This window comes from Pseudomonas sp. IPO3774, assembly GCF_013386835.1.
GTDB lineage: Bacteria > Pseudomonadota > Gammaproteobacteria > Pseudomonadales > Pseudomonadaceae > Aquipseudomonas.
Map to the genome: position 1 here is coordinate 108,769 of NZ_JACAQY010000005.1, position 56,521 is coordinate 165,289.

Genomic DNA, 56,521 nt, shown 5'->3' on the forward strand with positions numbered 1-56,521 from the left:
GCGCCTGGTTAAGGGCGTAGCCCACAAGCACGGGATGACCGCGTGTTTCATGGCCAAGCCGTTCGACGATCTGGCCGGCACCGGCATGCACATGCACGTCAGCCTGGCGGACCGCGACGGCAATAACCTGTTTGCCAGCGAAGCGCCCGACGGCACGCCGCTGTTGCGCCACGCGGTGGGCGGCATGCTCAGCACCTTGCTCGACTCGTTGCTGATGTTCTGCCCCAACGCCAACTCCTATCGACGCTTCCAGACCAACAGCTACGCGCCGCTGGCCGCGACCTGGGGCGTGGACAACCGCACCGTCACACTGCGGGTGCCCGGCGGGCCGGCGTTTTCCCGGCATATCGAACACCGTATCTGCGGCGCCGACGCCAACCCGTACCTCGCGGCGGCCGCGATTCTGGCCGGTATCCACCGGGGCATCCGCGAACAGCGCGACCCCGGCGCGCCGGTGGAGGGCAACGGTTATGCCCAGGCCAAGGAGTTGCTGCCCACCGATTGGCTGACCACCTTGCGTGCGCTTGAAGGCTCGGTTTGGGCGCGTGAGGCGTTCGGCGGCGAATTCCTCGGCGTGTACCTGGCGGTCAAGCGGGCCGAATACCGTCAGTTCATGGGCGAGGTGGGCGAGCAGGATTGGCGCTGGTATCTGCACCAGGCCTGAAGATGAAGGCGCTGATCACAGACAGTTAACAGACAGGCAGCGGGCTGGATACTGGTTCTGCATTAACGGCGAACAATCCTTCGACCTTTTTTTCACGAGACGGTGGTTAAGCTGCGAATGTCTGATCCATTAACAGAGTCGTGTGATGCCGTCGCAACCGCCGTCTTCCATCGAGATTGAATTTGCCGAACGAGCTGGCCAGCAGCATGCCCTGGTCTGCGCCGACACGCGTCCGCCGGGGCTGTTGCGGCGCCTGGGGTTGTGGCGCGATGAGCAATTGGTGCGCCGTGCACTGAAGATCGCCGGCGAGCCAGGGCTGATTCTCGACCTGGCGTGCGGCTCCGGGCGCTTTTGGCCGGTGCTGGCCGAGCACAGCAACCGGGTGATCCTGGCGTCGGACAATTCCCAGGACATGCTCGACCACGCCCGTACCCACCACGCGCCGGGCTTGCTCAAGCGGATCAAGACCTTCCAGGGCTCGGCATTTTCCATCGGCCTTTCGGCCAACGCGGTGGACTGCATTTTTTGCCTGGAGTTGTTTCGCCATGTGCCAACGGCAGAAGGGCGCCTGGCCCTGCTCGGTGAGTTTCATCGGGTAAGCCGCGACACGGTAATTGTTTCGGTCAACAGCGACAGCGGCTACCGGGCGTTGCAGCCTGGCCCGGCGGCAGTTGCCAGCCACCGGGCGCAAGTGGAGGCGGAGTTTCGCCTGGCGGGTTTCAAGGTCCTCGGTCAACAGGAGTTCATGCCCGGCTCAGCCATGTGGCGGGTGTATGTCCTGCGTAAGAGAGGATAAGTACCGACTGTCGGACTATTCTTCAGCTCCTATAAGAGTTTTCATGGCGGATGCTGTACTGCGAATGCTCGCAACTCCCTTTCGCGATATATACTGCGCGCCATTCTTCAAGGGAGAGCCGTGTGGCCATCGATATTCACTGGATCTGCGACAACGATAGCCTCGGCCAGCACTGCGCCGAATGGCAGCAGTTGCCATTCGTCGCCCTCGACACCGAATTCATGCGGGTCGACACCTTTTATCCCATAGCCGGGCTGATCCAGATCGGTGATGGCGCGCGCGCTTACCTGATCGACCCCCTGACCATCGACAACTGGCAACCCCTGGCCGCCTTGCTGGAGAACCCGGCGGTGATCAAGGTGGTACACGCGTGCAGCGAAGACCTGGAAGTGTTGCTGCGCCTGACCGGCAGCCTGCCGGTGCCGTTGTTCGACACGCAACTGGCGGCGGCCTACCTGAACCTCGGTTTCTCCATGGGCTATTCGCGGTTGGTGCAAGCCGTCCTCGATATCGAGTTGCCCAAGGGCGAGACCCGCTCCGACTGGTTGCAGCGGCCATTGTCCGAGACGCAAATCAGCTACGCCGCCGAAGACGCGGTGCACCTAGCAGAAGTCTACACACGCCTGCGCCCGAAGCTTTCCGACGACAAATACGCCTGGGTCCTGGAAGACGGTGCCGAACTGGTGGCCAACCTGCGCCGCGAAGTGGACCCGTACGAGGTTTACCGTGACGCCAAGCTCGCCTGGAAACTCTCCCGTGCCCAGCTCGCCGTATTGCGCGAACTGTGCGCCTGGCGCGAACAGCAAGCCCGTGCCCGTGACCTGCCGCGCAACCGGATCATCCGTGAGCACTCGTTATGGCCCCTGGCCAAATCCCAGCCGGATAACCTCGCCGCGCTGGGCAAGATCGAAGACATGCACCCGCGCACCGTGCGCCAGGACGGCGAGTTCCTGCTGGGCCTGATCAAGCGCGCCGGCAGCGTGCCCATGGACCAGTGGCCACCGGCGGTTGCCGAGCCATTGCCGGTGGACGCCGCCACGCTGATCAAGCAACTGCGCGCCCTGGGCCAGGCCGAGGCCGAACGCCTGGACATGGCGCCGGAACTGATGCTGCGCAAGAAAACCCTTGAAGCCCTGGTCAAGAGCGGCTACCCCGAGGGGCCTTACCAATTGCCAGATTCGCTGCGTGGCTGGCGCCGCGAACTGATGGGCCAGGCGCTGCTGGACAGCCTGGCCACTGCCGGAGAACAGCCTTGAAACGTATCTGCTCCATCTATCGCAGCCTCAAACGAAACGAGATGTACCTCTACGTGCTGAAAAGCGATGCACTGGAGCGCGTGCCGGAAAGTCTGCTGGCCGCCTTCGGCAAGCCGCACCACGCCTTCGACCTGGTGCTGAGCCCGGAGCGCAAGCTGTCCCGCGAGGACATCACCGTGGTTCTGGAGAACCTCGAAAAGCAGGGTTACCACCTGCAAATGCCGCCGGCCGAGGACGAGTACATCGAACACTTGCCCGAAGAGCTGCTGCGACGCAATGACCCGATGTGATCGGTCAGTGCCCCGTCCGGGGCACATCATCTATGGAATTCAATTTTTGGCGGCGGCCGCACGGTACAGTGAACTGGACCGGCGGCCGCCTGCAGTGTTTTTGAAAGGTTTGAACCATGCGCGTTCTGATTGCTGAACACGATCACCCGCTGTACGCCCGGCTGCTGCGCGAAGCGGCGCCGGACCTTGAGGTCATGACCAGCGGCGACTCCGCCGAATTGTCGCGCCTGGCGGCCGATTGCCCGGTGTGGCTGGGCCAGCCGGATCTTCTGGCCACCTTGCTGCGCCAGGGGCACCAGCCACAATGGCTGCAATCCACCTGGGCCGGCATCACGCCGCTGCTGGCCGACGGCCTGCCGCGGGATTACCGCCTGACCCGCGCCGTGGGCATTTTTGGCCAGGTGATGGCCGAATACGTGCTGACTTACATGCTTGGCCATGAGCGTGAAGTGCTGGCGCGGCTGGTCAGCCAGGTCGAGCGCAAGTGGGATAACCGCATGGGCCAGAGCCTGGCGGGGCGCAAAGTGCTGATCGTCGGTACCGGTGATATCGGCCGCAGCGTTGCGCAATTCCTGCAGCCGTTTGGCGTTGAGCTGTACGGCATTGCCAGTGAGGCCCGTGAGCAGACGCCGTTTGTCGAAGTTGCCGGGCTCGACGCGTTGCCGCGCCTGGTGGGTGAGGTGGACTACGTGGTCAACCTGCTGCCTAACACACCGAACACCCACGATTTGTACAATGCGGCGCTGTTCAAGCAATTCAAGCCGACCGGGTTGTTCATCAACGTCGGGCGCGGCGTGGCGGTGGTCGATGCAGACCTGGTGGAAGCGTTGAAGGAAGGTCATCTGGCCGGCGCGGTGATCGACGTTTGCCGTCAGGAGCCATTGCCCCAGCGCCATCCGTTCTGGACTGCCTGGGGCTTGCTGTTGACCGGCCACAGCTCGGCGCCGACTTCGCCGGGGATGATGGTGCAATTATTTGTCGAGAATTTGCGCGCGTACCAGGCGCAGGAAACGTTGCGCGGCGAAGTGAGTTTCGAGCGCGGTTACTGACAGCGCGAAGGCTCGGCAACGCGTGTTGCCGGGCGCTTACAAATTTCTGCAAACACTAATCAGATGTTCGTTTCGCAGGCCGTATGTGAGGCTCGTACCCCTCTCCAGATGGGTACATTCTCATGTTGAATGCTGGCACTGTGTCTCTCCCTCCACGGGTAACTCCGCAACTTTCCCTGCTTTCTACCGAGCCGGCGGCGCTCCCTCTATTGCCCTCTGCTCTGGGTGCTACGGCCGATCGCGATACGCAGGCCCTCGCCCCAGTCCCCCGGCAATCCGGTCTCACCGCGGCGTTGGGCGACCGCGAGAATCTGCGGACACTGGGCCAGAAGCTCAACGAAATCGCCAGCCGTCTTGGCGTGAATGCCAGCCCTCAAGCGGTGCTGGCCGCGCTGCAAACGACACCGATGCAAATACACCCCGACTCGTCCTACCCGACCCAGGCGGGTAAAGCGGCGACGGTAGAGACCTTTCTCGGAAGTATCGGCTTGGGGTTGCCCACCAATCATTTTCAGCTGACCGGTCATGCCCATGCGGTGATTGACAGGGCACTGGAGCATCCGCTCGGCAATTTTGGCGGCGGGTTGTCCTGGCCTGTTCCCATGAGCGCCGCTGAACAGCGCAGGGTACTGGCGGCGGCTACCGACCATGGCAGCCAGAACCCCAATGCACCGCACATCGGCGCAAGCGTGGGTGTACTGGAATATCTGAACGCGAACCAGCCGTTGTCGGGCGAGGCATTGGCTGATCCTGCCAAGGCACTCGAAACCCTCGTCAGCTCCACCCGCGGGCAGGCACTGGGGCAAGCCATCCGGGATCAGCTCGGGGGCGTCGCCACCGATGCCAGCGTGAACGAATACGTACTGAGCGCAATCCACCTGCTGCTGGATCCCGAGTCCATTACGGCGCCGCACCGTAACCGTGTGGCAGGTTTCGACCTCGCGCAACACGCCCACTGGGGCAGGCCGGCTTCGGCAGTGCTCGAGCGCCTGAGCACTTTCCTGCACGAAAATCACCAGACCAGTCCCGAGATGGCCAAGGCCGGCGCCTATTTGTTACTGGCACGAAAGGCGCCCGAGTTTTTGATCAAGGACATCCCCGACCGCGTGACCTACGGCAGCCCGGCCTGGGTAAGTCTCGCGGTCGCAGCGGCGGCCATAGAGGCGCAGTTCCCCGGAAAGGTGGCGCACATGACCTTTGCCCAAGTCATGTCCAGCGCGGAAAACGCGATCCTGACGAATCGAGCCGCCGCCGAACATGCACAAAAGGCGGCATTGGTGGACTGGGCCGTGGTCAACGGGATCGTCACATGCCAGCCAGGTGATCATTACAGCGACGATGAGATAGACCGTGCAAGGACGGCATTCAACGCACAACTGAAGTCGACGCTTGCGGCTACCGGTTTGTTGGAAGCCGAAATTCCAAGCCGTAAAGACATTGCGTTGGCCCATTTGAAGGAGCGGTTTGGCGAACACGTACCTTTTGAAGAGAAACGACTGAAGATCGTTGACTCGAAACAACCGTCAGCCCAACCACTTTATGATCCGAACCGGGCGCCCGGCGGGCTTTTCTCGTTGTTGGACATCGCCATGAGCGGACTTGGCCAATACCCATGGGAAACCAGGGACCCGAGCATTGCCGAGGCAATCAAAGGCAAGAGCCTGGATTTCAGCGTGAACAAAATCTTCAACGAAGAATTTGAACAAGCAATCACTTCTCGCCAGCAAGGGGTTCGCAGCGTCATCAAGCACCTTGTCGCAACACTGCCCTTGGTTGACCGGGAAAACCTGGAGTTTGCAAAGCTCGAGTTTTTTCAGAAAAACACTTATGAACTGGGCCTCGACTTCACCTCTAAAAAACGCCAGGGCGCGGAAAACAAACTGTGGGTCAAGGCCACCGGAAGGAATGGCAACACTGTTTATGAAATTGATTTGAACGCAGGTGCAATCAAGTCGGTGCCGACCTCGGAGTTAACAACAAAACGCGAGCGGCAGGCCAACAAGGAGTTCAAGACGGAGCCCTTCAAGCCCAAGACCGTGAGCGAGGCTGCCCTTGGCCAAAAGAGCCAGGACGGCTTGTCAACGCCGCCCCCCAGTTTTTCCAGTGCGCGAACCCAGCACATCGCCGATGCCTTTGTTGAGCATCTTGATCTCGACAGTGATGATATAAAAACCTATGCCCGGGGTGTCACCTCATTCGATAAACAAATGGCAACCGAGTGGAACGTCACCCACTTTTTTCTTGACCTGATTCCGCTCAGGTCAGCCATCGTGAATTTTTCCAGGGGCAACCACCTGGAAGGGGCCAGTGACCTGGCGCTGGATGTCTTTGGTTTTGTCACGGCGGGCGCGGGTGTGGCGGCGAAAGTCACGAAGGCGGGGGCCAAGGTCGCGAGCGCCGCCGCCAAGGCCATTCAAGTGGCAAAAGTCATCGGTGTGGCTGCCATTCAAGCATTCAACCCATTGGATGGCTTCAGCGAACTGGTCGCGGGCGGTGCCCGGTTGCTGGGCAAAGGCGCCAACTTTGTACGCGCCACGGGTGCAGAGGTGGTCAACAAGCTCAGGGGCGCGAGCGGCAGCTATGACCTGTTGAAGGCTGCCAGTAAACACTATGACGCAGCAGCGACGGGTACCTTCAAGGTCGCCGGGCAAAGCGTTGATGGAGGCGCGGTACTCCAGAACGGTCGATGGTATGCGTTTGATGTGGACAGGATGCGGCCTTACGGCAGCCCTCTTGAAGGCTTCACCGCAAAAACGAGTGCGATGGATGGGGCGATCATCACCACGCCTGCCGAGCCGGGCAGCGCCCTGAACAACCGGTTGCTTGGCGACTACAGCGTGGCCGAATCGAAAATAGCCGGGCTTGCGCGCAACAGTCAGGGGATCTATGTGGCGGCGGACGGTCACTTGTCCCACATCCGCCATACCGATACTGCCGGCAACACTGCGGTCTACGAAGTGCGGCAAGTGACTCGCACCGCCGACGGTGCCGTACAGGCGCAGATTTATCACAACAACCGGCAAACGCCGCTGCTGGTGCAGCACCTGCAGGGGGACCAATGGCAGCGCCTGGGGGCACGCGGCGGTAACCCGCCTTCTGTGGCATCAGACCTGGGGCCGGAAATTGGCGGGGGCGGTGAGGGGACGATCTACGACAGTCTCGACGGGAAAAGTGTCTATAAGGACTATGGCCCTTCATCCATGACTTCTGCCGACGACTTTGTCGATAACGAGACCCTGTGCCTGAACAGCTATTACGGTGACGGCTTTGCAACCACGATATTTGAAAATGGTCGCCGTTATTTGAAAATGGGCAAGCTGGACGGGGTGGATGTAAATACCCTGGCAAGGGGAAGTTTGCCCCCAGAGGCCAGGCTTTTACTGGATGACGCATTTCGGCGCATGGAACAGAAAAATCTTTACCACAACGATCTGCAGTTAAGTAATTTCCTGTATTCAGCGAGGGATAATAAAATCTATCCAGTGGACTTGAACGCAAACGGTCTTGAAGACATGACACCGTTTCTCGCCAATATGTACAAGCGTGATCGAGACGAGCTGCGCAGGGCCTATTACGCGCTGATCGCCAAGGCGTAGCTGCACTTGTGGCGGGTGTACCCTGCTGTGATCGCAGCAGCAGGGTTTTGACGTGACCGTCAACGACTGCCAGAGCGTGTTCAGTCCTGGTGGTTGAAGTCGCCTTCGGACACCAGCTCGTTCAATGGACGACGCGGGCTCGGGGTTTCCCGGGCTTGCAGGTAGTCGGCCAGGGTCGATTTGTCGCCGAGCTTGCCAATCGCCACCGCAGCGTGCAGGGCGTAACCTTCAGGAATCTTCAGTTCCTTGCGGGTCAGTTCCTGGTCGAAACCGGCCATTCCGTGGGTGTGCCAGCCGCTGAGGCTGGCTTGCAGCGCCAGGTGGCCCCAGGCCGAGCCGGTGTCAAAGGTGTGCCACAGGGCCGGGGTTTCTTCGGTGGCACCAGGCACGGCAAAAGTCGTCTTCGATGCGACGATCACCAGGGCCGAGGCATGCTGCGCCCAGCCACGGTTGAATTCGTTCAGCAGGCCCAGGAAACGTTCCCAGTTCGGCGTGTCGCGGCGCGCATAGAGAAAACGCCATGGCTGCGAGTTGTAGGCCGAAGGTGACCAGCGCGCGGCTTCGAAGAAGCTCAACAGGGTGTCCACCGGGATGCTTTCGCCGGTGAAGGCGCGCGGCGACCAGCGGTCGGTGAATTGTGGGTGGATCGGATAGTCGGCGACGCGTGGGTTGCTGCTCATTGGGCTGATCCTGATGAAAAACCGGGGTTCAAAACTACTTCGCCGCCGGGTGGCTGACAAGTCTTGTTCTACCGACAGTCGTAAGCGCTTGGCCCCGGGGGCCATGGGCACTAGACTGGCGGCCTTTTAACATACCGATATTGATGTAGAGCCATGGCCGCCAAAGTCGAACCTTTCTGGATCCGCAAAACCCTCGAACAACTCGACCAGGATGAGTGGGAGTCGTTGTGCGACGGCTGCGGCCTGTGCTGCCTGCAAAAGCTCGAGGATGAAGACGACAACAGCGTCTACTACACGCGCATCGCCTGCAAACTGCTGGACCTGAAAACCTGCCAGTGCACCGATTACCCCAACCGTCGCGCCTCGGTGCCCGATTGCATCCAGCTCACTCCGGGCCAGGCCGACCAGTTCAAATGGCTGCCGCCCACCTGCGGTTACCGGCTGGTCAGCGAGCGCAAGGACTTGCCGCTGTGGCACCACCTGGTCTGCGGCGATCGCGACGCTGTGCACCAGGAACGCATTTCCCAGTCCGGGCGCATGCTCAGCGAAGGCAGCGTGCCCGAGGATGACTGGGAGGATTACCTGATTTTTCGTGCAGGCTGAGAAGGAGTGTGTATGACGGTTGGAGCCAGGCTGGCGGCGAGCCTGCTGTTGTTGGTATTGAGTGCGCCGGCGTGGGCGGCGAAGAAAGTTGACCTGGACTATCACGTCAAGCTGTTGCCCCAAAGTGATCAGGCAGAAGTGCGCCTGAGCCTGTCCCAGGGCTCGGCGGTGCGCAGCCTCAACTTCGACCTGGGCCGCGACGGCGACTACAGCGACTTCAAGGCCGATGGCCAGTGGCAAGTGTTGCCGGGCAATACCCCGGGTGACAGCCGCGGCCTGTGGCAACCGAGTGCCGACAAGGCCAGCCTGACCTACCGTGTACGCCTCACCCACGCGCGCAAGAAAGGCGTCTATGAAGCGCGGATGACCCCGAGTTGGGCGCTGTTTCGCGGCGAGGACCTGGTGCCCACTGCACGTCTGGATCAACAGGACGGCATTGAACTGGTGTCGCGTCTGGTGTTTGAACTGCCTGCCGGCTGGAAAAGCGTCGAGACGTCCTGGCCGCGCATCGGCAAGAACAAATTCCGCATCGATAACGTTTCCCGCCTGTTTGACCGGCCCACCGGCTGGATGCTCGCGGGTACGCTGGGCAGTCGCAGGATGCGCCTGGGGGAAACCGAAATCACCGTGGCGTCGCCCAAAGGGCAAGGCATGCATCGCATGGATGTGCTGACCTTGCTGACGTTTGTCTGGCCGCAAGTGCAAGCGGCATTCCCACGGCACCCGGCGAAATTGCTGGTGGTGGGCGCCAGTGACCCGATGCGCCGCGGTGCGTATTCGGCGCGGGACTCGATCTACCTCAACAGCCGTACGCCGTTGGTCAGCGAGAACGGCAGCAGCCCGTTGATCCGTGAAGTGGTGCAGGCTATCGGCCGCTTCAACGACCATCAGGGCAGCGATTGGATCAGCGAGGGCTTGGCGCAGTACTACGCCATTGAGCTGATGCGCCGCGCAGGGGGGATCAGCGACGATCGTTATGCCGCCCTGCAGGCCCGGCTGGCCAGCGAAGGCAAGGACGTGACCACCCTGCGGGTCGAGCACGCCAGTAGCGCGACCGTCTCACGAGCGGTGGTGTTGTTGCAGGAGCTGGACCGCGAGATTCGTGTGAAAACCCACAACAAGCGTTCGCTGGATGATTTGACCCAGGCGGTGATGCGCTTGAACAGCATCAGCACAAAGGAATTCGTGCAGCTGGGGGAGAGCATTATTGGCGAGTCGTCGGTAGTACTCGATACCAAACTGCTGCACTGAAACCAAGGTGGGAGCGGGCTTGCTCGCGAAAGCGGTGTATCAGAAACACAGTCAGTGACTGACACTCCGCTTTCGCGAGCAAGCCCGCTCCCGCATTTGATCGGGGTTAACCCACAGTTTTGCTGGCGTTTTCAGCCGCCACTTCAGCCTTGGTCTTGAGGTTTTTCAGTTCCTCACCGGCGCGTTCGATCTTGGTTCGCACGCTGTTCATTTCCTGGCGGCTGCGCTCCAGCAACTCTTTCGCCGAGCTATGCCCGCTGATCCCGCGTGCCAGCGCTACGCCGCCAATCGCCACCTGGATCAAACCGAAAAAGCCGCCACGGCGCAGGCCTTTGCCCATCATCACCACACCGCCAGCCAGGGAGCCGATGCGTTCCCAGCCCTGGACGTTTTGCGTGGGTTGGGGCTCGAACGGGGTGGACCGGATAACGGGTCGCAGGGTTTTGCTGTCGCTCATGATCTGTCTCCAACAAGGGCTGATTGATATGCAGCTGACTGCACACAGGCCGCGGATGTTCCCAAAAAATCAGTATTTGGGGCCCGAACGGGTGTTGTTGCCCTTGGCCAGACGGTCGTAAAGCACCACGTTGACGGTGGCGGCGAGGTTCATGCAACCGGTGGTCGGGATGTAGATCACGTCTTCACACCAGTCGCGAATCTCTTTGTCGAGGGAGCCGTCTTCCGGGCCGAAGATATACAGCGCACGGTCCGGATGGGTGTATTCGGGGAGAGGGCGGGCGCCTTCCACCAGCTCGACGGCGACGGGGATGCAGCCCAGGGGCAGGATCTTTTTCAGGTCGTCGATACCGATCAGCGGAATGTCGTGGTGGACCTTCTTGGTGTCGGTAATAAAGTCCCGGGCCCGCTCATAGCGCTTGCCGGTGTAGAACACCGAGGCCACGCCGTAGCAGCCGGCGGCGCGCATCACCGAGCCGACGTTTTCGGGGGATTTGGGGTTGTACAGACCGATGCAGCTGTAGCGTTTATTGCCCACGGGAGAGGGTGCCTTCGAGAAAAACCGCGATTATACGGGGATTGCTCGAAAGGCGGTCAGTTTGAGCGGCAAGTGTTGCAACACTGTGGCAAGGGAGCTTGCTATGGCAAAGGGGCTCGCAGTGGGAGATGGCTTGTTGTGGCGAGGGAGCAAGCTCCCTCGCCACAACAAGCCATCTCCCACTGCGAGCCATCTCCCACAGCAGGTCGTTCATTACATCGCTTTAGTCGTCTTTCTTCATCAACCCGGCCAACGCCGCAAACGGGTTGTGCGTCGCCTTGGCGATCGTCGGGCTGCTGGTGGAGCCTTCGCCGAAATACTGCTGGTCGGTATAACGCGAGTGTTCGTTGTCGTGGCAATACAGGCACAGCAACTCCCAGTTGGAGCCGTCCTGGGGGTTGTCGTCATGGTTGTGGTTGCGGTGGTGCACGGTCAGTTCGCTCAGGCGCTTGCCGGCGAATTCACGGGCGCAGCGGCCACACACGTGGGGGTACATCTTCAGGGCTTTGTCGCGGTAGCCCATTTCCCGGTCGCGCTGGGCATCGGCGAGGATGCGATCCAGCTTGGCGGTGTGGGAGGGCGGGTTGGTCGAGCTCATCATGGCTCCTGTCTTTTAGTGGATCACGGATAGCGTTGATTCTAGCTGCTTGCGGGCTAATAAACCTCCGGCTTTTTCAGGCGCAGTCATGCCGGTGAGGGGGATTGTTTGTAGTATCGACGAACTGAATTCATAAGGAGCGGTACTCATGCGGATGCATTCATGGTTGTGGGCGCTGCTGTTGTGCGCCGTCAGTGTTCAGGTCCAGGCGTTTTCCACGCCCCAGCCAGGCGAGGTGATCGATGTGGCGCTGGAGCAGCTCCACCCGACCCAGGCCGTCATCGGTTTTGATCAGATCCATTACAAGCTGGGGGTATTTGCCGAGTCGCCCAAAAAAGTGTTCGACGAATACTGTGAAACCAACGGCCAGGGCGGTGTCGACGAGGTGCCTGAAGATGCCGATCTGCATAAGCCAGGCAGCTTCACCTGCAAAGACCCGGTGGGCGCTCACGTGGCGGACATGAAAACCGTGGTGGTCGGCCCCGCTGGCCAGTTGTACCTCACTGACGGCCACCACTCGTTCAGTACCTTGTGGGAGCAGCCAGGTGCCGGCGCCAAACTGAAGATGTGGGTGCGGGTCACCGATAACTTCAGCGACAGTCCCGACCTGGCGACTTTCTGGAAACGCATGGAGCAGGGCCGCAAGGTCTGGCTCAAGGACGGCCAGGGCAAGACCATCACGCCTGAGCAAATTCCGGCACACCTGGGCTTCAAGGACCTCGGCGACGATATGTTCCGCAGCCTGGTTTACTTCTCCCGCAAGGCGTCCTACGGCAAGCCGACCTCTGGTGAGGTGGTGCCGGAATTCCTGGAGTTTTACTGGGGAGGGTGGTTGCGCACGCAGATTGACCTCGGCGCGTTCAACCTGAACAAGCAAGGCGGGTATGAAAAGGCAATCGAGGCGGTAGCCAAGCGCATGGTCAGCCTGGCGCCCGGGGCACCGGTAGGGGACAGCGGCTTCAGCGCCCGGCAGTTGGGCGGCTTCACGTCACTTGACCGCAAAGAACTGAACGATACGTTCAAGAAGAAAGTGCCCTACGTTATCGACAGTAGAAGTAACTAAGTGACGAACCGGCAGGGGCGGCCCTGTGCTGTTTCTGTCGGGCGTATAACGGCTTAATATACAGTAAAGATCCGGCAAATATCGATTTAAATGCCGTGGGGTATTTAATTGTCTTCAGGGTGATAAAGTGTTGGACTAACTTTGCCAATTTGTTTAATGTGCCGCCTCTTGGCCTACTGCCGTTAGTGTGTTCTGTGGTGGCGTCAGGTAGTCAATACGTCAGGTCTTTCCTGGCGACTGTCAGTTTCCCGCAAGCCGGGCTTTCCTTTCACGATATCAACCCCCGTGGTTGACGTTGTGGCGTTTCAAATCAGAAGCGCTCATCCAGAGCGTACTGCTTCCAATAACCGAAGTCGGGTGGTTGAAGTGTCTGATGATCGTCGTGCAAATAATAAAAAATCAACGCGTTACCCTGTTGTTATAACTTGAATATTCGGGATAGGTGTCCTGTGCAAGTTGTAAGTTTATGGTGCCCGTTAATAAACTTCTGATGTTCATCTCACTGACATTCACACTGCGTGAATGCAACGGCCTGCTTCAATTGAATGCATGCAATTTTTTGTAGAGGCTGTTGTGTCTAAAGGCGTTGTTCTGGCGGTTTCCGCTTCCTTCCTGTTTGGTGTGCTGTATTTCTTTACCTCCCTTCTTGAACCCTTGAATGGCCAGCAGATATTTGGCTGGCGAATGCTCATCTCGTTGCCCTTCATGACGTTGCTGCTGTGCCTCTCCGGAGACTGGAAGTGGGTGCCGTTGATCTACAAGCGTCTGCGGGAGAAACCCGCATTGCTGCCTTGTGTCGTGCTCACCAGTGCCCTGGTGGGTGTGCAGTTGTGGATATTCATGTGGGCGCCCCTCAATGGCCACGGCCTGGATGTGTCGCTGGGCTATTTCCTGTTACCGCTGACCATGGTCATCACCGGGCGCATCGTTTACGGCGAACGCCTTTCCCATCTGCAAAAAATTGCCGCTGCGCTGGCGGCGGTGGGCGTGGCCAACGAGCTGTATCGCACGGGCGGGTTCTCCTGGACCACCCTGGTGGTGTGCGTCGGTTATCCGCTGTATTTCGTGCTGCGCAGGCGTTGTGGCACCGACAACCTCGGCGGGCTGTGGCTGGACATGATGCTGATGATTCCGGTCGCGCTGTGGTTCGTCCTCGGTAGTGAGCCCATCAACGAGACCCTGGCGCAGCGCCCGGCGCTCTATTGGCTGGTGCCACTCATGGGGTTGGTCAGCGCGGCGGCGGGTTATTCCTACATCCTGGCCAGCCGGCTGTTGCCGTTCAGCCTGTTCGGTTTGCTCAGTTACGCGGAACCGGTGCTGCTGGTGGCCGTGTCTCTGATGCTGGGAGACGCTCTCAAACCGGGCCAATGGATGACCTACCTGCCGATCTGGCTGGCGGTGGTGGTGTTGGTGCTGGAAGGCTTGAGGCATTTGAATCGACTGCGCCGGTCGATCTGACCTACGACCCGCGCAGTGAATTCAGGCGGCTGTTTCAGCCCTTGAGTTTCTCGGCAATCCAGATGGTATGCCGCGTGCCCTTGTTGCCATGGGCAAACACTTGCACTTCCTCGGCCTTGAAGCCGGCCTTGCGCAGTTTGTCGCTGAACTGCTTGTCGGCGCTGGCCGACCATACCGCCAGCACGCCCTTGGGCCGTAGCGCCTTGGCGCAGGCGCTTAGGCCACCGGCGGAATACAGCCAGCTGTTGGCTTTTTGCGTCAGGCCTTCGGGGCCGTTGTCGACGTCCAGCATGATTGCGTCAAACCCCTGGGGCTCGGCCTGCAGCACCTTGGCCACGTCTTCCATACGGATCACGGTGCGCGGGTCCAGCAGCGGGCGGCCGGACTTTTCCCCCAGGGGCCCGCGATTCCACTCGACCACGCCGGGCACCAGCTCGGCAACCACCACTTCGGCAGTCTTGCCCAAATGCTTGAGCGCTGCCGCCAGGGTAAAACCCATGCCCAGGCCGCCAATCAACACCCTGGAGCCGGGCCGACCGGCGACTTTGCGGCACGGAATCTCCGCCAGCGCATCCTCGGAACCGTGCATGCGCGTGTTCATCAACTGGCCACCGTCACCGCCCTGAATCTTGATGACAAAATCCTCACCGTATTCGAACAGGCACAAGGCACCGCCGTTGTCGGGGATCGGAGTGGTGTCCAGCAGAACGAAACGTTTCATGGAAATCTCATTGGGAAGGGCATTCTTGCGCGGTTGGGAGTAGCCTTACGACTTTACGGTCAGGCCATGGAGCCATCGATGAAGTGCAGCATTCTAACGGTCATTGTGTGGAGCGCGCTCGCCCTTGGCGGTGTGGCCCAGGCTCAGGAGTCGCAAACCGTGCCGATTACCCCCGCGCCCACGGCGGGTTCACCGGGTACTGCAACGCCCACGCCTTACCCGCAAGTCACGCCACCGGCGACACCAAAGGCGGCCGGCAGCGGTGAGCCATTGTTGGCGCCGATCGTGCTGCCCGCGCCGCCGAAGGACCAGACGATCCCCGGCTTGCAGCAAAACGACATCAAGCCCAAGACCCCAGGCGGCTAAAACTGCTGGGACAGCAATTGCCCGTCCGCCATGCGCAGGCGCCTGGACAGGGCGATAGCAATCGCACGAATGATCTTGGCCGCGATTTTCGGTGCATCGTTGAGCATCTTTTCCAGGGAATCCTTGCCCAGGTTCAACAGCACGCAATCGCTGGCCGCCACACAGCTGGCGGAGCGGCGCTCGCCGTCCAGCACGGCCATCTCGCCAAAGGTCCGCCCGCTGCGCAAGGTGGCGATAGTCAGGCGCTGGCCTGCATGGTTGGTCTTCTGCACCGCCACCTGGCCTGAGTGAATGATGCACATGAAGGTGCCCGCGTCGCCCTCGAGGAAAATCACCTCATCGCGGGCGATGCTGCTGATGTTGAAATAGCCCGCCGCTACGTGGAAGTCTTCCGGCAGCAACGGGTCGAACAGGCCGCAATCCATCAGCATGTCGCGGATTTCGTTATTGAGTAAGGTCGGTTCTGGCATGAGGCTTACAGTCTTTGTCCATAAATCGTGCAGGGCGCGCCCGGCGGTCAAGTGTTCAGACCGGCCCGCCAGGCGGAGTTCCTTAAATCAGCCCCAGCGCCTTGAAAACAAATGCATATTCGAGTGCTACGTCACGTAATCCCTGGTAACGCCCACTCATGCCGCCGTGGCCGGCGCCCAGCTCGGTCTTGAGCAGCAACAGGTTGTCGTCGGTCCTGGTGTCGCGCAGCTTGGCCACCCACTTCGCCGCTTCCCAGTACTGCACGCGGCTGTCGTTGTAGCCGGCGATCACCAGCGTCGCCGGGTAGGCCTGGGCGCTGACGTTTTCGTACGGCGCGTAGGCCTTGATCCGCTCATACACCTCCGGCTCTTCAGGGTTACCCCATTCGTCGTATTCGGTGATGGTCAGCGGCAACTCGGGGTCGAGCATGGTGTTGAGCACATCGACGAACGGCACTTCGGCAATCGCCGCCTGGAACAGCTCCGGGCGTTGATTGAGCACCGCGCCGATCAACAGGCCACCGGCGCTGCCGCCGCTGATGGCCAGTTGCTTGGAGGTGGTCAGGCCCTGGGCGATCAAGTGTTCGGCGCACGCGATAAAGTCGCTGAAGGTGTTTTGCTTGTGCTCCTGCTTGCCGCCGCGATACCAGGCCTCACCCAGTTCGCCGCCGCCGCGTACATGGGCAATGGCGAAGGCCACGCCACGGTCCAGCAGGCTCAGGCGGGCGTGGGAGAACCACGGGTCGAGGCTGTGGCCGTAGGCGCCGTAGCCGTACAGATACAGGGGCGTCGGCGTACCCAACTGATCGCGTCGGACGACAAGACTGATCGGCACCTGAGTGCCATCGGCCGACGTTGCCCACAGGCGTTGGCTGACGTAGTCGTCGGCGTTGAACACGCCCAGCACCGGGGTTTCCTTGAGCACTTGTTGTGCGCCGCCGGCCAGTTCCAGCTGACGAACCTGGGCCGGGCGGTTCAGCGCCTCATAGCGCAGACGGATCTTGTCGCTGGCAAATTCCAGGCTGTTTTGCACATAGAGGCTGTAGGCCGCGTCCGGTAACTCCACGCGATAAGCGGCTTGCCCCTGTGGGTGCACTTCGATGATCGGCAGGCCGCCGATCCGCAGGCTCAGGGTCATGGCCCGGGCATTGAGGCTTACGCCATCGAGCATTACCGCGTCGTCGTGGGGGATCAGGTTCAGCCAGTCGTCCTGGGTCGGCACACTGCCGGTGTCGGCCGCCTGGAACAGCGCAAAGTTGATGCCGTCACGGTTGCTGCGGATAAACCAGGTCCACTGGTCGTCCAGCTTGCCGTGGTCGACGTCATATTCATGGCCTTCGACCCGTGGCGCCATGCAGGTAAACGCCTGCTGCGGCTTTTCGGCGTCCAGGGCCCAGATCTCGCTGGTGGTCTTGCTGCCCAGGGCCAGCAGCAACTGACGCTCGGAGCTGGAGCGGTAGCAGTGCAGGAAGAAACGTCCGTCAGGCTCGTGGAACACTTCTTCGGCGGCAGTGCCGTCCAGGCGATAGCGATACAGCTTGTGCGGGCGATGGGTGTCGTCCAGTTCGGTGAAGAACAGGGTCAGGCTATCGTTGGCCCAGGTCATGCTGCCATCGCAGTCTTCAAACTCCAGTTCGCTGACCTTGCCGGTGGCCAATTCCTTCACGTAGAGGGTGTAGATCTCTTCGCCGCTGGTATCCAGGCTGTAGGCCAGGCGCTGGTGGTCCGGGCTGATGCTGAAGGCGCCGAGGGAGAAAAAGCCGCCATTGGCCAGTACGTTCGGATCCAGCAGCAGCTCTTCCGCGCTTTCGTCGACCTGTTGGCTGTCGTCCGCCGGGCGCGGGCAGCGGTAGTGGCGGGCGTATTCGTCGCCGGCGGTGGTGCGGGTGTAATACAGGTACGGGCCCCAGGGCGAGGGCAGGGACAGGTCGGTTTCGAGAATGCGGCCCTTGATCTCCTCGAACAGGGTCTCGCGCAGCGCCTGCTGGTCGGACAATTGTGCTTCTTGCCAGGCATTTTCCGCCTTGAGGTAATCGAGCACCTCGGCGCTGTCACGCGCTTGCAGCCAGGCATACGGGTCGGTGCCTGGGGCCTTGCGGGCGATCGGGGCGGCAGTGATGTGGGTCGATGGGGGCATGGATCACTCTCTGTCTGGCGGTTGGCCGACGGCATTGCAGCCTCGGCACTGAAAAGCCGTTATCATAGCGGCCTGTTTGCCTACCTTGCCATGGACACCATGACCGAGAACGACTATCTGATCGCTTGGGGCCTCTACGCCTTCGCAGCCCTGGGTTGCCTGTTGGTGTGGTTTGCCATGACCCGCTGGATGTGGCGCTGGCTGCGCGAGCCGCTGCGGTTGCTGGTGGCGGTGCTGCTGTTCAGCCCGACCATCGTCGACCCGGTGAAGACCCAGTTCGCCCCGGCCGTGGCCATCACCGCCCTGGACCTGGTGCTCAAGGTCGGCAACAACGCCTGGCGGGCGATTTCCGATCTGTTCATGTATTGCATGATCGCGTTCGGCGTGTACCTGGTGTTCGTGCTGATCCGCTGGCCCATCGAGCGTGCCGCCAGGGTTCGTCGTGAGCAGAAGGCCGCCGCTGCGGCAGCCGCTGCTGCCGAGCCGGAGGATGACGACGAACCCTTCGCCGATGAGCGTTACGGTCGCCCGGCACCTGTCAGCGGTATGCGGGTCGAACCGCGCCTTTAACGTTGTACGCCCTGTATCGAGAAGCCTGGCATGTGTGAATTATTGGGCATGAGTGCCAACGTACCGACCGATATCGTCTTCAGCTTCACCGGGCTGATGCAGCGCGGCGGACGTACCGGGCCCCACCGCGACGGTTGGGGCATCGCCTTCTACGAGGGCCGTGGCCTGCGGTTGTTCCAGGACCCGGCGGCCAGCAGCGAATCGGAAGTCGCGCTGCTGGTGCAGCGTTATCCCATCAAGAGTGAAGTGGTGATTGGCCATATCCGCCAGGCCAATGTGGGCAAGGTGTGCCTGTCCAATACCCATCCGTTCGTCCGTGAACTGTGGGGCCGCAACTGGTGCTTTGCCCATAACGGTCAACTGGCGGACTTCAACCCCCGCGCCACGTTCTACCGCCCGGTGGGCGATACCGACAGCGAAGCGGCGTTCTGCGATTTGCTCAACCGAGTCCGTGAAGCGTTCCCGGAACCGGTGGACATCGAACAGGTGCTGCCGGACCTGATCGCCGCCTGCAGCGAATACCGCAGCAAGGGCGTGTTCAACTGCCTGCTCAGCGACGGTGACTGGCTGTTCTGCTATTGCTCGACCAAGCTGGCACAGATCACCCGGCGTGCGCCATTTGGCCCCGCACGGTTGAAAGATGTCGACGTGATCGTCGATTTTCAGGCCGAAACCACCCCCAATGACGTGGTGACGGTAATTGCCACCGAACCCCTGACCGAAAACGAGACCTGGACCCGCTACGAACCGGGCCAGTGGAGCCTGTGGCGACGCGGCGAATGTGTCAGCCAAGGTAAAACGGAATAAGGACGTCGAATATGTTGCTCAGCTATTTGCGACTGGTGTTGTTTGCCGTGGGTCTGTTGGTCGGTGTGCAGGTGCCGGGGTTTATCAGCGACTACGCCAAGCGCGTCGAAGCCCACTTGATCGAAGCCCAGACCGGCTTGCGCGGCTTCGATGCCACGGCGCAACAGTTCTTCAACGGTGACTTGCAGGCGCTGGTGGCCCATTACCGTGCCAGTGACGACCCGGTGTTTCGCAGCGATGCCAACAGCCTGGGCACCTTGCTTGACCGCCAGGTAGCGCTGGATAAGCAGTTCCAGGCGATGCAGGGCCCGTGGTACATCCGCGCGCTGCAAGTGGCGGTGGCCGCCGACCCGGCGATTCGCCAGGAAACCTGGAACGGCTACAGCTACATGCTGTTGCTGACCCCGGAAGCCATGGGCTGGGGCCTGGGCGGGGCGATGCTGTTGTCGTTCGGCATCGAGTGCCTGTTCCGCCTGATCGACTGGGTGGTGTTGGGCGGCAAGCGCCTGCGCCAGAGCCGACCGATTGAAGAGCGGGACCTCAAGGGGCTTTAAAGGCTGACGCGGTCAAATTGTGGGAGCGGGCTTGCTCGCGAATGCGGTGCGTCAGTGACATAGGGGTTGGCTGGCACACCGCATTCGCGCGCAAGCCCGCTCCCACAGTTTTAAATCGGTTCCTTCAGTGGCATGGGTTTGCTCAACACCATCAAGTCTTCGCCCACCTTCTGCGCGTACTGCTGCACCACGCTCTGGCACAGCGCCACAATCTCCTCCACCAACTCCACGCCCACTCGCCACGACACCACCACCTGCAGGTTCGGCGGCCGTTGTTCCATGGGCAGCATGGTCAATTCACCTCGTGCCAGCTCTTCACTGACCAATACGGGCGGGAACGCACCAATCCCGAACCCGTCCCGCAGCAGGCGGGTGATCGCTGACACCGAGTTCACACAGTTCATCCGTGGGGCGGATACGCCGTTAGCCTGCATCAGGCTGAGCACGTCCTGGTGCGGACAGGAGTTTTTCGAGTAGGTGATGATGCGCTCCTGGGCCAGTTCGGCGAGGGACGCGTAGTCGCGGTTGTAGATCGAGTGGCTGGCGACGATCCAGCCCATGGGGTGGCTGGCCAGTTCCAGGCTGCGCAAGGTTTCCTGGCGCAGCAGGTCGGTTTGCAGGATCAGGTCGAGAAAGCCTTTTTGCAACTGATCGCTGAGGTTCAGCGCGGTATCGGCGACCAACTCGATTTCTACCCGCGGAAAGTTGTCCGTCAGTTCTGCCACCAGCGCGCTCAGCCAGGTGTGGATCACCGTGTCCATCACTCCGATGCGGATACGCCCGACCTTGCTGCTGGTGGTTTCCAGGGACTGCTTGAGCCCTTGCATGGTCGCCATCATCTGCTCGGCATAATCGAGCACCTTCAAGCCTTCCGGCGTCAGGCTCACACCTCGGGAATCGCGCAGGAACAGCTTTACCCCCAACTCGCTTTCCAGCACGGCGATGCGGCTGGAGATCGAGGCCTGGGTGGTGAACAGCTTCTCTGCCGTGAGGCGAAAGCTCTTGAGCTTGGCCACCCAGACGAAGGTTTCGAGGAACTTCAAATTCATGGGATCAACTTTTCTTATGCATGGATTGTTTTTTATTAGTTGGACGCAGCGTGCCGCAACCGCCAAAAATCGAGCTGTCTCACGATAAGCGTCGTTGGGGCTCGGGACAACATCGTTGCGAGATCTTGGTAAAAGATCCCACACTACAAAAAAATAAAGCCTACAGGAGCCCTACCGTGAGCCGCCTGCTATTGAACTGCGACATCGGCGAAAGCTTTGGCAACTGGACCTTGGGTCTGGACGCCGAAGTCATGCCGTTCATTGATTGCGCCAACGTAGCCTGCGGTTTCCACGCCGGCGACCCGAGCATCATGCGCAAGACCGTCAGCCTGGCCTTCAAGCATGGCGTGCAGGTGGGCGCGCACCCGGCGTACCAGGACCTGCAGGGTTTCGGCCGCCGCTCCATGGCCTACACCCCGCAGGAAATCCAGGACCTGTTGCACTACCAGGTCGGCGCCCTCGACGGTATTTGCCGGGCCCAGGGCGGGCGGGTCAGCTACGTCAAACCCCATGGCGCGATGTACAACGACATGATGGCCAAGCCTGCGCAATTGCGAGCGGTGATCCAGGCCGTGGCGGCCTACGACGCCAGCCTGCCATTGATGCTGATGGCCACCCGTGACAACAGCGCCGCCCAGGCCCTGGGTGACGAATATGGCGTGACCCTGTGGTTCGAAGCCTTTGCCGACCGTGCCTACGACAGCGCCGGCCATCTGGTCTCCCGCCAGTTGCCGGGCGCGGTGCATCATGACCCGGAAAAGATCATCCAGCAGGCCTTGATCATCGCCCGGGGAGAACAGTTGGTCGCCAGTGATGGCAGTCCGTTGCACCTGCAAGCCAATACCTTGTGCGTGCATGGCGATAACGCCAGCTCAGTGGCTGCCGTGCAGCGCATCCGCGAGGCGTTGACCCCAGCATGAAGCCACGGATTGAAGTGGTGGCCATCGACTGCCTGATGGTGCGCCTGTTTGAGGTGATCGCCGAAGACAACATGCCCTGGATGCTCGCCGCCACCCGCCGTTTGCGCGAAGGTTTTGGCCCGGCGCTGGTGGACCTGGTGCCGTCCTACACGACCCTGATGGTGCACTACGACCTGCTGGCGCTGGACCCTGGCCAGGCACGGGCGTTGATCGACCAGGCGCTCAAGGAATTGCAGCCCGAACCCAAGGGCAGCGGGCGATGCCATGTGTTGCCGGTCTGGTATGACCTGAGTGTCGGCCCGGAGTTGGCGTTGCTGGCGCAGCGCAGTGGCCTGGCAGTGGGGGAGGTGATTCGCCGTCACAGCCAGCATGAGTACCAGGTATTCGCCTTGGGCTTCGCCCCGGGGTTTGCCTTTATGGGGCTGGTGGATGAACAGCTCGCTACACCGCGGCTCAACACCCCGCGCAAGCGGGTGGCGGCGGGCAGCGTGGGCATCGCCGAGCGGCAGACGGCGGCTTATCCGGTGGTCTCGCCAGGTGGCTGGAACCTGATCGGCCGCACACCGGCCAAGTTGTTTGACCGCGAACGCGACGGCTACAGTCTGATGCAGCCGGGGGACACCGTGCGTTACGAAGCGGTCAGCCATCGCGAATTCATCAACCTGGGTGGCGATGACACACCGTTGGAGGCCCAGGCATGAGCCGCTTGTTGATCGAGGCCAGCACCCCGCTCTGCTTGTTGCAGGACGCTGGACGTTTTGGCGTAAGGCACTTGGGCGTGACCCAGGGCGGCGCGCTGGATTGGGTGTCGATGTCGTGGGCCAATTGGTTGCTGGGCAATGCCCTGGATGCGCCGGTGGTGGAAATCACCTTGGGTGGCTTCACCGTGCAGGCCGAGGCCTATTGCCTGCTGGCGCTGGCCGGGGCGGACTTGGGCGCGTATGTCGACGAGCGCGCGATCAGCCCGGGGCGCAGCTTTATTCTGCAAAAGGGCCAGCGCTTGCGTTTTACCCAGCCATTCAGCGGTGCGCGGGCTTACCTGGCAGCGCCGGGCGGGTTTGATGCGCCGCAGGTGCTGGGCAGCTGCGCCACGGTGGGCCGTGAAGAACTGGGCGGGCTGGATGGCTTTGGCCGGTCACTGGCCGAAGGTGCGCAATTGACCTATTCGGGCGTGGGCGGTGCGATGCAGGTGTTGTCCGCCGGGCAATTGCCGAAGCTGGATTCCAAGGCGCCACTGGAGGTGATCCTCGGGGCGCAGATCGGTCAGTTTGGCGGGCAGAGTCTGTTTGATGTGTTCAACAGCGAGTGGACCCTCGACAGCCGTGCCGACCGCATGGGCATGCGCTTGCTGGGTACGCCGCTGGAGTATCAGGGGCCGTCGCTGATCTCGGAAGGCATCCCGCTGGGGGCGATCCAGGTGCCGCCGGACGGGCAGCCGATTGTGTTGCTCAATGACCGGCAGACCATTGGCGGCTACCCACGATTGGGCGCGTTGACGCCATTGGCGTTGGCGCGGCTGGCGCAGTGCTTGCCGGGGGAGAAGGTGAGGTTGGCGCCGGTGGTGCAGGAGACGGCGCATCGCCAGCAAGTGGAGTATTTGCAGTACCTTGCCAGAAACTAAAGACCGCCGCAGGACAAAATGTGGGAGCGGGCTTGCTCGCGAAGGCGGTGTATCAGCCAATATATTCGGTGACTGACACTGCGCTTTCGCGAGCAAGCCCGCTCCCACATTTGATCGTGGTTGTCTGGGAAACAACTTACTTCGACAAAAAGCGCATCCCTTCCTCAAGCCCGCGCAACGTCAACGGAAACATCTGGTCCTCGATCAAATCCCGGACAATCCCGGTGGACGCCGTATAGCCCCAGGTATCTTTCGGGTACGGATTAATCCAGATCAGCTTCTTGTACTTCTCCATGAACCGCTGCATCCACACATACCCGGGCTCTTCATTCCAGTGCTCGACGCTGCCGCCGGCCTGGGTGATTTCATACGGCGCCATGGCCGCATCGCCGATAAAGATCACTTTGTAGTCGGCACCGTACTTGTGCAGCAAATCCTGGGTCGAGGTGCGTTCCGAGCCCCGGCGCATGTTGTTCTTCCACACCGATTCATAAATGAAATTGTGGAAGTAGAAATACTCCAGGTGCTTGAACTCGGTCTTGCACGCCGAGAACAACTCTTCGCAAGTCTTCACATGGGCATCCATCGAGCCGCCGATGTCGAACAGCAGCAACAGCTTGATGGTGTTGCGCCGCTCCGGGCGCATCTGGATATTCAGCAGCCCGGCATCGCGGGCCGTATGGTCGATGGTGCCGTCAATGTCGAGCTCTTCCGCCGCACCCTGGCGTGCGAACTTGCGCAGGCGGCGCAGGGCGATCTTGATGTTGCGCGTGCCCAGTTCCACCGAATCATCGAGGTTCTTGTACTCGCGCTGGTCCCAGACCTTGACCGCCTTGCCCTGGCGCTTGCCGGCATCCCCCACGCGTATGCCTTCGGGGTTGAAGCCGCCAGAGCCGAAGGGGCTGGTACCGCCGGTGCCGATCCACTTGTTGCCGCCGGCGTGGCGTTCTTTCTGTTCTTCGAGACGTTTCTTGAATTCTTCGATGAGCTTGTCGAGGCCGCCGAGGGACTGGATCTGTGCGCGCTCTTCGTCGGTCAGCGAGCGTTCGAATTCCTTGCGCAGCCAGTCTTCGGGGATCAGCGCCTGCAGGTGATCGTCGAGTTTTTCCAGGCCGTTGAAGTAGGCGCCGAAGGCCCGGTCGAACTTGTCGAAATGCCGTTCGTCCTTCACCAGGATCGCCCGGGCCAGGTAGTAGAACTCGTCCATGTCGGCGAAGGTCACGCGCTGTTTCAGCGCGTTGATCAGGTCCAGCAGCTCACGCACCGACACCGGCACCTTGGCTGCACGCATTTCATTGAACAGGTTGAGCAGCATGGCAATCGCCCTTATCGGTTACCGCGACGGCTCATGAACGCCAGGCGTTCCAGCAACTGCACGTCCTGCTCGTTCTTCACCAGGGCACCGGCCAGGGGCGGGATGGCCTTGGTGGGGTCGCGCTCGCGCAATACCGCTTCGCCGATGTTGTCGGCCATCAGCAGTTTCAGCCAGTCCACCAGTTCGGAGGTGGACGGTTTTTTCTTCAGGCCCGGTACTTTGCGCACGTCAAAGAATACGTCGAGGGCTTCGCTGACCAGGTCTTTCTTGATGTCCGGGTAGTGCACGTCGACGATCTTTTGCAGAGTGGTGCGGTCCGGGAAGGCGATGTAGTGGAAAAAGCAGCGGCGCAGGAACGCGTCCGGCAGCTCTTTTTCGTTGTTGGAGGTAATGATGATGATCGGGCGCTTCTTGGCCTTGATGGTCTCGTCGATTTCGTAGACGTAGAACTCCATCTTGTCGAGTTCTTGCAGCAGGTCGTTGGGGAACTCGATGTCGGCCTTGTCGATTTCGTCGATCAGCAGGATGACCCGCTCCTCGGACTCGAAGGCTTCCCAGAGCTTGCCCTTTTTCAGGTAGTTGCGTACGTCGTGCACCTTGTCCACGCCCAGTTGCGAGTCTCGCAGGCGGCTCACCGCGTCGTACTCGTACAGGCCCTGGTGCGCCTTGGTGGTGGACTTGATGTGCCAGGTGATCAGCTTGGCGCCAAAGGATTCGGCCAGTTGCTCGGCGAGCATGGTCTTGCCGGTGCCCGGTTCGCCCTTGACCAGCAGTGGCCGCTCCAAGGTGATGGCGGCGTTGACGGCCAGTTTCAGGTCATCGGTGGCAACGTAGGCCTGGGTGCCTTCGAACTTCATCTATCAATCCTCGAACGTGACGCCGAACGGTGCAGGACCGAAGCGGGCGAGTAATCAGCTTGGCCCGACTATACCGCGCAGCCCCGGCGACTGTGAACGCAGACGGGCTATTCAGTCTCTGAATGGGCAGTCACGTTGAAGATCAATCTGTCGAGGGCTTGGGTTGTTCATAGCGGGCGTTGAAGGCCTGGACAAAACCATTGCGCAAAATCTGCAAAAACGCCTGGAACGCGCTGATATCTTGCTGGTGCACGTTGCCGCTGAGCTCCACGCGGGTGGCGAACTGGTTTTTCTGCTGGTTCTTCAGCACGGTTTCGCTGACGCCAACCACCGCCTCCCAGATCGACCGGAAGATGCCCTTGTCCTTGTTCTCGACATCCTGCTGCCAGTTGAACACTTCGACATTGCGCAGCAAAGGCTTGATGTAGCCGGTCAACTGGCCTTTTTCGGCCTGGGCTTCCACCACCAGGTCGCCGGTGCCGGCATTGAAGTCGAACTTGCCGTAGGCCGAGGCGAAGTCATTCATGCGCTTGAGTTCGATATCCCGGGCCCGGAAGCGGAATTCGAAGTTTTCGAAATTGCTCAAGGGGTCGAACGTGGCGGTGGCTTCCAGCGGTGCCTGGCCCAGAAACAGCGCCTTGCCGTCGAAGCGCGCGTCGCGCTGGCCTTTGACATCCACCACGTTGGTCAGGTTGTAGAAGCTGGCGTTGACCTGGGTCGCGTACATATTGACCGGCGGTTTCGAACTGAAGTTATGGAACGCGATCTTTCCGTCGTCGATGCGTACCTCGTTCAGGGTGATCGGCAACAGTTTGCTCAGTTGGGCCCGCCAGTCGGTGCCCTGACCGGTCTGGGACGCCTGTTTGTTGGTGCCGCCGTCGACGAAGTTCAGCTCCGGCTTGATGAACTGTGCCTCGGCCACCACTGCGTGGTCGTACCACAGCGAATGCCAGCTGACCGACAGGTCGATCACCGGCGCCTTGACGAACGGTACCGGCACCTTGCCGTCGACCTTGACGATCTGCAGGCCGTTGATCCGATAGGCGCCGCGCCACAGTGCGAGGTCGACATCGGTGACCTGGCCGCGGTAATCGCCCATGTCGGCGAGTTTGTCATTCAGGTAATTGCGCACCAGATAGGGCAGGGCGATATCCAGGACGACCAGCAGTACCACGACCCCGACGAGGGTCCAGAGCGGCCAACTGTAGCGACGTTTCATAGGAAAATTCTCCATCCGTGTAGGCGATTGACTGCTGGCGCCGCCGGACGTTCGCTTGACTGGACGCCTTGCAGCACGAGGCATACCCTTGGGGCCTTCCTGAAATTGCCTTAAGGACCCGTCATGAGCCGCATTTTTGCAGACAACGCGCACTCCATCGGTAACACGCCCCTGGTTCAGATCAACCGTATCGCGCCGCGTGGCGTGACTATCCTGGCCAAGATCGAAGGGCGTAACCCGGGGTATTCGGTGAAGTGCCGGATTGGCGCAAACATGATCTGGGATGCCGAAGGCAGCGGCAAACTCAAGCCGGGCATGACCATTGTCGAGCCGACTTCCGGCAACACCGGGATCGGCCTGGCATTTGTTGCCGCCGCCCGTGGTTACAAGCTGTTGCTGACCATGCCCGCCTCCATGAGCATCGAGCGCCGCAAGGTGCTCAAGGCCCTCGGCGCCGAACTGGTGTTGACCGAGCCGGCCAAGGGCATGAAGGGCGCGATTGAAAAAGCCGGCGAAATCCTTGCCAGCGACCCGGCCAAGTACTTTATGCCGGCCCAGTTCGAAAACCCGGCCAACCCGGCGATCCACGAGAAAACCACCGGTCCGGAAATCTGGAATGACACTGATGGCGCGGTGGACGTGCTGGTAGCGGGCGTGGGCACTGGCGGCACCATCACCGGGGTGTCGCGCTATATCAAGAACATCCAGGGCAAGCCGATCCTGTCGGTGGCGGTCGAGCCGATCAGTTCGCCGGTGATTACCCAGGCGCTGGCCGGTGAAGAGATCAAGCCCAGCCCCCACAAGATCCAGGGTATCGGCGCCGGTTTTGTGCCGAAGAACCTCGACCTGTCGATTGTCGACCGGGTCGAACTGGTCAGCGACGAAGAATCCAAGGCCATGGCGTTGCGCCTGATGCAGGAGGAGGGGATTCTGTGTGGTATCTCCTGCGGCGCGGCGATGGCCGTGGCGGTGCGACTGGCGGAGAAGCCGGAAATGCAGGGCAAGACCATCGTCGTGGTGCTGCCGGACTCCGGTGAACGCTATCTGTCGAGCATGCTGTTCGCCGATTTGTTCACCGATCAGGAAAACCAGGCTTGATTCAAATCAGCGCGATGGCGTGGCCCTTATGCATAATTGGCCCGTTATCGCGCACCGCTAGATGCTGATTGTTGGAGTGCGCGGGTTTTTCCCGAGGCCCGGAGTGTTTATCATGGCCGGCTGCTACGTCTGGTTTCCCCTTAACGGGAGGCTAATGGCCAGACGCCTATTTCCAGGAGTTGCTGCATGACCTTTTCTTTGGCCGCCAAACTGTCGGTGTTGCTGCTGTTTATCGGCAGCACGCTGTATGTGCATTTGCGTGGCAAGGCCCGTTTGCCGATGTTGCGTCAGTTCGTCAACCATTCAGCGCTGTTCGCCCCGTACAACGCCTTGATGTACATCTTCTCCGCCGTGCCGTCCAAGCCGTACCTGGACCGCAGCAAGTTCCCGGAGCTGGACGTGCTCAAGGACAACTGGGAAGTGATTCGCGAAGAGGCCATGCACCTGTTCGACGAGGGCTACATCCGCGCCGCGGAGAAGAACAACGACGCCGGTTTCGGCTCGTTCTTCAAGAAGGGCTGGAAGCGTTTCTACCTCAAGTGGTACGACAAACCGTTGCCGTCGGCTGAACTGCTGTGCCCGAAAACCGTGGCCCTGGTCAGCAGCATTCCCAACGTCAAGGGCGCGATGTTCGCCCTGTTGCCAGGTGGCAGCCACCTCAACCCGCACCGTGACCCGTTTGCCGGTTCCCTGCGTTATCACCTGGGGCTGTCCACGCCGAACTCCGACGACTGCCGTATTTTCGTCGACGGCCAGGTGTACGCCTGGCGCGACGGTGAAGACGTAATGTTCGACGAGACCTACGTGCACTGGGTGAAGAACGAAACCGAGCACACCCGGGTGATCCTGTTCTGCGACATCGAACGCCCGCTGAGCAACCGCCTGATGACCCGCATCAACCGTTGGGTCAGCGCGCAACTGGGGCGCGCCACCGCGCCGCAGAACCTGGATGACGAACGCGTTGGCGGGATCAACCAGGCGTATGCCTGGAGCAAGCGCTTCAGCGACAGCTTCAGTGGCGTGGTCAAGCAGTGGAAGCGCAAGCATCCGAAGGCTTATCGCATCCTGCGGCCAGTGCTGGCGGTGGTGGTGCTGACGGCGCTGGGGTATTGGTTATTTGGTTAAGGCGTTTGCAGGCACGAAAAAACCGCTCCGATGAGCGGTTTTTTTATGAGTTGGATTTGTACGGGCGAAGTTATTGCAAAGCATGTCCCCAGCTGGTTATAGTCGGCCGCAGGTGTTTCCAGACACCTTGTTCATCCCTTCATAAAAGATCAGCACATGCCAGCTTCCCTGCGCATAGCGGTAGTCGATTCAGCGGTCAACGCTGCGGTCGTGCCGTGCGGGAGCCAGCAGCCTGCGCAGATCAGTCACTACCCCCCACCTGTCAGTAGCACGCCGGTGTACGCAGTCGTATCACCGCCGGGTGTTGGCATTTCGGGCTGATCAGCTGATGGCTGTTCCCCTGTGCCCGCCTGAAAAAACCTACTGAATTTCAGCTGTTGCTGAGTTGGCTTTTTGCCTGATCACAGGTGGTATCCATGTCTGTTCTTTCGAAACAATCCGTGGCCGCGGCGGCCTCGACGAGCCTGTTTGTCTTGCTGTGGAGCAGCGGGGCGATTTTCTCCAAATGGGGCCTGGCCCACGCTTCACCCTTTGCGTTTCTGCTGATCCGTTTCGCCATCGCCCTGGCGGGGTTGGTGATACTGGTACCGATCCTCAAGCTGAAGTTGCCGCGTCCCGGCAAGCCGATGCTTTACGCGGCGGCTACCGGGCTGGTGCTGTTGGGGGCCTACCAGATTTTCTATCTGCTGGCCCTGGACCTCAAAGTCACGCCCGGCATGATGGCAACCATCATGGGCGTGCAGCCGATCCTGACCGTGGTGTTGATGGAGCGCCGGCGCTCCTGGAGCCGGATGTTCGGCCTCGCGCTGGGATTGGCGGGGTTGATCATGGTGGTGTACCAGGGCATCGGGATGTCCGGCATGTCCCTGGCAGGCATGCTTTTTGGCCTGTTGGCCCTGGCCAGCATGACCTTTGGTTCGATCATGCAGAAGCGCATCACCGATAACCCGTTGGGCACGTTGCCTGTGCAATACCTGGCCGGCTTGCTGTTGTGCTCGGTGTTTGTGCCGTTCCAGCCGTTCCACTTTGAACACAACACCGGCTTTTTCGTGCCGGTGCTGTGGATGGGGCTGGTGGTGTCATTGCTGGCGACGCTGTTGCTGTACCGGCTGATTGCCCGGGGCAACCTGGTGAATGTCACCAGCTTGTTCTACCTGGTGCCCGCGGTGACGGCGGTGATGGACTACCTGATCTTCGGCAACAAGCTGGCAATGTTGAGCTTGCTGGGGATGGGCTTGATCATCGTCGGATTGGCTTTTGTGTTCCGTAAGGGCTGATAAAACCAACGCTGTAGGAGACAAAAAGCTCCTACAGCTTGCGGGCCAATTTCCCCGGCCGAAGCACCAGCCACAACGCCCCTGCAATCAACAACCCGCCATACAGATGCGCCATGGACAACGGCTCATCCAGCAGCAACGCGCCCCACAACACCCCGAATGGCGGAATCATGAAGGTCACGGTCATCGACTTCACCGGGCCGATGGACGTCAGCAAGCGGAAGTACAGGATGTAGGCAAACGCCGTGCATACCAGCCCCAACCCCAGCAGCGACAACCAAACAGGCCAGCCACCCCAGCTGACCGGTGGATGGCTGATGGCACTCCAGGCAAACAGCGGCAGCAGGAACAGCGTGGCCCCGAGCATGCTGCCCAGGGCCGCCAGGCGACTGTCCAGCCCGCCCTGTTGATCGAGCCAGCGGCGTGCCAAAAAGCCGGCAAAGCCATAGCAGGTGGTCGCCAACAGGCATGCCAGCGCACCCATCAACAATTCCATGTCGAAGGCCACCGGCCCGGCGCGGGTCAGGATGCCAACGCCGAACAGGCCCAGGCATACCCCGGCGATTTTCGATGGCGTGAGGCGCTCACTGAAGAACAACCCGCCAATCAGCACGCCCATCAGTGGCGTCGTGGCATTGAAGATCGCCGAGTAACCGGCCGGCAGCACTTGGGCCGCCACTGAATACATGGTCGCGGGAATGCCCGAGTTGATCACCCCGAGCAACAGGACCGTCTTGAACTTGCCCTGGAAATCCCAACTCACCCGCATCATGGCGAGGATCAGCAGCAGGCCGGTGGCAGCAATCGACACCCGGAAAAACGCGGTAGGAAGGGTGCCGATTTCCGGCGCGATAATTCGCATGAACAAAAAACTCGCGCCCCAGATAGCGGCCAGCACCAACAGGTGCAGGGTGTCGACAGGTCTCACGGAGGAACTCCAGTTTGATAAGGGCGGAAGTGTTGCCCACCGACCTGTCTGACACAATCGCTAATACATGTTTTACAGCACGAAACGCGTCACCAAGCCATTGAGGTCCACCGCCAGCCGCGACAGTTCCTGGCTGGCCGCCGAGGTCTGGGTGGCACCGGCGGCGGTTTGCGTCGACAGGTCCCGGATGTTCACCAGGCTGCGGTCCACCTCACGGGCCACCAACGCTTGCTGTTCGGCGGCGCTGGCGATCACCAGGTTGCGCTGGCTGATCTGTGAGATTGCCGCCGTGATTTTCTCCAGTGCACTGCCGGCGCTGTTGGCTCGCTGCAAGGTCTGGCCGGCGTGTTCGGCGCTGCTGTTCAGGGCGCCGACGGTGTCCTGGGTACCTTGCTGGATACCGTTGATCATCTGCTCGATTTCTTCGGTGGAGTCCTGGGTGCGTTGTGCCAGGGAGCGCACTTCGTCAGCCACCACGGCAAAACCACGACCGGCCTCGCCCGCGCGGGCCGCCTCAATCGCCGCGTTGAGTGCCAGCAGGTTGGTCTGCCCGGCAATCCCGCGAATCACTTCAAGCACCTTGCTGATGTCCTGGGCCTGCGCCGCCAGGCCCTCGGCCTTGGTCGAGGCACCGAGGACTTCGTCCACCAGGTTCTGGATCGAGCTGATGGTTTCGCTGATCTGGTAGTGACCGTGCTTGCTGTCTTCGTCGGAGGCCTTGGAGGCTTCGGCGCTGGAAACCGCATTGCCCGCCACTTCATCGACTGCCGCGCTCATCTGCGTCACGGCGGTGGCAGCCTGTTCGATCTCGTCGTTCTGCGCTTGCAGGCCGCGGGTGCTCTGCTCCATTACCGAACTCATCTCTTCCGCCGCCGAGGCCAACTGCTGCGACGATTCGCTGATGCCACGGATGGTTTCCTGCAGGTTGGCCTGCATGGTGGCCAGCGCGGTGAGCAGTTGCGCCGGCTCATCCTTGCCCTCCACGACGATCGGCCGGCTCAGATCGCCGGAGGCGATGGTGCGGGCCACTGTCAGTGCCTGGCCAATGGGCGCGGTGATGCTGCGGGTCAGCAGCCAGGCCAGCAGTAAAGTTGCCATTAGGGCGGTGACGATGATGGTGCCGACCACCCATTGGGCGCTGGTGTACATCTGCGCCGCCGACGTTGCGGCGTCTTCCACACCTTTTTGGTTGAAGGTGATCATGTCTTCCAGGCTTTTATTGAGGACCATGCCTTGGGGTGCGAGGCGGCTGTTGAGCAGGTCCATGGCGTTTTGCTGCTGGTCCTGGTCGACCAGTTGAATCATCTGGCCGACGATCGTCATATAGCTCGCAACGTTGGCTTTCAACTGTTTGAGCAGGTCGCGTTCCTGCTCGTTGCTCAGCAGGGTTTCGTGACGGTTCAGCAGTTCTTCAAGGTCGCCACGCTGGCGGGTGATCAGGTTTTTGCTGTTGTCACGCACCCGGGACTCATCGGTGGTGAGCAAGCGCAACGCTTCCAGACGGATGCTGGCGACGTAGGCGGCGCTGTCGTGAATGTTTTCAATACTCGGCATCCACGCCTCTTCGATGATCAGTGCGCTTTCCCGCAGCTTGGCCATCTGGCCTAAACCAAACAGGCCGACCACGATCAACAGGCTGGCCAAAACCCCAAAACTCAGACTGGCGCGCAGGCCGATCCCCATATTCCTCAATGACATCTCAATGCTCCTTTGGCGGTTAGAACCTGTTCCCGGATCGGTCTTCTGACCTTGTTAGGTGGGAGAGGGCGCGCTATATAGCAAAGTGCCACTAGCTAGGGTAGTCAGGGTTTCCCTTACGTTGGATCCAATGGTCGAGAAGCCACCAGTACCGGAGCAGTAGAGCAAAGACTCTTATTTACCCCGGCTCGCACAGGCAGGCCACGTCACACAAGGCCTGTAGATGAAACGTTTGATGCGGGGAGGGTGACGCGCGGGTTTTTTGTTGACCGGTTAGTCGAATTAAATAAAGAGTAAATAAATGTACGAAATGAACAATCTTGTACAAGTCTGAATGAAAAATGATCCTTCTCCTGTTCCCGCACACTGGCTAAGCTCAGCTCACTCCAAATGCCCGCAGAGGTTTCCCGAATGCCGCAGCCAACGCCCGCCCTCGACATTGCGCAGATGATCCTCGACGGCTTCGACGACTACCGCGAGCACTTCCGCCAGATCACCGACGGCGCCCGGGAGCGCTTTGAAAAGGCGCAGTGGCAGCAAGGGCAGGCGGCATCGGCTGCGCGCATCAATCTTTACGAAGAGAAGGTCAGCGAAGTCACGGCGCGGCTGCGGGCGGCTTTCGATGAAGCCGTGTTGCTCGACATTGCCGACTGGCCGCTGGTGAAAAGTGCCTACATCAGCCTGATCGACCTGCGGTTTGACGATGAGCTGTCCGAGACCTGGTACAACTCGACGTTTTGCGGGCTGTTCAGCCATGACCTGATCAGCGACGGCTGCATGTTCATCCATACCACCCGGCCGAGCCTGCGCCGCGCCCGGGCGGCGCAGACCCGAACCTACAAGCCGGGCGGCAAGCTGGCAGGCATGCTGGAACAGATTTTCGCCGACTACAGTTTCAGCGAACCCTACGCCGACTTGCCCGCCGACCTGCGCCGCCTGGAGGCGCAATTGCGCGAAAACCTGCCGGACTGGGTGTGCAAGGACCCGGACCTCAACGTCGAACTGTTTTCCTCGGTGCTGTACCGCAACAAAGGCGCGTACCTCGTCGGACGCATCTACACCCGCGACGAACAGTGGCCGCTGGTGATCCCGCTGCTGCATCGGGAAGGGCGCGGCATCCAGATCGACGCGCTGATCACCGACGAGGCCGATGTGTCGATCATCTTCTCGTTCACCCGCTCCTATTTCATGGTGGACGTGCCGGTGCCGGCGGAGTTTATCGGCTTCCTCAAGCGCATCCTGCCGGGCAAGCACATCGCCGAGTTGTACACCTCCATCGGCTTCTACAAACACGGCAAATCCGAATTCTACCGGGCGCTGATCAACCACCTTGCCACCACCGATGACCAGTTCATCATGGCGCCGGGCGTGCGCGGCATGGTCATGAGCGTGTTTACCCTGCCGGGCTTCAACACCGTGTTCAAGATCATCAAGGACCGGTTTTCACCGTCGAAAAACGTCAACCGCGCCACCGTGATCGAGAAGTATCGGTTGGTGAAAAGTGTCGACCGGGTAGGGCGCATGGCCGACACCCAGGAGTTCGCCGACTTCCGTTTTCCGTTGAGCAAATTCGAGCCTGAATGCCTGGCCGAACTGCTGGAAGTCGCCGCCGGTACCGTCGAAGTCGAAGGCGATACGGTACTGATCCGCCACTGCTGGACCGAGCGGCGCATGACCCCGCTCAACCTCTACCTGGAAAACGCCAACGAAGCCCAGGTGCGCGAAGCCCTGGAAGACTACGGCCTGGCGATCAAGCAACTGGCGGCGGCGAATATTTTCCCGGGCGACATGCTGCTGAAGAATTTTGGCGTCACCCGCCACGGTCGCGTGGTGTTCTACGACTATGACGAAATCTGTTTCCTGACCGAGGCCAACTTCCGCCACATCCCCGCGCCGCGTACCCCGGAAGATGAAATGGCCTCCGAGCCCTGGTATTCCATCGGTCCGCTGGACGTGTTCCCCGAGGAGTTCCCGCCATTCCTGTTTGCTGATTCCGGCCAGCGCCGCCTGTTCGACGAACTGCACGGCGAGTTGTACAACGCCGACTACTGGAAAGGCCTGCAAGAGGCGATTCGCGCCGGCAAGGTAATCGATGTGTTTCCTTACCGGCGCAAGGGCCTGGACAATGAATGAGGGGAGCGCGCGGCGGCGCTTTTCTGCGACAATCCGCCCCCTGCCTACATAGACGACCTTTGCGTACCTGATGACTGACCAAGCGCCCGCTATCGACCAACTGCTGAAAAACCTCGATCACGCCATGCTCGCCGACCGCCACCGCTTGCGGCGGCAGCTGCTTGAGCTGCGCAAGAAACCCGATGAGGAAAAACTTGCGCAGTGGGTGACGCGGATGCAGGCCTCCTGCGCCCAGGTGACGGCGCGGCGCGCCAGCCTGCCGGTGATTCGCTATGACGACAGCCTGCCGATCGCCGCCAAGCGTGACGAGATCAAGGAAGCGTTGCTCAAGCATCAGGTGCTGATCATTGCCGGTGAGACCGGTTCGGGTAAAACCACCCAGTTGCCGAAAATCTGCCTGGAAATCGGCCGCGGCCAATACGGCCTGATCGGCCACACCCAGCCGCGGCGGATTGCGGCGCGCAGCGTAGCGAGCCGGGTCGCGGAAGAGTTGGCGACGCCGCTGGGTTCCCTGGTGGGTTATCAGGTGCGGTTTGAAGACCAGAGTGATTCCAACACCCTGATCAAGCTGATGACCGACGGTATCCTGCTGGCCGAAACCCAGAACGACCGCTACCTCGAACGCTACGACACGATCATCGTCGACGAAGCCCACGAACGCAGCCTGAACATCGACTTCCTGCTGGGTTATCTGAAAACCCTGCTGCCGCGTCGCCCGGACCTCAAGGTCATCATCACCTCGGCCACCATCGACCTGGAGCGCTTTTCCAAGCACTTCGACGATGCGCCGATTGTCGAGGTGTCGGGCCGCACCTTCCCGGTGGAAACCTGGTATCGCCCGCTGACCCTGGAGCAGGACGAGGAGGGCAACCGCGTCGAGGACGACCTGACCGTCGACCAGGCGATTCTCGCCACCCTCGATGAGATCGCCGCCTTCGAGCGCAGCGAGCGCAAGAGCCCCGGCGATGTGCTGGTGTTCCTGCCCGGCGAGCGCGAGATTCGCGACGCCGCCGACATGCTGCGCAAGGCCCAGCTCAAGCACACTGAAATCCTGCCGCTGTATGCGCGCCTGTCGCCGGCGGAGCAGCAGCGGATCTTCCAGTCGCACCCGGGCCGGCGTGTGGTGCTGGCGACCAACGTCGCGGAAACCTCGCTGACCGTGCCAGGCATTCGTTATGTGATCGATAGTGGCACCGCGCGCATCAGCCGCTACAGCTACCGGGCCAAGGTGCAGCGACTGCCGATCGAGGCGATTTCCCAGGCCAGTGCCAACCAGCGTAAAGGCCGGTGCGGGCGGGTCGAACCCGGTATCTGCGTGCGCTTGTACAGCGAAGAGGATTTTATCGGGCGCCCGGAATTTACCGACCCCGAGATTCTTCGCACAAACCTCGCGGCCGTAATCCTGCAGATGCTGCACCTGCGCCTGGGCGAGATCACCGATTTCCCGTTTATCGAGCCGCCGGACGGCAAGGCCATCAGCGACGGTTTCAACCTGCTGCAAGAGTTGTCCGCCGTTGACCGCAACAGCCAGCTGACACCGATGGGCCGCCAGTTGGCGCGTCTGCCGGTGGACCCACGCATGGGCCGCATGTTGCTGGAGGCGGCCAAGCTTGGCAGCCTGCAGGAAGTGCTGATCGTCGCCAGCGCCATGTCGATCCAGGACCCGCGCGAGCGTCCGCCGGAGCGCCAGCAAGCCGCCGACCAGGCTCACGCACAATGGAAGGACGCGGATTCGGACTTCGCCGGGTTGGTGAACCTGTGGCGTGGTTTTGAAGAGCAGCGCCAGGAATTGACCGCCAGCCCGCTGCGCAATTGGTGCCGCAAGAATTTCCTGAACTACCTGCGCCTGCGGGAATGGCGTGACTCCCACCGCCAGTTGAGCCTGATCTGTCGCGACATGCAGTTGACCGTCAATAAAGAACCGGCGGACTTCCCCAAACTGCACAAGGCGGTGCTGTCCGGCCTGCTCAGCCAGATTGGCCAGAAGACCGAAGAGGGCGATTACCTCGGCGCGCGTCAGCGGCGTTTCTGGATTCACCCGTCGTCGGGTATTGGCAAGAAGCGTCCGCAATGGCTGATGACCGCCGAGCTGGTGGAAACCACCAAGCTGTACGCGCGGATGGTGGCCAAGATCGACGCCGACTGGATCGAGCCGTTGGCCGGGCACCTGATCAAGAAAAACCACTTCGAACCCCATTGGGAAAAGAAGCGCGGCCAGGTGGTGGCGTTTGAGCAGATCACCCTGTTCGGGTTGATCATCGTCGGGCGCCGGCCGGTGCATTACGGGCCGATTGATCCGGTGACGTCTCGCGAGCTGTTTATCCGCGAAGGCCTGGTGCGCGGCGAGATCCAGTCCCGGGCCCGCTGCCTGACGGCCAACCAGCAATTGCTGGAGCAGCTCGACGAACTGGAAGCCAAGGCCCGCCGGCGCGATATCCTGGCGGACGAGGAAACGCTGTACGCCTTCTACGATGCGCGCCTGCCCGCCGAGATCCACCAGACTGCGACCTTCGACAGTTGGTACAAGGTCAACAGCCAGAAAGACCCGCAGCTGTTGATCATGCGCGAAGAAGACGTGCTGGCCCGCGAGGCCAGTGAAGTCACCGCCGCCCATTACCCCGACACCTTGCACCTGGGCGACCTGGCCCTGGCCTTGAGTTATCACTTCGAACCCAACCATCCACGGGACGGTGTGACCCTGCGCGTGCCGGCGCCGCTGTTGCCGGCCTTGCCACCCGAGCGCCTGGAATGGCTGGTGCCGGGTGTGATCGAGGCCAAGTGCATTGCCCTGGTGCGCAACTTGCCCAAGGCCCTGCGCAAGAACTTCGTGCCGGTGCCGGATTTCGTCAAGGCGGCGTTGCAACGTATCGAGTTCGGCCAAGGCTCGTTGCCTCAGGCCTTGGGGCGTGAGCTGCTGCGCATGACCGGGGCACGGGTCAGCGATGAAGCCTGGGCCGAGGCTGCGCAGCAGGTGGAGAGCCACCTGAAGATGAACCTGGAAGTGGTCGACGGCCAGGGCAAGTTCCTCGGTGAAGGCCGCGACCTGGCCGAGTTGACCGCGCGTTTCGCCGAGGCCAGCCAAGCTGCGTTGGCGGTGCCGCAGACTGCGAAGAGCCAGCAGCCGGTGGAGGCCAAGGTGTTCGCGGCGGTGGCCGAGAAAACCCAGCAAAACATCGCCGGGCTTTCGATGACGGTGTATCCGGCCTTGGTCGAAGAAAACGGCACGGTCAAGGAAGGGCGTTTCTCTACCGCTGCCGAGGCTGAGTTCCAGCACCGTCGAGCCTTGCAGCGCCTGCTGCTGCAACAACTGGCCGAGCCGGCAAAGTTCCTGCGGGGCAAATTGCCGGGCCTGACCGAGTTGGGGTTGATGTACCGCGAGCTGGGGCGTATCGAAGCCCTGGTGGAAGACATTCTGTTGGCCAGCCTCGACAGTTGCGTGCTGGAAGGCGAAGCCAGCCTGCCGCGGGACGGCGCCGGCCTGGCCGCCCTGGCCGAGCGCAAGCGTGGCAGTTGGACCGAGCACGCCGAGCGCCAGGCGCGCCTGACCCTCGAAATTTTGAAACTGTGGCATGGCCTGCAAAAACGCTTCAAGGGCAAGATTGACCTGGCCCAGGCGGTGGCGCTGAATGATATCAAGCAGCAACTGAGCAATCTGGTGTATCCCGGTTTCGTACGGGAAACCCCGGCGCAATGGTTCAAGGAACTGCCGCGCTTCCTCAAGGCCATCGAGCTGCGCCTGGAGAAATTGCCAAGCCAGGTGCAGAAGGACCGGGTCTGGAGTACCGAGTTGGGCGGCTTGTGGAGCCAGTATCAGAACCGCCTGAACAAACACGCCCAGGAAGGCAAGCGCGACCCTCAGCTGGAGCTGTATCGCTGGTGGCTGGAGGAATACCGGGTTTCGCTGTTTGCCCAGCAGTTGGGCACCAAGGTACCGATTTCCGACAAGCGCCTGAGCAAGCAATGGAGCCTGGTCGAAGCGTGACCGACGTGCGGCAAGCAACTGTGGCGAGCGAGCTTGCTCGCGCTGGGCTGCGAAGCAGCCCCATAAGGTCTCTCTGAAACACCCGGGTCACTTTATTGGGGCCGCTTCGCGATCCAGCGCGAGCAAGCTCGCTCGCCACAGGGAAGGTGTTTGCGCGGGATAGGCGCCAAGTGTCCGATGTTGTGGCAAACTTCGCGGTTATAAATGCCGGGATCGTCGAGTTGGGCTGGTGCAGCCGTGGCGCGATGGAATAAAGCGTTTCCAGTTTGAAGGCCGCTGGGCGGCATAAAACTACTTACGGTTTGGTACGACGGTACCAATACCCTTCTGCCTGAACAGATTTAGAGGAACGACCGTGCATAACGTCGTCATCAGCGGCACAGGCCTGTACACCCCGGCCAACAGCATCTCCAACGAAGAGCTGGTGCAGTCTTTCAATGCTTACGTGCAACAGTTCAACCTGGATAACGCCGCCGCCATTGAACGCGGTGACGTGGAGGCCCTGACCGAATCCAGCGCCGCCTTTATCGAGAAGGCCTCGGGCATCAAGAGCCGCTTTGTCATGGACAAGGCCGGCATTCTCGACCCGCAACGCATGGCGCCACGCCTGCCCGAGCGCTCCAACGACGAATGGTCGATCCTCTGCCAGATGGCCGTCAGTGCTGCCGAGCAAGCCTTGCAGCGCGCCGGCAAGACCGCCGCCGATATCGACGGTGTGATCGTCGCCTGTTCCAACCTGCAGCGGGCGTACCCGGCGATTGCCATCGAAGTCCAGGAAGCGCTGGGTATCCAGGGTTTTGGCTTTGACATGAACGTGGCGTGTTCCTCGGCGACCTTCGGTATCCAGAACGCCGCCAACAGCATCCAGCTGGGCCAGGCGCGGGCGATCCTGATGGTCAACCCGGAGATCTGCACCGGCCACCTGAATTTCCGCGACCGCGACAGCCATTTCATCTTTGGCGATGCGGCCACCGCCGTGATCCTGGAGCGGGCCGACCTGGCCACTTCCGAGCATCAGTTCGACGTGGTGAGCACCAAGCTGCTGACCAAGTTCTCCAACAACATTCGCAATAACTTCGGCTTCCTCAACCGCGCGGCGGAAGAGGGGATTGGTGCCCCGGACAAGCTGTTCGTGCAGGAAGGCCGCAAGGTCTTCCGTGATGTCTGCCCGATGGTCGCCGAGTTGATCGGCAAGCACCTGTCGGAAAACCAGCTGAATGTTGGCGATGTGAAGCGTTTCTGGCTGCACCAGGCCAACCTCAGCATGAATCATCTGATCGTGAAGAAACTGCTGGGCCGCGAGGCTTCTGTGGAAGAGGCGCCGGTGATCCTCGATACTTACGCCAACACCAGTTCGGCGGGTTCGGTGATTGCGTTCCACACCTACCAGGACGACTTGCCCAAGGGCGCTGTGGCTGTGCTTAGCTCGTTTGGCGCCGGGTATTCGATTGGTAGCGTGATCCTGCGCAAACGCTGATCATGTTTTGAAATCGAGGTCTTGAATGGCAGCAGCGGACGACGCGCACCTGCTTGAACGATTGCTCAAGGGTGAGCAGCGGGCCTACAAGGAGTTGGTCACCACTTACCAGAGCGCCATGCGCGCCGTGGCCTATGCCATCGTTGGCCAGCGCCATGCCGACGAGGTGGTGCAGGACGCCTGGCTGTCGGTGGTGCGTAACCTGGCGAAGTTCGAGGGGCGTTCCAGCCTCAAGACCTGGCTGCTGACCATCACTGCCAACTCGGCAAAGGGCCGCTACAAGCAAAACCGCCGGGAAGTACTGCTCGATGACTTGCCGGCGCCCCATGGCACCATCGGTGATGATCGCTTTGTGCCCGAAGATGGCCACTGGGCCGTCGCGCCGTTTGCCTGGCACCAGGACACGCCCGAAGCCCTGCTCACTGAAGACGAATTGCGTAAATGCCTGGAGCACACACTGGCCAGTCTTTCCGAGCTGCAAAGCAGCGTACTGCTGCTGCGTGAGCGCCAGGGGCTGGAGTTGGAGGAGATTTGTAATCTTCTGACGCTATCGCTCTCCAATGTTCGTGTGCTGTTGCATCGAGCACGGCTTAAAGTCTTCGCCACGGTGGAGCATTTTGAGGAAACCGGCGAATGTTGACCTGTAAGGAACAAGTGGCACATTCCAGTGACTATCTCGATGGGCAACTGACCTTTCGCGAGCGCCTGCTGGTGCGCCATCACCTGATGTTCTGCCCCAACTGCCGGCGCTTTATCCGGCAGATGCGCTTGATGCAGGCGACGCTGAAGATCCTGCCCGAGCCGCCTATCGCCGATGTTGATGCGTTGGCCGAACGCCTGGCCGCCGAGCGCTCCCGCGACCAATAATATCCATCATTTTTCACACTTAAACGAAGCCCGCATCGATAAAAGATGCGGGCTTTTTTTTTGCTCAAAAAACAACCAAGATGAAAAATATTTCATTTTTCTCGGGTGTTTTTACATTTTGTATCATCTGCCATTTTCACCAGTTTCCGGGGCTGGAGCCTTGATTTCCGTAGGCTCTGGCTTATTTCGAATGGCTATTAAAAAGTTCCCGAGTAACAAAATCTTTATGTTCCAGCAACCCGGCTGAAATATCCCCTCGCCAAGATCGCCCCCCAACACCAGCGGCTCTAAACCGCGTGTTTTACCAATGCACAAGACCATCAATTAGGGGAATTCTTCGATGATCCGCAAGCACTTCGCCGGTTTCGCGGCCAGCGCCTTGGCCCTGGCCGTTACCGCCCAGGCTTTCGCCGGTACTGTCACTACTGACGGTGCCGATATCGTTGTCAAAACCAAGGGCGGCCTTGAGGTTGCAACCACCGACCAGAATTTCAGCTTCAAGCTGGGTGGTCGTTTGCAGGCCGATTACGGCACGTTTGATGGCTTTTACACCAAGAATGGCAACTCGGCGGACGCCACGTATTTCCGACGCGCCTACCTCGAATTGGGCGGCACGGTGTACAAAGACTGGAAATACCAGATCAACTACGACTTTTCCCACAACTCCGGCAATGCCGATGATGGCTACTTCGACGAAGCGTCCTTCTCGTACGTAGGCTTCAAGCCAGTGGTGATCCGCGCGGGTCGTTTCGACCAGGACTTCGGCCTGGAAAAAGCCACCAGTTCCAAGTGGGTGACCGCCATCGAGCGTAACCTCGGTTATGAAGTCGCCGACTGGATCAACTCCCACGAGAACGGCATGGGCCTGCAGGTCAGCGCCGTGGTGGCTGACATGGCCTACCTGTCCTCCAGCGTGTCGTCCAAGGACATCAACGACAAGGACGGCAAAGGCGTGAAGCAGTTCAACGGCCGTGCCGTGTTTGCGCCGATGCACGACAGCGGCAACGTTTTGCACCTGGGGGTGGACGTGGCGGTGCGTGACCTGAAGGACACCTCGTTCGACTCGCGGATCCGTCCTCGCCTGGACGCTCGTGGCGTTGCCACCAACGGCGGTAACGATGCCGGGGCCAACGGCAACCGTGCGACCTTCGGCGGCGGTGTAGGGCTGGACTCCGGCAACCTGACCGCGAACGACGCCTACGACACCGACACGGTGTTCGGCGGCGAATTTGCCTTCGCCCGCGGTCCGCTGTCCCTGCAGGCCGAATACCTGAACCGCAAGATGAAGGCCGACAGCAGCGCTTATCAGGATGTGAAGGCCACGGGTTTCTACGGCCAGGTGGCCTACACGCTGACCGGCGAGTCCCGGGTCTACAAACTCGACGGCGCCAAGTTCGACACCATCAAGCCGCAGAACAAGCAGTTCGGTGCGTGGGAAGTGTTCTACCGCTACGACAACATCAGCGTTGACGACAAAAACGTGGTGCGTAACAGCGCGACCCGTGAAGTGGGTGACGCCAAGGCAAGCCTGAACACCATCGGTGTCAACTGGTACGCCAACGAAGCGGTGAAGGTGTCTGCCAACTACCTCAAGGTCAGCACTGACAAGATCCAGAACGCCAATGGCGACGACAGCGGCGACGCCATCGTGGCCCGCGTGCAATACGTGTTCTAGGCACCTGTAATACCGCTCCAAAGCGCTCTTTCTTCATCCGTCAAAGCGCTCCTCATTTGGTTTGCCCCGCCGTTTGGCGGGGCTTTTTTTTGCGCCGTGTCCTGTAGGCGCGAGCTTGCTCGCGAAGAACCCGAGATCACCGCGTTCTGTCAGAATGGTCGCGTTGTCGTTAACGATCATCGCGAGCACGCTCGCTCCTACACAAAGCCGTGACCGTCGGGGAATTGGATGCCGTTACAACGTTTGAATAACCTGTCCGAGATTGCGCCCGATGAATGGAACGCGTTGGTCCCCGTCGATCAGCCGTTTCTGCGCCATGCGTTCCTCAGTGCCCTGGAAGACAGCGCCAGCATCGGCCCGCACTCCGGCTGGCAGCCCGAGCATTTGCTGCACTATGAAGGTGGACGGCTGATTGCCGCGTTGCCCAGCTATCGCAAATGGCATTCCTATGGCGAGTACGTGTTCGACCACGGTTGGGCCGATGCCTGCGAGCGGGCGGGCATCGACTACTACCCGAAATTGCTGACGGCCGTGCCCTTCAGCCCGGTCAGCGGCCCGCGCCTGTTGGCCGCCAGCGCCGAAGACGGTTTCGAATTGCTTAAAAGCCTGCCCGGTTACCTGGAAATCGAAGGCCTTTCCAGCGCCCATATCAACTTTACCGACGCCCTGGCAGACACCGCACTGGCCCGGCAGCCGGGTTGGCTGCAACGCCTGGGCTGCCAGTTTCATTGGCAAAACCGCGGCTACCGAGACTTCCAGGACTTTCTCGACGCGCTGAGTTCGCGCAAGCGCAAACAGATGCGCAAGGAGCGCGAGCAAGTGGCGGGGCAGGGCATCGAGTTCGAGTGGCTGCAAGGCCATGAGTTGAGCGAGGCGCAGTGGGATTTTGTCTACGCCTGTTACGCCAATACCTACGCCATACGCCGACAATCGCCCTACCTGTCCCGGAATTTTTTCAGCCTGCTGGCCGAGCGCATGCCCGAGGCGATTCGCGTGGTGCTGGCCAAGCAAGGTTCACGGCCGGTGGCCATGGCCTTCAGCCTGATCGGCGGCGACAGCTTTTATGGGCGTTACTGGGGCTGCCTGGCCGAGTTCGACCGGCTGCATTTCGAGACTTGCTTCTACCAAGGCATGGATTACGCGATTGCCCATGGCCTGCAGCGTTTCGACGCCGGCGCCCAGGGCGAGCACAAGTTGATTCGCGGGTTTGAGCCGGTGATCACGCACTCCTGGCATTACCTGCGACACCCGGGATTGAAGACCGCCGTGGCGGATTTCCTGGAGCGCGAAAGCGTGGGGATCCTGGCGTATGCCGAGGAGGCGAGGGCAGCCCTGCCTTATCGGCAGGGCTGAACCTGTCTGGCTCAGGCGGTTTTTTCCGCGCCCAGCCATCGATAGGTAATGCCGCCGACCACTGCACCGAGGATCGGCGCCAGCCAGAACATCCACAACTGCTGGAGCGCCCAACCGCCGACAATCAGCGCCGGGCCGGTACTGCGGGCCGGGTTGACCGAGGTGTTGGTGACCGGGATCGAGATCAGGTGGATCAGCGTCAGCGCCAGGCCAATGGCAATGGGCGCGAAGCCCGCCGGCACACGGCGGTCGGTGGCGCCGAGGATGATCAGCACGAACATCGCCGTCATCACCAGCTCGCACACAAACCCCGCTGCCATCGAATAACCACCAGGCGAATGCTCGCCGTAGCCGTTGCTGGCCAGGCCCGAAGCCAGTTCGAACCCCGGCTTGCCGCTGGCTATGAAGTACAACAATGCAGCGGCAACGACGCCGCCGATTACCTGGGACACGATGTACGCCGGTAACTCCCTGGCCGGAAATCTTCCGCCCACTACCAGCCCCACCGACACTGCAGGGTTCAGGTGACAACCGCTGATGTGCCCGATGGCAAATGCCATGGTCAGCACCGTGAGCCCGAACGCCAGGGCCACACCGAGCACACCGATCCCGACCGGGGACGATGCGGCCAGTACCGCACTGCCGCAGCCACCCAACACCAGCCAAAACGTACCCAGTCCTTCCGTAACGGAACGTTTGAACAGTGACATGAACACATCCTTAATAGATTGCTCTATCTGATTAACGGGTCTGTGATGCATCCCTGCTGCCTTAAATCAGGGCCCTCCTGGGGCCTGATTGGAGTACAGCAGGATTGTGTCGCAAGACCAGCGGGATAGAGAAAACTGTCAGAATTGTTCGGAATTGAGGTCGCAGTTAACCAACGGAATCAGTCTATTCCGACGAAGCCACCGGTCTGGTGTTGCCACAATCGCGCATACAAACCGCCGTGTGCGAGCAATTCGGCATGGCTGCCGGTCTCGGCGATCTGGCCTTTTTCCAGCACCACCAGCCTGTCCATTCTGGCAATGGTGGAAAGCCGGTGGGCGATGGCGATCACTGTCTTGCCCTGCATCAGGGTTTCCAGGCTTTCCTGGATCGCCGCTTCGACTTCCGAATCCAGCGCGGAGGTGGCTTCGTCCATGATCAGGATCGGCGCGTCCTTGAGCAGTACCCGGGCGATGGCGATGCGCTGGCGTTGCCCGCCGGAGAGTTTCACCCCGCGTTCGCCTACGTGGGCGTCGAGGCCGGTGCGGCCCTCGGCGTCCGACAGCAATGGGATGAACTCGTCGGCGCGGGCCTTGTGCACGGCGGCCCAAAGCTCTTCGTCGGTGGCGTCCGGCTTGCCATACAGCAAGTTGTCGCGGATCGAGCGGTGCAGCAGCGAGGTGTCCTGGGTGATCATGCCGATCTGTTCGCGCAGGGTTTCCTGGGCGACGTCGGCGATGTTCTGGCCGTCGATCAGGATACGGCCGCCTTGCAGGTCGTACAGGCGCAACAGCAGGTTGACCAGGGTGGATTTGCCCGCGCCGGACGGACCGATCAGGCCGATCTTTTCACCCGGTTTAATCGCCAGGTTCAAGCCGCTGATGATTCCGCTCTTCTTGCCGTAGTGGAAATCCACCTGATCGAACCGCACCTCGCCATGGGGCACTTCCAGGCGCGGGGCATTTTCCCGGTCGGTCACTGCCAGCGGCTGGGCGATGGTTTTCAGGCCGTCCTGGACCATGCCGATGTTTTCGAAAATGCCGTTGACCACCCACATGATCCAGCCGGACATGTTGACGATACGAATCACCAGGCCGGTGGCCAGGGCGATGGCGCCCACCGAAATCAGGGATTGGGTCCACAGCCACAGGGCAAGGCCGGTGGTGGTGACAATCAGCAGGCCGTTCATGGTGGTAATCACGATGTCCATGCTGGTCACGACGCGGCTGGCCAACTGGGTTTTCTCGGTCTGCTCGACAATGGCTTCCCTGGCGTAGTTCTGCTCGAAATTCGTATGAGCGAACAGCTTCAAGGTGGTGATGTTGGTGTAGCCGTCGACGATCCGCCCCATCAGTTTTGAGCGTGCCTCGGAGGAGATGACCGAGCGCTCCTTGACGCGTGGCACGAAGTACCGCAGGGCCAGGCTGTAGGCGACGATCCAGGTGATCAGCGGAATCATCAGGCGCCAGTCGGCTTCGGCGAACAGCACCAGGGCGCTGATGGCGTAGATCGCCACGTGCCAGATCGCGTCCACGGCGGCCACTGCGGAGTCGCGCAGGGAGTTGCCGGTTTGCATGATGCGCTGGGCAATGCGCCCGGCGAAATCGTTCTGGAAGAAGTTCAGGCTCTGTTTGAGCACATAGCTGTGGTTTTGCCAGCGGATCAGGCTGGTCATGCCGGGGCTGATGGTCTGGTGCACCAGCAGGTCATGCAGGGCGCCGAAGATCGGGCGCAACAGCAGGGCGACCACGGCCATCCAGATCAGCTCGGTGGCGTGGATCTGGAAGAAGTTGGCGGGCGGCGTGCCCTGGGCCAGGTCGATGATGCGGCTCAGGTAGCTGAACAGCGCCACTTCGATCAGCGCGCCGATCAGGCCCACCACCAGCAAGGCGGCAAAGCTTGGCCATACCTGGCGCAGGTAATAGACGTAGAAGGGTAGGACTTTGTCTGGAGGGGCCGCGCTGGGAGGTTCGCGGAAGATGTCGATCAGTTGTTCAAAACGACGATAGAGCATTGGGTCTGACGCCCGCGCGGCGGGCTCTCCTGTTCAAATGCGCGCGACGCCTTGCGGGCCCCGCGCGAAACTCCCTGTAGCCTTCAGTCGATGCGCTTGGCCGACTTGATCAGGACAGGATCGATTGGCACGTTCTGCATGCCCTGTTTGGTGGTGGTCTGCGAGTTGACGATGATGTCGACCACGTCCATGCCCTTGACCACTTTGGCGAACACCGCGTAACCGGCATCACGGCCCGGGTCGAGGAAGGCATTGTCCGCAACGTTGATGAAGAATTGGCTGGTGGCGGAGTTCGGGTCGTTGGTACGCGCCATCGACAGGGTGCCGCGCACGTTATGCAGGCCGTTGCTGGCTTCGTTCTTGATCGGTGCTTCGGTCGGCTTTTGCGACATTTGCTGGGTAAAACCACCGCCCTGCACCATGAAGCCCGGGATTACCCGGTGAAAAATGGTGTTGGTGTAGAAGCCTTTGTCGACATAGGCCAGGAAGTTCTTGGTACTGATCGGGGCCTTGACCGGGTCCAGTTCGATCTCGATGTCGCCATTGGTGGTGGTGATCAAGACGTGGGGTGCCTTGGCAGGTTCGGCCGCCATCAGGTTGGCAGCGAACAGTACGGAACCGGCAAAGAAGGCGATTTTTTTCAGCATGGGTCAGTGATCCTGGGTTGTGGTTTCGACTGTCTTGAGAAAATCGAGCAGGGTGTTGTTGAAGCGTTCGGGTTGGTCCAGCGGCGTGGCATGGCGGGAATCCTCGATCACCACCAGCCGCGCATCGGGCAGCAGTTTTACATAGATTTCTTTCTGCGCCACGGGGGTGTAGTCGTGGTCGGCGCTGATGACCAGGGTTGGACAGGATATTTTCGAAAGTTGTTCCTGTACGCCCCAGCCAACAATCGCATCGAAGCTGGCGAGGTAAGCACGTTTGTCGTTTTTTGCCCAGCGTTCGGCCATCTTGCGCCGCAGTTCGGCCTGTTCGGGCTTGGGAAACAGCAGGCTGCCCAGGGCCTTGCCGATAGTGTTCAGGCTGAGGATGCGCGCCAGGCTCCAGCGCTTGGCCCACTGCCAATAGTCGCTGGCGCTGCGAACCTTGACCTGGGGCGCACTGTTGACGATGCACAGGCTCTTGAGCATTTGCGGCTCATCCACTGCCAGTTGAAAGGCGATCATGCCGCCCATGGACAGGCCGACCACGTGGGCCGGCGGCAAATGCAGGTGTTCGATCAAGGCCATCAGGTCGGCGGTGAAGCCGGCGATGCTGTAGCGCTCACGGGGTTTGTCGGAGCGGCCGTGACCGCGCACATCCACCACCACCAGGCGATAGTGTTGGGACAGCACGGGCACTTGCAGTTCCCAGTCCAGGCAACTGGAGCCCAGGCCGTGGATCAGGATCAGCGGCGCGCCGTGGCCATATTCCTCGTAATGCAGGGTGCAACCTTCATGTTCGAAATAGGCCACGTGAACTCCTTGTTCAGGCTTGCTGCGGTGCGGCGAATGGCGCGTCCAGTGGTGCAGTGTCGAAGGTGCGCAGCAACTCGACGAGAATCTGCGTGGCCGGGCCCAGGGGTTTGTCCTTGTTCGAGTAAAGATAGAAGGTCGGGTTGCGGCTGCCACCCCGTTCCAGGGGCAGTAGCTTGAGCAGGCCTTCCTTGAGTTCGCGTTCGATCAGGTGTCGCGGCAGCCAGGCGAAGCCCAGGCCGCTGCTGACGAAGGTGGCGGCGGTGGGCAGGCTGCCGACGGTCCAGCGCTGCTCGGCGCCGAGCCAGCCGACGTCCCGTGGCTGCTGGCGGCCGGAGTCGCGGATCACCACCTGCATGTGGCTTTCCAGATCCTGGAAGCTCAGTTCGCGGTGCAATTGATGCAGCGGATGTTCGGGGTGGGCCACGGCGACAAATTCGACGTCGCTCATTTCCGTACCGAGGTAACCGGGAATGATGAACCCGCTGATGGCGAGGTCGGCCATGCCGTCCATCAACAGCTCTTCGACGCCGGACAACACCTCTTCGCGCAAACGCACCCGGCAGCCACGGCTTTGCGGCATAAAGGCAGTGAGGGCGCGCACCAGGCGGGCGTTGGGGTAAGCGGCATCGACCACCAGCCGCACCTCGGCTTCCCAGCCTTGTTCCATATGGTGGGCCAGGTCTTCCAGTTGGCTGGCGTTTTTCACCAGTTGCCGGGAGCGGCGCAGCAGCACTTCACCGGCTTCGGTGAGCACGGCCTTGCGCCCGTCAATGCGCAGCAGCGGCACGCCGAGCTGATCCTGCATGCGGGCCACGGTGTAGCTCACCGAGGATTGCGAGCGGTGCAGCGCTTCGGCCGCCTGGGCGAAGCCGCCATGGTCGACCACGGCTTGCAAGGTGCGCCATTGATCAAGGGTAACGCGGGGCGCTTTCAAGATGAGCTCCTCTTGTCCTAAGCTGGCGGTCCTTATTGGAGACTGCCGAATGAGAAAATTCTGTTGTGTGCTGCTGGCGTTGCTGCCGTTGAGTGCGTTTGCATTCAGTACCGATGTGACGAAAGACATTCAGGGCGTGAAGATCGATTACAGCGCGTCAGACGTCGACAGCACTATCAGTTCGATCCAACTCACCAACTACGGCCCCAATGACGCGGAGTGCAAGGTACGCTTTACCAATGGTCCGGAAGCCCCGCGTACGCGCAAGGTCACGGTCGCGGCAGGGAAAACCACCAACACCACGGCCAATTTCAGCCGTGCCATCATCAAGATGCGTATCCAGCTGACCTGCGCACCGAAATAAGGCAAAAGCGGAGCTTGCGTACAGCAATACTCCGCTTATAAACAAATTTCTAGATGGGTTATAGCAGTTTTTTACGCTTTTTAATCGAACGGACCCTGTCTAACCTTTACTCCATCGCCTTACAGCATTCACCGATGGAGCTTACATAATCATGGCCCGTGTTCTGATCATCGAAAGCAGCGCCCGTCAGCAGGACTCAATCTCCCGCCAGCTGACCCAACAATTCATCAGCCAATGGAAAGTCGCCCACCCGGCTGATCAGATCACCGTACGAGACCTCGCCAACAACCCGGTTCCGCACCTGGATGCCAATCTGTTGGGCGGCTGGATGAAACCTGCCGAGCAGCGCAGCACGGTTGAACAGGCCTCCCTGGACCGCTCCAACGAACTGACCGATGAGCTGCTGGCCGCCGATGTATTGGTCATGGCCGCGCCGATGTACAACTTCGCGATTCCCAGCACCCTCAAAGCCTGGCTCGACCATGTGCTGCGTGCCGGTGTGACCTTCAAATACACCGCCACCGGGCCCCAAGGCCTGTTGACCGACAAGCGTGCCTTTGTGCTGACCGCCCGCGGCGGCATCCACGCCGGTGGCAGCACCGACCACCAGGAACCCTACCTGCGTCAGGTCATGGGCTTTATCGGCATCCATGACGTCGCGTTCATTCATGCCGAGGGTGTGAACCTGGGCGGTGATTTCCAGGAGAAGGGTTTGAACCAGGCCAAGGCGTTGTTGGCCCAAGTGGCGTGAGATGTTAATCGTCAGATAATCGCCTGCTGTTTAGATAGCTCCACGCAACCCTTCAAGTACGCGTATCGAACCTCCCTTTGCACTTTTTGCTCCTGAGTGCTCCCGCCCGACTGACGCTTTTAGCGAGGTCGGGTTTTTTTTGCCTTGAGTTTCGTAACGCGCGGAAAACCGCTAATGTCGCGCCCATTCAAAATGAGGCGAGCATGGGCTATCTACTTGTTGTGACGCTGATCCAGGCGTTTTCCTTCAGCTTGATCGGCGAATACCTGGCCGGTCACGTCGACAGTTATTTCGCGGTGCTGGTGCGTGTACTGTTGGCCGGGCTGGTGTTTATCCCGCTGACCCGCTGGCGCTCGGTGGAGCCGGCGTTCATACGCGGCATGCTGTTGATCGGCGCACTGCAGTTCGGCGTGACCTACGTGTGCCTGTACCTGAGCTTTCGCGTACTGACGGTGCCGGAGGTGTTGCTGTTCACCATCCTGACACCGTTGCACGTGACCCTGATCGAAGACGCCCTGAACCGCCGCTTCAACCCGTGGGCGCTGGTGGCCGCACTGGTGGCGGTGGCGGGGGCAGCGGTGATTCGCTTCGACCAGATCACCCCGAACTTCTTCATGGGCTTCCTGCTGCTGCAACTGGCCAACTTCACCTACGCCGCCGGGCAGGTGCTTTATAAGCATCTGGTGGCCCGTCATCCGAGCGATCTGCCGCATTACCGGCGCTTTGGCTACTTCTACCTCGGCGCGTTGGCGGTGGCGTTGCCGTTGCCGGCGTTCCTGATGTTCGGCAAGGCCAACTACCTGCCGGAAGCGCCGTTGCAGTGGGGCGTGCTGGTATTCCTCGGGCTGGTCAGCACGGCACTGGGCATGTACTGGTGGAACAAGGGCGCTTGCCTGGTCAACGGTGGCACATTGGCGGTGATGAACAACCTGCATGTGCCGGTGGGGTTGTTGCTGAACTTGCTGATCTGGAATCAGCATGAACCGTTAGGCAGGTTGCTGCTGGGCGGGTTGGTGATTCTCGGGGCGGTGTGGATCAGCCGGCTGGGCCTGCGGTCGTCGGCGCCAATTGCGTCAGCAAAAAATCAATGAATGCGCGGGTCTTTTGCGGCACGCGTCGCGCTGACGAATAAACCGCATTGATGGTGATTGCCGGCGCCTGCCATTCGCAGAGCACCGGCACCAGGCGCCCGGCGCTCAGGGCGTCTTCGACGATAAAGTCCGGCAACAGCGCGATGCCCATCCCGGCCTCTGCCGCCTGGGCCAGCAGGTCGCCGTTGTTGGCGTGCAGAGGGCCGGTAACGTTGACCCGCTGGGTTTCCTGGCCCTTGCTCAATTGCAGGCTGACGCCGCTTTGCAGATACCCATAATTGAGGCACTGGTGCTGGCGCAGGTCTTGCGGGGTCTGCGGTATGCCCGCGCGTGCCAGGTAGGCTGGCGCAGCCACCATGATCCGTGGCGCAGGTGCCAACTGGCGGGCGATCATCGTTGAGTCGGGCATGCTGGCGATGCGGATAGTCACGTCGAAACCACCGCGTACCGGGTCGACCTGTTGGTCGCTGAGCACCAGTTGCAGCTCGATATGCGGATGCTGTTCATGGAACAGCGGAATCAGTCTTCCCAGGCGATGCAGTCCGAACGACATCGGCGCATTGACCCGCAACACTCCCCGTAGCTCACCGATACCATCCCGGGCCCGCTGTTCGGCTTCGTCCAGGGCGGCCAGTACTTCACGCGCAGCTTCAAAATACTCGGCCCCGGCCTCCGTCAAATGCAGGCTGCGGGTGGTGCGCTGAAGCAGTTGCACGCCTATGGCTTCTTCCAGCGCCTGAATCTGTTTGCTGACTTTTGAGCGCGGTACGTCCATGGCTCGCGCGGCGGCCGCGAAGCCGTTCTCGCCGACCGTGACGACAAACGCCCGCATGCATTCGATACGGTCCATGATTGTCCCTTTTTTAGAATCAATTATTCTCTATTTTAGGTAATTGTCTCGATTTTATCCATCCCATAAAGTTACTTCCAAGCCGCCAGCCAAGCTTCACAGCGGCGCTGAACGCACCCCTTACCGAATCGAAACCATTAAAAGGAAGTCACCATGTCTATTCGCGAATTGCTCAACCCAGCCAACTCCACCCTGATCCTGATCGACCACCAGCCGCAGATGGCCTTTGGCGTGCAGTCGATCGATCGCCAGACCCTGAAGAACAACACGGTGGCGCTGGCCAAGGCGGCGAAGATCTTCAACGTGCCGACCATCCTGACCTCGGTTGAGACCAAGAGCTTCAGCGGCTACATCTGGCCGGAACTGCTGGACGTGTTCCCGGACCAGCAGCCGATCGAGCGCACCTCGATGAACTCCTGGGAAGACAAGGCGCTGGTGGCTGCGGTGAAGGCCACCGGGCGCAAGAAGCTGATCATGGCGGCCCTGTGGACCGAGGTGTGCCTGAACTTCCCGGCCCTGGAAGCCCTGGCCGAAGGCTACGAGGTGTACATCGTCACCGACGCCTCCGGCGGCACCAGCAAAGAAGCGCATGACATGTCGGTGCAACGGATGATTCAGGCGGGCGCGGTACCGGTCACCTGGCAGCAAGTGCTGTTGGAATACCAGCGTGACTGGGCTCACAAGGAAACCTACGACGCGGTGATGGGCCTGGTACAGGAGCACAGCGGCGCTTACGGCATGGGCGTGGATTACGCCTACACCATGGTTCACGGCGCGCCGCAGCGTCAGGTCAAGTAAGGTCCAACGCAAAAAAAACGGCACAACTCGGGTTGTGCCGTTTTTTGTTGTTACATCACTGCCTTTTCCGCCGGGGGCAGGTGACTGGCCCCCAGCACCGCCGGCAACATCCCCGCCCGCAAGTCACCGCCGCTCGGCTGCTGGTACAGGCTCAAACCAAATTCCGGCAGCACCGCCAGCAGGTAGTCGAAGATATCGCCCTGGATCCGCTCGTAGTCGGCCCACGCGGTGGTGCGGGTGAAGCAGTAGATCTCCAGCGGAATGCCCTGGGCGGTGGTCTGCATCTGCCGCACCATGCAGGTCATGTTCGGCTGGATCTCCGGATGGCTTTTCAGATAGGCCAGGGCATACGCGCGGAAGGTGCCGATATTGGTCATGCGTCGGCGGTTGGCGGACATCGCCGCGACATTGCCCTGGGCTTCGTTCCAGGCCTTGAGCTCGGCCTTCTTGCGGCTCATGTAGTCGGTCAGCAGGTGTACCTGGGTGAGCTTCAGCTCTTCGTCGTCGCGGATGAAACGCACGCCGCTGGCGTCGATATACAGGCTGCGCTTGATCCGCCGGCCACCGGAGGCCTGCATGCCGCGCCAGTTCTTGAACGACTCGGACATCAGGCGCCAGGTGGGAATCGAGACGATGGTCTTGTCGAAGTTCTGCACTTTGACGGTGTGCAGGGTGATGTCCACCACGTCACCGTCCGCGCCGACCTGGGGCATTTCGATCCAGTCGCCGACCCGCAGCATGTCGTTGCTGGTCAGTTGCACACTGGCGACGAACGACAGCAGGGTGTCCTTGTAGACCAACAGAATCACCGCCGACATTGCACCCAGACCGGAAAGCAGCAGCAGTGGCGAGCGGTCGATCAACGTGGCGACGATGATGATTGCGCCAAACACGAACAGCACCATCTTCGCCAACTGCACATAGCCCTTGATCGAGCGGGTGCGGGCGTGTTCGGTGCGGGCATAGATGTCCAGCAGGGCGTTGAGCAGTGCACTGATCGCCAGCACCATGAACAGAATGGTGAACGCCAGGGCGACATTGCCGATGAACAGGGTGGCGGTCTTGCTCAGGTCCGGCACCAGGTACAGGCCGAACTGGATCACCAGCGACGGCGTCATCTGCGCCAGGCGGTGGAAGACTTTGTTGTGCCGCAGGTCATTGAGCCAGTGCAGCGCGGGTTGCCGGCCCAGCAGCTTGACGGCGTGCAGGATGAGGTAGCGGGCCACTCGTCCGAGCAGCAATGCCACTACCAGCAACACCACCAGCGCAAGGCTGGAATGCAGCAGCGGGTGTTCGTCGAGGGTGCCCCAAAGGTCTTTGACGTTGAGCCAGAGCTGTTTGATATCCATGGGTAAACGCGATTCTTCTGTAAGACGTGACGGGCCGATTAGAGCATTTAAGTACGTCAAAGTTGTGGTTGTGGACAAATCCCCTGACAAAAAAGCGCCTGATTAACCCAGTTCGCGTAAAGAAACTCGGCCTCGGCGCCCGAAACCGTTACCCTATGCAGCTGTTTTTTTGTATTTCTTCGAGGTAGCACCCGTGTTTTCCCAATTCGCCCTGCACGAACGCCTGCTCAAAGCCGTGGCCGAGCTTAAATTTGTCGAGCCAACGCCTGTGCAAGCAGCGGCCATCCCGCTCGCGCTCGAAGGGCGTGACCTGCGGGTGACGGCTCAAACCGGGAGTGGCAAGACTGCCGCTTTCGTCCTGCCGATCCTTAACCGTCTGATCGGCCCGGCGAAAGTCCGTGTCAGCATCAAGACCCTGATCCTGCTGCCGACCCGCGAACTGGCCCAGCAGACCTTGAAGGAAGTGGAGCGCTTCTCGCAGTTCACTTTCATCAAGTCCGGCCTGATCACCGGCGGCGAAGACTTCAAGGTCCAGGCCGCCATGCTGCGCAAGGTGCCGGACATCCTGATCGGCACCCCGGGCCGGATGATCGAACAACTGAACGCCGGCAACCTGGACCTCAAGGAAGTTGAAGTCCTGGTGCTCGACGAAGCCGACCGCATGCTCGACATGGGCTTTGCCGACGACGTGCAGCGCCTGGTGCAAGAGTGCGTCAACCGCCAGCAGACCATGCTGTTCTCGGCCACCACCGGTGGTTCGACCCTGCGCGACATGGTCGCCAAGGTCCTGAACAACCCTGAGCACCTGCAGGTCAACAACGTCAGCGACCTGAACTCGACCACCCGTCAGCAGATCATCACTGCTGACCACAACGTGCACAAAGAGCAGATCCTAAACTGGTTGCTGGCCAACGAGACCTATCAGAAGGCTATCGTGTTCACCAACACCCGGGCCATGGCCGACCGCATCTACGGTCGCCTGGTGGCTCAGGAGTACAAGGCGTTCGTCCTGCACGGTGAGAAAGACCAGAAGGACCGCAAGCTGGCCATCGACCGCCTCAAGCAAGGCGGCGTGAAGATCCTGGTCGCCACCGACGTTGCCGCCCGCGGCCTGGACGTGGATGGCCTGGACATGGTGATCAACTTTGATATGCCCCGCAGCGGCGACGAATACGTGCACCGTATCGGTCGTACCGGGCGTGCCGGCAACGATGGCCTGGCGATCTCGCTGATCTGCCATGGCGACTGGAACCTGATGTCGAGCATCGAGCGCTACTTGAAGCAGTCGTTCGAGCGCCGCACCATCAAGGAAGTCAAAGGCACCTACGGCGGGCCGAAGAAGGTCAAGGCATCGGGCAAGGCCGTTGGCGTGAAGAAGAAAAAGGTCGACGCCAAGGGCGACAAGAAGAAGGCCGGTGCCAAGTCGCCGACCAAGCGCAAGATTGCCAACCGTCCAAAGACCGACAACCTGTCGTTGGTCAGCAAGGACGGCATGGCGCCTCTGAAGCGCCGCAAGCCGGAAGCACCGGCTGCCGAGTAAGGCTTGAGCCATAAAAAAACCGGACAATGTCCGGTTTTTTTTCGCCTCAGTTTTTAGTTTTGTCGGTCGCCTCATTGAGTTCCGTGAGGCGCTGGTCGATCAGTTGGCACTTGTCGGGCAGGTCTGCGCTGGCGGTTTCCAGCTTCAT

At 60.7% G+C, this 56,521-nt stretch carries 54 protein-coding genes (2 of these 54 running past the window's edge); 32 read left to right on the forward strand and 22 right to left on the reverse strand.

What is annotated here, in order from left to right; all coding sequences use genetic code 11:
- The 6 genes from HYE77_RS02185 to HYE77_RS02210 all read left to right on the forward strand — a co-directional run.
- A protein-coding gene (locus tag HYE77_RS02185; RefSeq protein WP_003210664.1) for a glutamine synthetase family protein crosses the window boundary here: on the forward strand, nt 1-664 show its end. It extends 710 nt beyond the left edge of the window; only the last 664 of its 1,374 coding nucleotides appear in the window; the start codon falls outside the window, past its left edge; it ends in the stop codon at nt 662-664.
- 145 nt (nt 665-809) lie between these two features.
- Nucleotides 810-1,460 carry a class I SAM-dependent methyltransferase gene (locus HYE77_RS02190; protein WP_003210665.1) on the forward strand — a complete coding sequence of 217 codons (651 nt, stop codon included), beginning with the start codon at nt 810-812 and terminating at the stop codon, nt 1,458-1,460.
- Between the two features lie 122 nt (nt 1,461-1,582).
- Nucleotides 1,583-2,716: a ribonuclease D gene (gene rnd, locus HYE77_RS02195; RefSeq protein WP_008437922.1), complete on the forward strand. Its 1,134-nt coding sequence runs from the start codon at nt 1,583-1,585 to the stop codon at nt 2,714-2,716.
- Complete coding sequence (locus HYE77_RS02200) at nt 2,713-3,006, forward strand: YcgL domain-containing protein (protein WP_003210667.1); 294 nt, start codon at nt 2,713-2,715, stop codon at nt 3,004-3,006. The genes rnd and HYE77_RS02200 overlap by 4 nt, the downstream gene beginning before the upstream one ends.
- A gap of 116 nt (nt 3,007-3,122) precedes the next feature.
- On the forward strand, nt 3,123-4,055 hold the full coding sequence (locus tag HYE77_RS02205; RefSeq protein WP_087692572.1) for a D-2-hydroxyacid dehydrogenase: 933 nt from the start codon (nt 3,123-3,125) through the stop codon (nt 4,053-4,055).
- Between the two features lie 122 nt (nt 4,056-4,177).
- Complete coding sequence (locus HYE77_RS02210) at nt 4,178-7,651, forward strand: hypothetical protein (protein WP_177068351.1); 3,474 nt, start codon at nt 4,178-4,180, stop codon at nt 7,649-7,651.
- 80 nt (nt 7,652-7,731) lie between these two features.
- Here HYE77_RS02210 and HYE77_RS02215 read toward each other — a convergent pair whose 3' ends face one another.
- Nucleotides 7,732-8,331 (reverse strand): nitroreductase family protein, encoded by a 600-nt coding sequence (locus HYE77_RS02215; protein WP_008437924.1) that lies wholly within the window; start codon nt 8,329-8,331, stop codon nt 7,732-7,734.
- A gap of 153 nt (nt 8,332-8,484) precedes the next feature.
- Here HYE77_RS02215 and HYE77_RS02220 point away from each other — a divergent pair, with 153 nt between their 5' ends.
- On the forward strand, nt 8,485-8,934 hold the full coding sequence (locus tag HYE77_RS02220) for a YcgN family cysteine cluster protein (protein WP_003210671.1): 450 nt from the start codon (nt 8,485-8,487) through the stop codon (nt 8,932-8,934).
- A 12-nt stretch (nt 8,935-8,946) separates the two neighbouring features.
- Complete coding sequence (locus tag HYE77_RS02225; RefSeq protein ID WP_087692570.1) at nt 8,947-10,185, forward strand: hypothetical protein; 1,239 nt, start codon at nt 8,947-8,949, stop codon at nt 10,183-10,185.
- A gap of 106 nt (nt 10,186-10,291) precedes the next feature.
- Here the strand turns inward: HYE77_RS02225 and HYE77_RS02230 are convergent, their stop codons facing one another.
- The 3 genes from HYE77_RS02230 to HYE77_RS02240 all read right to left on the reverse strand — a co-directional run bounded on the left by HYE77_RS02230 (nt 10,292) and on the right by HYE77_RS02240 (nt 11,777).
- On the reverse strand, nt 10,292-10,642 hold the full coding sequence (locus HYE77_RS02230; RefSeq protein ID WP_003210673.1) for a DUF2892 domain-containing protein: 351 nt from the start codon (nt 10,640-10,642) through the stop codon (nt 10,292-10,294).
- A gap of 69 nt (nt 10,643-10,711) precedes the next feature.
- The gene (locus HYE77_RS02235) at nt 10,712-11,179 is read right to left on the reverse strand and encodes an RNA methyltransferase (protein WP_003210674.1); all 468 of its coding nucleotides are present in this window, start codon (nt 11,177-11,179) and stop codon (nt 10,712-10,714) included.
- A gap of 223 nt (nt 11,180-11,402) precedes the next feature.
- Complete coding sequence (locus tag HYE77_RS02240) at nt 11,403-11,777, reverse strand: YajD family HNH nuclease (RefSeq protein ID WP_003210675.1); 375 nt, start codon at nt 11,775-11,777, stop codon at nt 11,403-11,405.
- A gap of 148 nt (nt 11,778-11,925) precedes the next feature.
- On the opposite strand from HYE77_RS02240, the gene HYE77_RS02245 reads away from it, so the two are divergent.
- Together HYE77_RS02245 and rarD are read left to right on the forward strand one after the other, a co-directional pair.
- Nucleotides 11,926-12,840, forward strand: coding sequence for a ParB/Srx family N-terminal domain-containing protein (locus HYE77_RS02245; protein WP_177068352.1), 915 nt, complete (start codon nt 11,926-11,928; stop codon nt 12,838-12,840).
- Between the two features lie 573 nt (nt 12,841-13,413).
- Nucleotides 13,414-14,298 (forward strand): EamA family transporter RarD, encoded by an 885-nt coding sequence (gene rarD, locus HYE77_RS02250; protein WP_023659097.1) that lies wholly within the window; start codon nt 13,414-13,416, stop codon nt 14,296-14,298.
- A gap of 34 nt (nt 14,299-14,332) precedes the next feature.
- On the opposite strand, the gene HYE77_RS02255 is transcribed toward rarD, so the two are convergent.
- Nucleotides 14,333-15,019: a spermidine synthase gene (locus HYE77_RS02255; protein WP_063032534.1), complete on the reverse strand. Its 687-nt coding sequence runs from the start codon at nt 15,017-15,019 to the stop codon at nt 14,333-14,335.
- Nucleotides 15,020-15,097: 78 nt separating this feature from the next.
- Here HYE77_RS02255 and HYE77_RS02260 point away from each other — a divergent pair, with 78 nt between their 5' ends.
- On the forward strand, nt 15,098-15,385 hold the full coding sequence (locus HYE77_RS02260; RefSeq protein ID WP_003210679.1) for a hypothetical protein: 288 nt from the start codon (nt 15,098-15,100) through the stop codon (nt 15,383-15,385).
- Here the strand turns inward: HYE77_RS02260 and HYE77_RS02265 are convergent.
- Both HYE77_RS02265 and HYE77_RS02270 read right to left on the reverse strand, forming a co-directional pair.
- On the reverse strand, nt 15,382-15,855 hold the full coding sequence (locus tag HYE77_RS02265) for a cyclic nucleotide-binding domain-containing protein (protein WP_003210680.1): 474 nt from the start codon (nt 15,853-15,855) through the stop codon (nt 15,382-15,384). The two genes, HYE77_RS02260 and HYE77_RS02265, sit on opposite strands and share 4 nt — an antisense overlap.
- 82 nt (nt 15,856-15,937) lie before the next feature.
- A complete protein-coding gene (locus HYE77_RS02270) occupies nt 15,938-17,992 on the reverse strand; it encodes a S9 family peptidase (protein ID WP_177068353.1) in 2,055 nt (684 codons plus the stop codon).
- A gap of 21 nt (nt 17,993-18,013) precedes the next feature.
- Between HYE77_RS02270 and HYE77_RS02275 the strand changes: the two genes are divergently transcribed.
- The 3 genes from HYE77_RS02275 to HYE77_RS02285 are packed head-to-tail and all read left to right on the forward strand — an operon-like array spanning nt 18,014 to nt 19,923.
- A complete protein-coding gene (locus tag HYE77_RS02275; RefSeq protein ID WP_003210682.1) occupies nt 18,014-18,562 on the forward strand; it encodes a hypothetical protein in 549 nt (182 codons plus the stop codon).
- A 30-nt stretch (nt 18,563-18,592) separates the two neighbouring features.
- Entirely contained in the window at nt 18,593-19,369 is a 777-nt protein-coding gene (locus tag HYE77_RS02280; RefSeq protein ID WP_003210683.1) for a class II glutamine amidotransferase, read from the forward strand.
- 11 nt (nt 19,370-19,380) lie between these two features.
- Nucleotides 19,381-19,923 (forward strand): DUF2937 family protein, encoded by a 543-nt coding sequence (locus HYE77_RS02285; RefSeq protein WP_003210684.1) that lies wholly within the window; start codon nt 19,381-19,383, stop codon nt 19,921-19,923.
- Between the two features lie 110 nt (nt 19,924-20,033).
- Here the strand turns inward: HYE77_RS02285 and HYE77_RS02290 are convergent, their stop codons facing one another.
- Nucleotides 20,034-20,972 (reverse strand): LysR family transcriptional regulator, encoded by a 939-nt coding sequence (locus HYE77_RS02290; protein WP_008437943.1) that lies wholly within the window; start codon nt 20,970-20,972, stop codon nt 20,034-20,036.
- 176 nt (nt 20,973-21,148) lie between these two features.
- Between HYE77_RS02290 and HYE77_RS02295 the strand changes: the two genes are divergently transcribed.
- Genes HYE77_RS02295 through HYE77_RS02305 form a run of 3 tightly spaced genes read left to right on the forward strand, consistent with a single transcriptional unit; the run spans nt 21,149 to nt 23,513 of the window.
- On the forward strand, nt 21,149-21,892 hold the full coding sequence (locus HYE77_RS02295) for a 5-oxoprolinase subunit PxpA (protein WP_177068354.1): 744 nt from the start codon (nt 21,149-21,151) through the stop codon (nt 21,890-21,892).
- Nucleotides 21,889-22,593, forward strand: a complete 705-nt coding sequence (pxpB, locus tag HYE77_RS02300) for a 5-oxoprolinase subunit PxpB (RefSeq protein WP_177068355.1) — start codon at nt 21,889-21,891, stop codon at nt 22,591-22,593. Before HYE77_RS02295 ends, pxpB begins: the two co-directional genes overlap by 4 nt.
- On the forward strand, nt 22,590-23,513 hold the full coding sequence (locus tag HYE77_RS02305) for a biotin-dependent carboxyltransferase family protein (RefSeq protein ID WP_003210688.1): 924 nt from the start codon (nt 22,590-22,592) through the stop codon (nt 23,511-23,513). The genes pxpB and HYE77_RS02305 overlap by 4 nt, the downstream gene beginning before the upstream one ends.
- Nucleotides 23,514-23,649: 136 nt before the next feature.
- On the opposite strand, the gene HYE77_RS02310 is transcribed toward HYE77_RS02305, so the two are convergent.
- The 3 genes from HYE77_RS02310 to HYE77_RS02320 form a co-directional block, all read right to left on the reverse strand.
- On the reverse strand, nt 23,650-24,828 hold the full coding sequence (locus HYE77_RS02310) for a VWA domain-containing protein (protein WP_003210689.1): 1,179 nt from the start codon (nt 24,826-24,828) through the stop codon (nt 23,650-23,652).
- A gap of 11 nt (nt 24,829-24,839) precedes the next feature.
- Entirely contained in the window at nt 24,840-25,685 is an 846-nt protein-coding gene (locus tag HYE77_RS02315; protein ID WP_003210690.1) for a MoxR family ATPase, read from the reverse strand.
- Nucleotides 25,686-25,827: 142 nt separating this feature from the next.
- Nucleotides 25,828-26,904, reverse strand: a complete 1,077-nt coding sequence (locus HYE77_RS02320; RefSeq protein ID WP_087692565.1) for a DUF748 domain-containing protein — start codon at nt 26,902-26,904, stop codon at nt 25,828-25,830.
- A 123-nt stretch (nt 26,905-27,027) separates the two neighbouring features.
- Here HYE77_RS02320 and cysK point away from each other — a divergent pair, with 123 nt between their 5' ends.
- From cysK to HYE77_RS02335, 3 genes are all read left to right on the forward strand, one after another.
- Nucleotides 27,028-28,002 carry a cysteine synthase A gene (gene cysK / locus HYE77_RS02325; protein ID WP_087692564.1) on the forward strand — a complete coding sequence of 325 codons (975 nt, stop codon included), beginning with the start codon at nt 27,028-27,030 and terminating at the stop codon, nt 28,000-28,002.
- A gap of 186 nt (nt 28,003-28,188) precedes the next feature.
- A complete protein-coding gene (locus tag HYE77_RS02330; protein ID WP_003210693.1) occupies nt 28,189-29,127 on the forward strand; it encodes an aspartyl/asparaginyl beta-hydroxylase domain-containing protein in 939 nt (312 codons plus the stop codon).
- Nucleotides 29,128-29,543: 416 nt separating this feature from the next.
- Nucleotides 29,544-30,404, forward strand: a complete 861-nt coding sequence (locus HYE77_RS02335; RefSeq protein ID WP_023659095.1) for a DMT family transporter — start codon at nt 29,544-29,546, stop codon at nt 30,402-30,404.
- A gap of 31 nt (nt 30,405-30,435) precedes the next feature.
- Here the strand turns inward: HYE77_RS02335 and HYE77_RS02340 are convergent, their stop codons facing one another.
- Nucleotides 30,436-31,332, reverse strand: a complete 897-nt coding sequence (locus HYE77_RS02340) for a DMT family transporter (RefSeq protein ID WP_087692563.1) — start codon at nt 31,330-31,332, stop codon at nt 30,436-30,438.
- 72 nt (nt 31,333-31,404) lie between these two features.
- Nucleotides 31,405-33,030: a methyl-accepting chemotaxis protein gene (locus HYE77_RS02345; protein ID WP_177040342.1), complete on the reverse strand. Its 1,626-nt coding sequence runs from the start codon at nt 33,028-33,030 to the stop codon at nt 31,405-31,407.
- Between the two features lie 411 nt (nt 33,031-33,441).
- Here HYE77_RS02345 and aceK point away from each other — a divergent pair, with 411 nt between their 5' ends.
- The 6 genes from aceK (at nt 33,442) to HYE77_RS02375 (ending at nt 43,164) form a co-directional block, all read left to right on the forward strand.
- Nucleotides 33,442-35,163 (forward strand): bifunctional isocitrate dehydrogenase kinase/phosphatase, encoded by a 1,722-nt coding sequence (aceK, locus tag HYE77_RS02350; RefSeq protein WP_102368332.1) that lies wholly within the window; start codon nt 33,442-33,444, stop codon nt 35,161-35,163.
- Nucleotides 35,164-35,233: 70 nt separating this feature from the next.
- A complete protein-coding gene (gene hrpA, locus HYE77_RS02355) occupies nt 35,234-39,145 on the forward strand; it encodes an ATP-dependent RNA helicase HrpA (protein WP_008437986.1) in 3,912 nt (1,303 codons plus the stop codon).
- Nucleotides 39,146-39,500: 355 nt separating this feature from the next.
- A complete protein-coding gene (locus tag HYE77_RS02360) occupies nt 39,501-40,622 on the forward strand; it encodes a beta-ketoacyl-ACP synthase III (RefSeq protein ID WP_003210699.1) in 1,122 nt (373 codons plus the stop codon).
- A gap of 25 nt (nt 40,623-40,647) precedes the next feature.
- Nucleotides 40,648-41,262: an RNA polymerase sigma factor gene (locus HYE77_RS02365; protein WP_003210700.1), complete on the forward strand. Its 615-nt coding sequence runs from the start codon at nt 40,648-40,650 to the stop codon at nt 41,260-41,262.
- The gene (locus HYE77_RS02370; RefSeq protein ID WP_177068356.1) at nt 41,256-41,489 is read left to right on the forward strand and encodes an anti-sigma factor; all 234 of its coding nucleotides are present in this window, start codon (nt 41,256-41,258) and stop codon (nt 41,487-41,489) included. Before HYE77_RS02365 ends, HYE77_RS02370 begins: the two co-directional genes overlap by 7 nt.
- A gap of 340 nt (nt 41,490-41,829) precedes the next feature.
- Nucleotides 41,830-43,164 carry an OprO/OprP family phosphate-selective porin gene (locus tag HYE77_RS02375; protein WP_003210703.1) on the forward strand — a complete coding sequence of 445 codons (1,335 nt, stop codon included), beginning with the start codon at nt 41,830-41,832 and terminating at the stop codon, nt 43,162-43,164.
- 33 nt (nt 43,165-43,197) lie between these two features.
- Here HYE77_RS02375 and HYE77_RS32510 read toward each other — a convergent pair whose 3' ends face one another.
- Nucleotides 43,198-43,353, reverse strand: a complete 156-nt coding sequence (locus HYE77_RS32510; RefSeq protein WP_157222855.1) for a hypothetical protein — start codon at nt 43,351-43,353, stop codon at nt 43,198-43,200.
- Between the two features lie 39 nt (nt 43,354-43,392).
- On the opposite strand from HYE77_RS32510, the gene HYE77_RS02385 reads away from it, so the two are divergent.
- A complete protein-coding gene (locus HYE77_RS02385) occupies nt 43,393-44,517 on the forward strand; it encodes a GNAT family N-acetyltransferase (protein ID WP_177068357.1) in 1,125 nt (374 codons plus the stop codon).
- Nucleotides 44,518-44,528: 11 nt separating this feature from the next.
- Here HYE77_RS02385 and aqpZ read toward each other — a convergent pair whose 3' ends face one another.
- The 5 genes from aqpZ to HYE77_RS02410 all read right to left on the reverse strand — a co-directional run bounded on the left by aqpZ (nt 44,529) and on the right by HYE77_RS02410 (nt 49,630).
- Nucleotides 44,529-45,227, reverse strand: a complete 699-nt coding sequence (aqpZ, locus tag HYE77_RS02390) for an aquaporin Z (protein WP_177068358.1) — start codon at nt 45,225-45,227, stop codon at nt 44,529-44,531.
- 179 nt (nt 45,228-45,406) lie between these two features.
- A complete protein-coding gene (locus HYE77_RS02395) occupies nt 45,407-47,239 on the reverse strand; it encodes an ABC transporter ATP-binding protein (RefSeq protein WP_003210707.1) in 1,833 nt (610 codons plus the stop codon).
- 83 nt (nt 47,240-47,322) lie between these two features.
- On the reverse strand, nt 47,323-47,886 hold the full coding sequence (locus HYE77_RS02400) for a peptidylprolyl isomerase A (RefSeq protein WP_003210708.1): 564 nt from the start codon (nt 47,884-47,886) through the stop codon (nt 47,323-47,325).
- Between the two features lie 3 nt (nt 47,887-47,889).
- Nucleotides 47,890-48,693, reverse strand: a complete 804-nt coding sequence (locus HYE77_RS02405; RefSeq protein WP_177068359.1) for an alpha/beta fold hydrolase — start codon at nt 48,691-48,693, stop codon at nt 47,890-47,892.
- Nucleotides 48,694-48,706: 13 nt separating this feature from the next.
- Nucleotides 48,707-49,630 (reverse strand): LysR family transcriptional regulator, encoded by a 924-nt coding sequence (locus HYE77_RS02410; protein ID WP_003210710.1) that lies wholly within the window; start codon nt 49,628-49,630, stop codon nt 48,707-48,709.
- A 49-nt stretch (nt 49,631-49,679) separates the two neighbouring features.
- Between HYE77_RS02410 and HYE77_RS02415 the strand changes: the two genes are divergently transcribed.
- The 3 genes from HYE77_RS02415 to HYE77_RS02425 all read left to right on the forward strand — a co-directional run bounded on the left by HYE77_RS02415 (nt 49,680) and on the right by HYE77_RS02425 (nt 51,836).
- The gene (locus tag HYE77_RS02415) at nt 49,680-49,994 is read left to right on the forward strand and encodes a 3-phosphoglycerate kinase (protein ID WP_177035903.1); all 315 of its coding nucleotides are present in this window, start codon (nt 49,680-49,682) and stop codon (nt 49,992-49,994) included.
- A gap of 151 nt (nt 49,995-50,145) precedes the next feature.
- A complete protein-coding gene (locus HYE77_RS02420; protein WP_177068360.1) occupies nt 50,146-50,745 on the forward strand; it encodes an FMN-dependent NADH-azoreductase in 600 nt (199 codons plus the stop codon).
- Between the two features lie 203 nt (nt 50,746-50,948).
- Nucleotides 50,949-51,836, forward strand: coding sequence for a carboxylate/amino acid/amine transporter (locus HYE77_RS02425; protein WP_177068361.1), 888 nt, complete (start codon nt 50,949-50,951; stop codon nt 51,834-51,836).
- Here HYE77_RS02425 and HYE77_RS02430 read toward each other — a convergent pair.
- A complete protein-coding gene (locus HYE77_RS02430) occupies nt 51,781-52,686 on the reverse strand; it encodes a LysR family transcriptional regulator (protein ID WP_032899700.1) in 906 nt (301 codons plus the stop codon). The two genes, HYE77_RS02425 and HYE77_RS02430, sit on opposite strands and share 56 nt — an antisense overlap.
- A gap of 153 nt (nt 52,687-52,839) precedes the next feature.
- On the opposite strand from HYE77_RS02430, the gene HYE77_RS02435 reads away from it, so the two are divergent.
- Entirely contained in the window at nt 52,840-53,484 is a 645-nt protein-coding gene (locus tag HYE77_RS02435; protein ID WP_008437999.1) for a hydrolase, read from the forward strand.
- A gap of 50 nt (nt 53,485-53,534) precedes the next feature.
- On the opposite strand, the gene HYE77_RS02440 is transcribed toward HYE77_RS02435, so the two are convergent.
- Nucleotides 53,535-54,833 carry a mechanosensitive ion channel family protein gene (locus tag HYE77_RS02440; protein WP_087694815.1) on the reverse strand — a complete coding sequence of 433 codons (1,299 nt, stop codon included), beginning with the start codon at nt 54,831-54,833 and terminating at the stop codon, nt 53,535-53,537.
- Between the two features lie 193 nt (nt 54,834-55,026).
- Here HYE77_RS02440 and HYE77_RS02445 point away from each other — a divergent pair, with 193 nt between their 5' ends.
- Nucleotides 55,027-56,373 (forward strand): DEAD/DEAH box helicase, encoded by a 1,347-nt coding sequence (locus tag HYE77_RS02445; RefSeq protein WP_063034035.1) that lies wholly within the window; start codon nt 55,027-55,029, stop codon nt 56,371-56,373.
- A 46-nt stretch (nt 56,374-56,419) separates the two neighbouring features.
- Here HYE77_RS02445 and HYE77_RS02450 read toward each other — a convergent pair whose 3' ends face one another.
- Nucleotides 56,420-56,521, reverse strand: partial view of a hypothetical protein gene (locus tag HYE77_RS02450; RefSeq protein ID WP_102368338.1) — the final stretch only. Its footprint extends 174 nt past the window's final position; the window shows 102 of its 276 coding nt (coding positions 175-276); its start codon lies beyond the right edge, outside the window; it ends in the stop codon at nt 56,420-56,422.

Coding starts and splice junctions, on each gene's coding strand:
- HYE77_RS02270 (WP_177068353.1), bottom strand. CDS start 17,992: ATGCCCCCATCGACCCACATCACTGCCGCCCCGATCGCCCGCAAGGCC.
- HYE77_RS02420 (WP_177068360.1), top strand. CDS start 50,146: ATGGCCCGTGTTCTGATCATCGAAAGCAGCGCCCGTCAGCAGGACTCA.
- HYE77_RS02335 (WP_023659095.1), top strand. CDS start 29,544: ATGTCTGTTCTTTCGAAACAATCCGTGGCCGCGGCGGCCTCGACGAGC.
- HYE77_RS02310 (WP_003210689.1), bottom strand. CDS start 24,828: ATGCTGCTCAACCTGTTCAATGAAATGCGTGCAGCCAAGGTGCCGGTG.
- HYE77_RS02330 (WP_003210693.1), top strand. CDS start 28,189: ATGACCTTTTCTTTGGCCGCCAAACTGTCGGTGTTGCTGCTGTTTATC.
- HYE77_RS02385 (WP_177068357.1), top strand. CDS start 43,393: ATGCCGTTACAACGTTTGAATAACCTGTCCGAGATTGCGCCCGATGAA.
- HYE77_RS02205 (WP_087692572.1), top strand. CDS start 3,123: ATGCGCGTTCTGATTGCTGAACACGATCACCCGCTGTACGCCCGGCTG.
- HYE77_RS02435 (WP_008437999.1), top strand. CDS start 52,840: ATGTCTATTCGCGAATTGCTCAACCCAGCCAACTCCACCCTGATCCTG.
- pxpB (WP_177068355.1), top strand. CDS start 21,889: ATGAAGCCACGGATTGAAGTGGTGGCCATCGACTGCCTGATGGTGCGC.
- HYE77_RS02430 (WP_032899700.1), bottom strand. CDS start 52,686: ATGGACCGTATCGAATGCATGCGGGCGTTTGTCGTCACGGTCGGCGAG.
- HYE77_RS02265 (WP_003210680.1), bottom strand. CDS start 15,855: ATGCCAGAACCGACCTTACTCAATAACGAAATCCGCGACATGCTGATG.
- HYE77_RS02395 (WP_003210707.1), bottom strand. CDS start 47,239: ATGCTCTATCGTCGTTTTGAACAACTGATCGACATCTTCCGCGAACCT.
- HYE77_RS02240 (WP_003210675.1), bottom strand. CDS start 11,777: ATGAGCTCGACCAACCCGCCCTCCCACACCGCCAAGCTGGATCGCATC.
- HYE77_RS02440 (WP_087694815.1), bottom strand. CDS start 54,833: ATGGATATCAAACAGCTCTGGCTCAACGTCAAAGACCTTTGGGGCACC.
- aqpZ (WP_177068358.1), bottom strand. CDS start 45,227: ATGTCACTGTTCAAACGTTCCGTTACGGAAGGACTGGGTACGTTTTGG.
- HYE77_RS02225 (WP_087692570.1), top strand. CDS start 8,947: ATGACGGTTGGAGCCAGGCTGGCGGCGAGCCTGCTGTTGTTGGTATTG.
- HYE77_RS02280 (WP_003210683.1), top strand. CDS start 18,593: ATGTGTGAATTATTGGGCATGAGTGCCAACGTACCGACCGATATCGTC.
- HYE77_RS02190 (WP_003210665.1), top strand. CDS start 810: ATGCCGTCGCAACCGCCGTCTTCCATCGAGATTGAATTTGCCGAACGA.
- HYE77_RS02285 (WP_003210684.1), top strand. CDS start 19,381: ATGTTGCTCAGCTATTTGCGACTGGTGTTGTTTGCCGTGGGTCTGTTG.
- HYE77_RS02375 (WP_003210703.1), top strand. CDS start 41,830: ATGATCCGCAAGCACTTCGCCGGTTTCGCGGCCAGCGCCTTGGCCCTG.
- HYE77_RS02320 (WP_087692565.1), bottom strand. CDS start 26,904: ATGAAACGTCGCTACAGTTGGCCGCTCTGGACCCTCGTCGGGGTCGTG.
- HYE77_RS02255 (WP_063032534.1), bottom strand. CDS start 15,019: ATGAAACGTTTCGTTCTGCTGGACACCACTCCGATCCCCGACAACGGC.
- aceK (WP_102368332.1), top strand. CDS start 33,442: ATGCCGCAGCCAACGCCCGCCCTCGACATTGCGCAGATGATCCTCGAC.
- HYE77_RS02415 (WP_177035903.1), top strand. CDS start 49,680: ATGAGAAAATTCTGTTGTGTGCTGCTGGCGTTGCTGCCGTTGAGTGCG.
- HYE77_RS02400 (WP_003210708.1), bottom strand. CDS start 47,886: ATGCTGAAAAAAATCGCCTTCTTTGCCGGTTCCGTACTGTTCGCTGCC.
- cysK (WP_087692564.1), top strand. CDS start 27,028: ATGAGCCGCATTTTTGCAGACAACGCGCACTCCATCGGTAACACGCCC.
- HYE77_RS02425 (WP_177068361.1), top strand. CDS start 50,949: ATGGGCTATCTACTTGTTGTGACGCTGATCCAGGCGTTTTCCTTCAGC.
- HYE77_RS02215 (WP_008437924.1), bottom strand. CDS start 8,331: ATGAGCAGCAACCCACGCGTCGCCGACTATCCGATCCACCCACAATTC.
- hrpA (WP_008437986.1), top strand. CDS start 35,234: ATGACTGACCAAGCGCCCGCTATCGACCAACTGCTGAAAAACCTCGAT.
- HYE77_RS02345 (WP_177040342.1), bottom strand. CDS start 33,030: ATGTCATTGAGGAATATGGGGATCGGCCTGCGCGCCAGTCTGAGTTTT.
- HYE77_RS02230 (WP_003210673.1), bottom strand. CDS start 10,642: ATGAGCGACAGCAAAACCCTGCGACCCGTTATCCGGTCCACCCCGTTC.
- HYE77_RS02260 (WP_003210679.1), top strand. CDS start 15,098: ATGAAGTGCAGCATTCTAACGGTCATTGTGTGGAGCGCGCTCGCCCTT.
- HYE77_RS02315 (WP_003210690.1), bottom strand. CDS start 25,685: ATGAAGTTCGAAGGCACCCAGGCCTACGTTGCCACCGATGACCTGAAA.
- HYE77_RS02220 (WP_003210671.1), top strand. CDS start 8,485: ATGGCCGCCAAAGTCGAACCTTTCTGGATCCGCAAAACCCTCGAACAA.
- HYE77_RS02305 (WP_003210688.1), top strand. CDS start 22,590: ATGAGCCGCTTGTTGATCGAGGCCAGCACCCCGCTCTGCTTGTTGCAG.
- HYE77_RS02210 (WP_177068351.1), top strand. CDS start 4,178: ATGTTGAATGCTGGCACTGTGTCTCTCCCTCCACGGGTAACTCCGCAA.
- HYE77_RS02290 (WP_008437943.1), bottom strand. CDS start 20,972: ATGAATTTGAAGTTCCTCGAAACCTTCGTCTGGGTGGCCAAGCTCAAG.
- HYE77_RS02365 (WP_003210700.1), top strand. CDS start 40,648: ATGGCAGCAGCGGACGACGCGCACCTGCTTGAACGATTGCTCAAGGGT.
- HYE77_RS02370 (WP_177068356.1), top strand. CDS start 41,256: ATGTTGACCTGTAAGGAACAAGTGGCACATTCCAGTGACTATCTCGAT.
- HYE77_RS02245 (WP_177068352.1), top strand. CDS start 11,926: ATGCGGATGCATTCATGGTTGTGGGCGCTGCTGTTGTGCGCCGTCAGT.